44 protein-coding genes are annotated in these 57,671 nt (G+C 69.8%); 17 read left to right on the top strand and 27 right to left on the bottom strand.

Features of this window, described 5'->3' with window-relative positions; genetic code table 11:
• Positions 1–291: 291 nt before the first annotated feature.
• Positions 292–1,011: a hypothetical protein gene (locus ACPA54_RS30765; RefSeq protein WP_423534682.1), complete on the top strand. Its 720-nt coding sequence runs from the start codon at positions 292–294 to the stop codon at positions 1,009–1,011.
• Between the two features lie 526 nt (positions 1,012–1,537).
• Here ACPA54_RS30765 and ACPA54_RS30760 read toward each other — a convergent pair.
• From ACPA54_RS30760 to ACPA54_RS30745, 4 genes are all read right to left on the bottom strand, one after another.
• Positions 1,538–2,461, bottom strand: coding sequence for a hypothetical protein (locus ACPA54_RS30760; protein ID WP_423534681.1), 924 nt, complete (start codon positions 2,459–2,461; stop codon positions 1,538–1,540).
• A 322-nt stretch (positions 2,462–2,783) separates the two neighbouring features.
• Complete coding sequence (locus tag ACPA54_RS30755) at positions 2,784–3,476, bottom strand: alpha/beta fold hydrolase (RefSeq protein WP_423534680.1); 693 nt, start codon at positions 3,474–3,476, stop codon at positions 2,784–2,786.
• A 129-nt stretch (positions 3,477–3,605) separates the two neighbouring features.
• Positions 3,606–4,424: an SDR family NAD(P)-dependent oxidoreductase gene (locus ACPA54_RS30750; RefSeq protein ID WP_423534679.1), complete on the bottom strand. Its 819-nt coding sequence runs from the start codon at positions 4,422–4,424 to the stop codon at positions 3,606–3,608.
• Positions 4,421–5,368: a sugar phosphate isomerase/epimerase family protein gene (locus tag ACPA54_RS30745; RefSeq protein ID WP_423534678.1), complete on the bottom strand. Its 948-nt coding sequence runs from the start codon at positions 5,366–5,368 to the stop codon at positions 4,421–4,423. The genes ACPA54_RS30750 and ACPA54_RS30745 overlap by 4 nt, the downstream gene beginning before the upstream one ends.
• Before the next feature lie 177 nt (positions 5,369–5,545).
• Between ACPA54_RS30745 and ACPA54_RS30740 the strand changes: the two genes are divergently transcribed.
• The 4 genes from ACPA54_RS30740 to ACPA54_RS30725 all read left to right on the top strand — a co-directional run bounded on the left by ACPA54_RS30740 (position 5,546) and on the right by ACPA54_RS30725 (position 10,617).
• Complete coding sequence (locus tag ACPA54_RS30740) at positions 5,546–6,337, top strand: IclR family transcriptional regulator (protein ID WP_423534677.1); 792 nt, start codon at positions 5,546–5,548, stop codon at positions 6,335–6,337.
• Positions 6,338–6,452: 115 nt separating this feature from the next.
• Complete coding sequence (locus ACPA54_RS30735) at positions 6,453–7,103, top strand: nuclear transport factor 2 family protein (RefSeq protein WP_423534676.1); 651 nt, start codon at positions 6,453–6,455, stop codon at positions 7,101–7,103.
• A gap of 359 nt (positions 7,104–7,462) precedes the next feature.
• Positions 7,463–8,185 (top strand): alpha/beta fold hydrolase, encoded by a 723-nt coding sequence (locus ACPA54_RS30730; RefSeq protein ID WP_423534675.1) that lies wholly within the window; start codon positions 7,463–7,465, stop codon positions 8,183–8,185.
• Between the two features lie 1,094 nt (positions 8,186–9,279).
• On the top strand, positions 9,280–10,617 hold the full coding sequence (locus ACPA54_RS30725; RefSeq protein WP_423534674.1) for an outer membrane protein assembly factor BamB family protein: 1,338 nt from the start codon (positions 9,280–9,282) through the stop codon (positions 10,615–10,617).
• A 314-nt stretch (positions 10,618–10,931) separates the two neighbouring features.
• Here the strand turns inward: ACPA54_RS30725 and ACPA54_RS30720 are convergent, their stop codons facing one another.
• Entirely contained in the window at positions 10,932–11,795 is an 864-nt protein-coding gene (locus ACPA54_RS30720) for a helix-turn-helix transcriptional regulator (RefSeq protein ID WP_423534673.1), read from the bottom strand.
• A 97-nt stretch (positions 11,796–11,892) separates the two neighbouring features.
• Between ACPA54_RS30720 and ACPA54_RS30715 the strand changes: the two genes are divergently transcribed.
• On the top strand, positions 11,893–13,293 hold the full coding sequence (locus ACPA54_RS30715; protein WP_423534672.1) for an MFS transporter: 1,401 nt from the start codon (positions 11,893–11,895) through the stop codon (positions 13,291–13,293).
• Positions 13,294–13,776: 483 nt separating this feature from the next.
• Positions 13,777–14,397 (top strand): hypothetical protein, encoded by a 621-nt coding sequence (locus ACPA54_RS30710; RefSeq protein WP_423534671.1) that lies wholly within the window; start codon positions 13,777–13,779, stop codon positions 14,395–14,397.
• 222 nt (positions 14,398–14,619) lie between these two features.
• Here the strand turns inward: ACPA54_RS30710 and ACPA54_RS30705 are convergent, their stop codons facing one another.
• From ACPA54_RS30705 to ACPA54_RS30695, 3 genes are all read right to left on the bottom strand, one after another.
• Complete coding sequence (locus tag ACPA54_RS30705; protein ID WP_423534670.1) at positions 14,620–15,297, bottom strand: YceI family protein; 678 nt, start codon at positions 15,295–15,297, stop codon at positions 14,620–14,622.
• Between the two features lie 193 nt (positions 15,298–15,490).
• The gene (locus ACPA54_RS30700) at positions 15,491–15,952 is read right to left on the bottom strand and encodes a YybH family protein (protein WP_423534669.1); all 462 of its coding nucleotides are present in this window, start codon (positions 15,950–15,952) and stop codon (positions 15,491–15,493) included.
• Positions 15,953–16,498: 546 nt separating this feature from the next.
• A complete protein-coding gene (locus ACPA54_RS30695; RefSeq protein ID WP_423534668.1) occupies positions 16,499–18,109 on the bottom strand; it encodes a phosphotransferase in 1,611 nt (536 codons plus the stop codon).
• Between the two features lie 401 nt (positions 18,110–18,510).
• On the opposite strand from ACPA54_RS30695, the gene ACPA54_RS30690 reads away from it, so the two are divergent.
• From ACPA54_RS30690 to ACPA54_RS30675, 4 genes are all read left to right on the top strand, one after another.
• Complete coding sequence (locus ACPA54_RS30690) at positions 18,511–19,542, top strand: helix-turn-helix domain-containing protein (protein ID WP_423534667.1); 1,032 nt, start codon at positions 18,511–18,513, stop codon at positions 19,540–19,542.
• A gap of 415 nt (positions 19,543–19,957) precedes the next feature.
• Positions 19,958–22,810 (top strand): AAA family ATPase, encoded by a 2,853-nt coding sequence (locus ACPA54_RS30685; protein WP_423534666.1) that lies wholly within the window; start codon positions 19,958–19,960, stop codon positions 22,808–22,810.
• A gap of 147 nt (positions 22,811–22,957) precedes the next feature.
• Positions 22,958–23,392: a VOC family protein gene (locus tag ACPA54_RS30680; RefSeq protein WP_423534665.1), complete on the top strand. Its 435-nt coding sequence runs from the start codon at positions 22,958–22,960 to the stop codon at positions 23,390–23,392.
• Positions 23,393–23,411: 19 nt separating this feature from the next.
• Positions 23,412–24,431: an aldo/keto reductase gene (locus ACPA54_RS30675; protein WP_423534664.1), complete on the top strand. Its 1,020-nt coding sequence runs from the start codon at positions 23,412–23,414 to the stop codon at positions 24,429–24,431.
• A gap of 249 nt (positions 24,432–24,680) precedes the next feature.
• Here the strand turns inward: ACPA54_RS30675 and ACPA54_RS30670 are convergent, their stop codons facing one another.
• Positions 24,681–25,052 carry a winged helix-turn-helix transcriptional regulator gene (locus tag ACPA54_RS30670; protein WP_423534663.1) on the bottom strand — a complete coding sequence of 124 codons (372 nt, stop codon included), beginning with the start codon at positions 25,050–25,052 and terminating at the stop codon, positions 24,681–24,683.
• Positions 25,053–25,192: 140 nt separating this feature from the next.
• Here ACPA54_RS30670 and ACPA54_RS30665 point away from each other — a divergent pair, with 140 nt between their 5' ends.
• Together ACPA54_RS30665 and ACPA54_RS30660 are read left to right on the top strand one after the other, a co-directional pair.
• Positions 25,193–26,038 (top strand): NAD(P)H-binding protein, encoded by an 846-nt coding sequence (locus tag ACPA54_RS30665; RefSeq protein ID WP_423534662.1) that lies wholly within the window; start codon positions 25,193–25,195, stop codon positions 26,036–26,038.
• A gap of 247 nt (positions 26,039–26,285) precedes the next feature.
• Positions 26,286–28,856: a hypothetical protein gene (locus ACPA54_RS30660; RefSeq protein WP_423534661.1), complete on the top strand. Its 2,571-nt coding sequence runs from the start codon at positions 26,286–26,288 to the stop codon at positions 28,854–28,856.
• Between the two features lie 1,005 nt (positions 28,857–29,861).
• Here the strand turns inward: ACPA54_RS30660 and ACPA54_RS30655 are convergent.
• From ACPA54_RS30655 to treY, 3 genes are all read right to left on the bottom strand, one after another.
• Positions 29,862–31,169 (bottom strand): serine/threonine-protein kinase, encoded by a 1,308-nt coding sequence (locus ACPA54_RS30655; RefSeq protein WP_423534660.1) that lies wholly within the window; start codon positions 31,167–31,169, stop codon positions 29,862–29,864.
• 270 nt (positions 31,170–31,439) lie between these two features.
• Positions 31,440–33,197: a malto-oligosyltrehalose trehalohydrolase gene (gene treZ / locus ACPA54_RS30650; RefSeq protein ID WP_423534659.1), complete on the bottom strand. Its 1,758-nt coding sequence runs from the start codon at positions 33,195–33,197 to the stop codon at positions 31,440–31,442.
• A 107-nt stretch (positions 33,198–33,304) separates the two neighbouring features.
• The gene (gene treY / locus ACPA54_RS30645) at positions 33,305–35,743 is read right to left on the bottom strand and encodes a malto-oligosyltrehalose synthase (protein WP_423534658.1); all 2,439 of its coding nucleotides are present in this window, start codon (positions 35,741–35,743) and stop codon (positions 33,305–33,307) included.
• 334 nt (positions 35,744–36,077) lie between these two features.
• Here treY and ACPA54_RS30640 point away from each other — a divergent pair, with 334 nt between their 5' ends.
• On the top strand, positions 36,078–37,208 hold the full coding sequence (locus tag ACPA54_RS30640) for an Rv3169 family protein (RefSeq protein WP_423534657.1): 1,131 nt from the start codon (positions 36,078–36,080) through the stop codon (positions 37,206–37,208).
• Between the two features lie 65 nt (positions 37,209–37,273).
• Here the strand turns inward: ACPA54_RS30640 and ACPA54_RS30635 are convergent, their stop codons facing one another.
• The 3 genes from ACPA54_RS30635 to ACPA54_RS30625 form a co-directional block, all read right to left on the bottom strand.
• Positions 37,274–38,167, bottom strand: a complete 894-nt coding sequence (locus tag ACPA54_RS30635; protein WP_423534656.1) for a DUF4189 domain-containing protein — start codon at positions 38,165–38,167, stop codon at positions 37,274–37,276.
• A gap of 91 nt (positions 38,168–38,258) precedes the next feature.
• Entirely contained in the window at positions 38,259–40,385 is a 2,127-nt protein-coding gene (gene glgX / locus ACPA54_RS30630; RefSeq protein ID WP_423534655.1) for a glycogen debranching protein GlgX, read from the bottom strand.
• A 130-nt stretch (positions 40,386–40,515) separates the two neighbouring features.
• Positions 40,516–40,737, bottom strand: a complete 222-nt coding sequence (locus tag ACPA54_RS30625; RefSeq protein WP_423534654.1) for a hypothetical protein — start codon at positions 40,735–40,737, stop codon at positions 40,516–40,518.
• Between the two features lie 631 nt (positions 40,738–41,368).
• On the opposite strand from ACPA54_RS30625, the gene ACPA54_RS30620 reads away from it, so the two are divergent.
• A complete protein-coding gene (locus ACPA54_RS30620; RefSeq protein ID WP_423534653.1) occupies positions 41,369–42,853 on the top strand; it encodes an SAV2148 family HEPN domain-containing protein in 1,485 nt (494 codons plus the stop codon).
• 58 nt (positions 42,854–42,911) lie between these two features.
• Here ACPA54_RS30620 and ACPA54_RS30615 read toward each other — a convergent pair whose 3' ends face one another.
• The 12 genes from ACPA54_RS30615 to ACPA54_RS30560 form a co-directional block, all read right to left on the bottom strand.
• Positions 42,912–43,385: a winged helix-turn-helix domain-containing protein gene (locus ACPA54_RS30615; RefSeq protein WP_423534652.1), complete on the bottom strand. Its 474-nt coding sequence runs from the start codon at positions 43,383–43,385 to the stop codon at positions 42,912–42,914.
• 326 nt (positions 43,386–43,711) lie between these two features.
• Complete coding sequence (locus ACPA54_RS30610; RefSeq protein WP_423534651.1) at positions 43,712–44,608, bottom strand: phosphotransferase; 897 nt, start codon at positions 44,606–44,608, stop codon at positions 43,712–43,714.
• A 71-nt stretch (positions 44,609–44,679) separates the two neighbouring features.
• A complete protein-coding gene (locus ACPA54_RS30605; protein WP_423534650.1) occupies positions 44,680–45,477 on the bottom strand; it encodes a sirohydrochlorin chelatase in 798 nt (265 codons plus the stop codon).
• A gap of 12 nt (positions 45,478–45,489) precedes the next feature.
• Entirely contained in the window at positions 45,490–46,452 is a 963-nt protein-coding gene (locus ACPA54_RS30600) for an ABC transporter permease (protein ID WP_423534649.1), read from the bottom strand.
• Positions 46,439–47,248, bottom strand: a complete 810-nt coding sequence (locus ACPA54_RS30595; protein ID WP_423534648.1) for an ABC transporter ATP-binding protein — start codon at positions 47,246–47,248, stop codon at positions 46,439–46,441. Before ACPA54_RS30595 ends, ACPA54_RS30600 begins: the two co-directional genes overlap by 14 nt.
• Before the next feature lie 86 nt (positions 47,249–47,334).
• Positions 47,335–48,465: an ABC transporter substrate-binding protein gene (locus tag ACPA54_RS30590; RefSeq protein WP_423534647.1), complete on the bottom strand. Its 1,131-nt coding sequence runs from the start codon at positions 48,463–48,465 to the stop codon at positions 47,335–47,337.
• Between the two features lie 94 nt (positions 48,466–48,559).
• The gene (locus tag ACPA54_RS30585) at positions 48,560–49,915 is read right to left on the bottom strand and encodes a sulfate adenylyltransferase subunit 1 (RefSeq protein ID WP_423534646.1); all 1,356 of its coding nucleotides are present in this window, start codon (positions 49,913–49,915) and stop codon (positions 48,560–48,562) included.
• Positions 49,916–50,839: a sulfate adenylyltransferase subunit CysD gene (gene cysD, locus ACPA54_RS30580; RefSeq protein WP_423534645.1), complete on the bottom strand. Its 924-nt coding sequence runs from the start codon at positions 50,837–50,839 to the stop codon at positions 49,916–49,918. It abuts the gene before it with no gap.
• Positions 50,840–50,924: 85 nt separating this feature from the next.
• The gene (locus tag ACPA54_RS30575; protein ID WP_423534644.1) at positions 50,925–51,623 is read right to left on the bottom strand and encodes a phosphoadenylyl-sulfate reductase; all 699 of its coding nucleotides are present in this window, start codon (positions 51,621–51,623) and stop codon (positions 50,925–50,927) included.
• On the bottom strand, positions 51,620–51,829 hold the full coding sequence (locus ACPA54_RS30570) for a hypothetical protein (RefSeq protein WP_423534643.1): 210 nt from the start codon (positions 51,827–51,829) through the stop codon (positions 51,620–51,622). Before ACPA54_RS30570 ends, ACPA54_RS30575 begins: the two co-directional genes overlap by 4 nt.
• The gene (locus tag ACPA54_RS30565; RefSeq protein ID WP_423534642.1) at positions 51,826–53,511 is read right to left on the bottom strand and encodes a nitrite/sulfite reductase; all 1,686 of its coding nucleotides are present in this window, start codon (positions 53,509–53,511) and stop codon (positions 51,826–51,828) included. Before ACPA54_RS30565 ends, ACPA54_RS30570 begins: the two co-directional genes overlap by 4 nt.
• A 135-nt stretch (positions 53,512–53,646) precedes the next feature.
• Positions 53,647–53,730, bottom strand: a complete 84-nt coding sequence (locus ACPA54_RS30560) for a putative leader peptide (RefSeq protein ID WP_358358745.1) — start codon at positions 53,728–53,730, stop codon at positions 53,647–53,649.
• 226 nt (positions 53,731–53,956) lie between these two features.
• Between ACPA54_RS30560 and ACPA54_RS30555 the strand changes: the two genes are divergently transcribed.
• On the top strand, positions 53,957–54,502 hold the full coding sequence (locus ACPA54_RS30555; protein WP_423534641.1) for a MarR family winged helix-turn-helix transcriptional regulator: 546 nt from the start codon (positions 53,957–53,959) through the stop codon (positions 54,500–54,502).
• A 326-nt stretch (positions 54,503–54,828) separates the two neighbouring features.
• Positions 54,829–57,561, top strand: a complete 2,733-nt coding sequence (locus ACPA54_RS30550) for a DUF7507 domain-containing protein (protein WP_423534640.1) — start codon at positions 54,829–54,831, stop codon at positions 57,559–57,561.
• Positions 57,562–57,671 lie beyond the last annotated feature (110 nt).

The raw sequence follows: 57,671 nt of genomic DNA, 5'->3' as shown, positions 1-57,671 counted from the left end.
ACCGACGCACTTGCGACCCGCCCCCGCCGTCCCTTTTCGCGGAATCGATCGTCGGATGCAGATTGGCGCGCCGTTCGTCCGCAGGTACTGCTACCGCTTGCGCTGGCTCTCGCGTACCCGCTCGACCCTTTCGGCGTGAGTGCTCACCCTGCCGTTCCGCAGGGCGAGGAGTTCGGCGTCGGGCAGAACTCTAAACCGGTAACTCTGCTGATTCGTGCCCTTCAAGTGCTGCGGAACACTGGAAGAACAACCACGTTCGCTGTGGTCAAAATGGATAGTTAAGGAAATGGTGTGCCAACGCTTCGTTCGATCGTGTTTGCCGTCGCCGTCGTTCCGGCCCTGACATTCACTGCAGCGTGCAGTGACAGCAAGGGTGACGATGCCAAGAACTCTGGACCCATATCGAGTTCGTCGCGTGCCGACAACCCGAGTGGTGGCGGCGGGACCGGGAAGGCTGCCAGCAACGAGCAGTTGCAGAAGGCCATGCTGCTGCCCGCGGATCTCGGGGGGAGTTGGGCAGCCGACCCGGAGGGTGTCGGCGGCGATGCGAAGATGACGCTGCTCAAGGAGGAATGCATGCCGGTGGTCGGCCTGTTCAGCCCCCTCAGCGGCGCCGTCCAGCCCGACGGCAAGGCTGAGGCGGGCTTTACGAACGACGCCTCGGCGGTCGCCATGACGGTGCGACTGACATCCTTCAAGAATGCCGAGAAGGTCCTGGCCGACGCCCAGTCGGCCCTCGACGAGTGCCCGCTCATCACGGGAAAGGATGCGGATGGCGGCTCCATCAGCCTCACCGTGACCACTGCGGCAGCACCGAAGCTCGGCGACCAGTCGGTGGCGTTCGCGGCGAATATCTCTGACGGCAGCGACAGCGTGCATATGTCCGTCACCGCGGTCCGTGCGGGCAATACCGTGGAGACCATGGTCACCACGTCCGCCGACGGGGCTGCTGCCCCGGCTGACGAGACGCTGCTGAAGAAGCAGGTGGAGAAGATAGCCCAGATCGGCTAGCAATCGGACGCCCCCACATGAGCCGTGGCGCAGGAGAGGACAATCCTGCGCCACGGCTCTCCTGTTTCCGGAATCCCCGAGGGTGACCGGATCAGTGGACTGTGGCTTTTACGGCCGGGTCGATTATGCTCACGCCGGCACCGGGACAACTCCGCTGGATGAACCGCTCCGGAATTGGCGGAGACTTTATGCGTTGACTCCAGTATGACCGGACCGAATCCGCATCGACATCGCGAATGCGGTGCTGAGCCGCTCTCCTTCGCCGGCAACGACAGCGCTGGTCTGCGCCCCGTTCAGCCTCCTCTACGGCCAACAGGGCCGAACGGGAGCCGATCGCGTCCGGCGGATCAGCGCGTCGGGCTTGGGCCTTGGCCTTCACCCGAAGGAGTGCGACCGTCGGTGTTGCCAGTTGCGCGATCGCGGTGATGCCGGCAGCAGGCGACGCCGGTGACGACCTGTCCTGTGTCGTCTCCGGCGCCAACCGCTGGTACCTCACACGCGCTGCCGGTCTCGTCGGTATGGCAGGTCAGCGCGCAAGCAGGCCGCTGTACAGGTAGACGTTGCTGGTCGGCATCCCGGGCCTGGTGATGGTGCCATGCAGGAAGTCGTTGATGTGCCGGCCGTCGTCGGTGGCCATCGCCCAGTAGAGGAGGGTCAGATCGCCGGTTTCGGTGTGGCAGGTTTGTGTGGCGGGGTCGAGCTCGGCGGTGTTGCCGCGCACGCTGAACGACCAGTTGCAGCCGTCCGCAGTGTGCGCGTTGATCCGACCCTTGGCCGCGCGGTCGGCGGTGATGTGAAGTGCGTCCTGTGCCGGGTAAGCCATGCCCTGGTCGGTGACGGCCACGTTGACAAGAGAGTGCATGTCCGCGGGAGTACGGGTGTAGTCGCCGACGAAGCCGTGGATGAACTTCCCGCCGTCCCGGCCCGGCACCACCTTGGTACGGGAGCCGGTCTTCATAGTGCCGATGAGATCAACGCCGTCGGGCTGGTGGCTGATGGCGGTGATCTGCTCGGTCTCTCGATTGCCCTTGACCTGTACGTTCCACTTCGTGAGGTTGCCCCATGACCCAACAGCCGGGTTGAAGCACTGCTGGGTGGTGGAAGACAGTTCCAGGCCGGTCCGCGTGACCTTGAAGTTCCAGGTGCAGCCCTGATCGCTCGTCCCGTTGACCGTGCCATTGGGGCCTGGTGTGAAGAGCTCCCAACCAACTTGAGGTACCCGCAACGGCAGCGGCAACGCACGGTCGCACGCCCCGGTCCCGTCCGGGCAGGCCAAGACCGAGACGTTGTTGAGCGTCAGTTCGTTCGGCTGGTCGTAGTTCCAGTATCCGAGATACTTCGCCATGTCCGCGTTCGCGTTGGCCGCAGCCTCGGTCGGCGCGAGTGATGTGCTGACGAGGGCGGCGAAGAGTGCGCCGATAACAGCGCAGATGACGAACGTGGTACGCACGCGTACTCGCACGAAGTGGGGGAGAGATGGCACGTAGATCCCCTTGGCAGAAGGTCTGAAGTCGGCTGCGACTGGTGTCGGCCGTCTGGGAACGCCGGGGTCACTGATCGGTCTTCGCGGCAAGAAGCGAAGTATCAGTGTTGGTGGTGCCAACATAGTAAGTGTTGGTTCTACCCACAAGTGCTCGGGCCGAGAAGCGCCGAAACGGCGTGCTCGGCACCCACTCCCGGGGCATCCACTTCAGGTAGGCAAAACGGGCGCACACGGTCCGCGTCGAGCGCCGGGTGACCATGGCAACCCCCTGTGCGCGGTGCGGCGGTGCTCAGTGCCGGTCGAGCAGCGCGAGGACGGTGTCGGGATCGTCCTCGTGTATCCAATGGCCCGCGCGTTCGACGGTGACGACTTCGAAGCCGGCGCGCACCAGCCGGTCAGCGCGAGCCTCGGTCACCAAGGGGCTCGGGTCCGCGGCGAGGACCAGTGACGGCACTGCCGCCCGCTCTGGCCACGTGGTGCGTTCCAGGTCGTGCATCGCCGTGGTTTCCGGGTCCCATCGGCGCAGCGCCTCCTGGCGGTGGTTCCACGCCTGCGGATCCCACAACGGATGCGCCTTGGCGATGTCGTCGAGGGACCAGTCCTTCAACGCGACGAACATGGGCATGCCCTCGCCGTAGGTGCTGCCCGCTGCGGGCTTCCACGGCGGGTCGAGGTAGATCGCGCGACTCGGTCGGAGGCGTTCGACGGCCAGCGACAGCACCACGGCACCGAGCGAATGGCCCACTGCCAGCGCGGGCTCCGGCGGCACCGCGGCCACCAGGTCGTCGGCCCACGCGTCGCGGCTGTACGCGCCCCGAGGGCTCAGGCCGTGGCCGCGCAGGTCGACTGCCCGTACGTGGAACCCCCGGTCGGCGAGCGCCGGCCCGATCCGCCACCAAGACGACGAGTCGGCCGAAAGCCCGTGGACGAGCACCGCGTCGCGGTTCCCCGATCCCCATTCCTCGACGTGCAGTTCACTCACGATGCTCCCTTTCGCCTTGCAGCGACCGGACGGCCGCCCTCCCACGTGTTCGTGCATCAGCAGCCTTGTCGAAGCTCCTTGCCACCGCCCACGCCCGGCTTCCGCCGGGTGGAACCCCGGGCATCCGGTTCACGGCGCGACGGGCGCGAGCTGTCCGCCGCCGCACACGTGCAGCACTTCGCCGCTGATGAAGGTCGCCCGGTCGGACACCAGGAAGGCGATCGCGTCGGCGACTTCGCCCACGGTGCCGACCCGGCCCAGGGGGGACAGCGATGCCTGCCCCTCGATGAGCGCATCCACTTCGTCAGAACCGCGTCCGGCGACGGTGAACGGGGTCGCCAGGAATCCCGGGGCAACGGCGTTGGCGACCACTCCGATCGGGCCGAGTTCGCGCGCGAGTGACCGGGTGAGCCCCACCACGGCCGCCTTCGATGTCGTGTAGGCGGGTGGCCCGCCCGCGACCCACACGCGCGAGGACACATTGACGACACTGCCACCACCCTGCCGCTCCCACAGCGGACGGATCGCTTTGGCCAGGAGGAATGGGCCGCGTACGTTGACCGCCATGACGAGGTCCCAGTCCTCGACGTCCAGTTCGTCCAAGCCACCGCGCCGCTGCACGGCCGCATTGTTGATCAGCATGTCGATCCGCCCGGTGCGCGCGGCGATGTCGCGCACGAGCGCGGTGACCGAGTCCGGGTCTCCCACGTCGGCCTGCTGCGCCGACGCCGATCCCGGGCCGAGCCTCGCGTCGATGTCCTCGGCGGTGCGCACCGCCGCGGGAAGGTCCAGGTCGGCGACGACCACGTGGTGCCCGTCGTCGGCCAGTCGGTGGGAGACGGCCGTGCCGAGTGCGCCACCGCCTCCGGTGACGAGGGCGACGCGGCCGGTCGGCGGCTGCGGACCGCGGGCACCACGGTCGGTGCGGGACGGGACCGAGAAGTTCATGTGCTCCTGCCGGGGGTGTCGGAACGCTGGGCGTCGGGCGGCGTGACGGTGCTGTGTGTGAGCCAGGCCGTCAGCAGCGCCTCGTTGTGGCGGAGTGTCTGCGCGGGGGGCCGGTGCGTGCTCAGGTCCTCCAGGGAGACCCATCCGGCGTAGCCGATGTTGTCCAAGTGGTCGAGGAAGGCGGGGGCATCGACCTGTCCTTCGTCAAGGGGGACCCATCGCGAGCGCCATGCGCCCGCGGAGGTGCGTTCCCACGCCGCGTTCTTGAGATGGACGTGGGCGAGGTGCGGCCCGAGGGCCGCCGTCGCGACGCGAGGGTCTTCGTATCCCTCGATCACGGTGTTCCCGATGTCGTAGATCACGCCGACCTGTTCCGGGGGCAATCCGTCGACCAGTCGGCGCGCGGCGGACGCGCTCGCGCAGACGGTGCGCTGATGCATCTCCACCAGGACCCGGACGCCGTGCCGCGCGCAGATTTCGCCGGCTCTCGCGACGAACCGGCGCGAGTCGCGCAGGACTTGGTCCACGGGCTCGCCGGACATGTACTCCGCGGCCCGCAGCCGCAGCCCGCCCGCTCGCGCCCGCGCCGCGAGGGAGGCATGCCGTTCGACGCCGTCGAGGTCTCCCACCCGGAGATACGGATTCCAGGCGATCGTTGCCACCCCTGCCGCGCCCGCGAGCCGCGCGGCTTCGTCCGCGGCGTCCTCACATGCGGTCAGGGTTGCAGCGTTGCGGCCGAGGAAAGACACCGGTTCGTCCGGCGGCCCCGACCACCGTTCGTCGGTGACACGCCACTCGACGCCGGCCAGTACGGGCGAGTGCGCGACCTGTTCCACGACCTCGGCCGGGGACAGATGCGGGGTGCAGACGGTGTACACACCTACCCGCCACCGCCGCCCGGATTGTGGCTGCGCGTCGCTGCGTACTGCGTGGCGTGCCGACATCGGGTTCTTCCCTCCTCAGGCCGTCCGATGATCCGGCGACCGACGGATGCTGCAACGATCTTGCGGGATCACCTCCGCCGGAGCCATGGTGTGCTTCCACCCGGTGGACGACGAGGCCGCGGCCTGGGCGATACCCGGATCGGGGCCGTCGCGATGAGCCGCAATCGGAGGGACGCCGTGGGAGGCAACACACGTGACGCAGGACGGACCACGCTCAACCGCGTCTTCGCCGTACTCGAGGCCTTCACCGCCGAGGCACCGTCCCTGTCGCTGACCGAGGTTGCCGACGGCGCCGGCCTGCCGATGGCCACCGCGCACCGAATCATCGCGGAGCTCGTCGCCTGGGGCGCGCTGGAGCGCCTGCCGGACGGCCGGTACCACGTCGGGCTGCGCCTGTGGGAAGTCGGCTCGCTCGCACCCCGTCGACGGGACCTGCGCACGGGTGCGCTGCCGTTCATGCAGGACCTGTACGAGGCGACCCACGAGAACGTGCAACTCGCCGTGCGGGACGGCGCGCAAGCACTGATTCTGGAGAGCCTTTCGGGCCCTCGGTCGGTGGGAACCGTCACCGAGGTCGGCGGCCGGCTGCCGCTCCACGCGACAGGGGTGGGCAAGGTCATCCTGGCCTGGTCCGAACCCGAACTGACCCACAGTGTCGTTGAGGAGGGGCTGCGCAGGTACACCCCCCACACGATCACCGCGGCGGGCCGCCTGGTCGGCGGGCTGGCCCGCGTGCGTTCGGAGCATGTGGCGTATTCGTTGGAGGAGATGACGCTGGGGGCGGTCTCGGTGGCGGCGCCGGTGCTGGGCCCGGGCGGAAGCCTTCGGGCGGCGCTCGCGATCGTGGTCCGGTCTGCGACGGACCTGCGCCGATACACGCCTGCGGTGCGCGCGGCGGCGCTCGGCATCGCGCGCCGACTGCCCGTCGACGGCTCGGCTCCGACGGGTGCCGCTTCCGCCCGGCGGTAGCGGACGCGGGCGACCGGCCCGATTGTCTCCCAGCATGGGGAGCGCCGGAACTCGGCGACGGCCGGAACCCGCGGAGACGGCCTCAATCGGACGGAATCGAAGGCAAGGAGACGGTGTGGTCACCGAACCGACCGGTGGGCTGGTCGCGGCCTCGGCCCGCGAACGCGAGGATCACGCGCAGATCCGGGACCTGATCGAAAGCTGGGTGCTGTACCGGGATTCCGCGGACTGGGAGGCGTTTCGCGGAGTCTGGCACTCCGGCGCGTGGATGACCGCAACGTGGTTCCAGGGACCTGCGGAGGACTTCGTGGAGGCGAGCCGCGCCGGCTTCGACGCCGGTGTGGAAATCCTCCACGCGCTCGGCGGATTCACATGTCGGTCCAACGGCTCGCGCGCGATCGCGCACACCCGCATGTCGATCCAGCAGCGCGGCGAGATCGATGCCGTGCTGGTCGACGTCACCTGCGTCGGCCGCTTCTACGATTTCCTGGAACACCGAGACGGCAAGTGGGGCCTCGTACGCCGGCAGCCCGCCTACGACCGTGACCGCCTCGACACCGTGGATCCGCTGGCCGAACTGCGATTGGACCCCGCCATCCTGGACCGGTTCCCGGTCGGCTACCGGCATTTGGCCTACCTCCAGGAGCAGGCCGGATATCGGGTGCACCAAGGACTGCCCGGACTGCGCGGCGCCGAGATCGACCAGCTCTACCGCGAAGGGGACGCATGGCTCGCGGGTTCCGCGCGTCCTGGAAGGTATCTGTAAGCGCTTCTCCCCTTGGGGGACGCATTGTGGGATGGAGGTTGCTCCTCCGCGGGAGTTCGTCGCCGTGCTGCCGACCGAGCATGTCGACTGCCGACCCCCTGGCAGGCAGTCGACATCGGTGCGAAGAGACCTGGGTCGGCAGCACGTGCCGCGCGAACAGGCCGATGCGATTGTGTTCTGGCGAACATGCACGGCCGACCGTACTCACAGACACCACGCCCCGGGCACCGGAGGATGAACGCCATGTCCTGGCATGCCTTTCGCCCGGCGGAACCTCAAGGTTGATCACCGTCCCAGGGGTTACGACAGTGGGGGCGTCGAGGCCCGACCGGCGTGCGAAACGATCACTACGGAGAAATATGAAACTGCGGGTTAGGGAATGGGGCACCGGCACCCGGCACGCCCTGCTCGTGCACGGACTCTTCAGTGACTCCCATACGTGGCACCGACTGGGGCCGGCTCTCGCCGACCGCGGCTACCACGTCCTGGCCCCCGACCTCCGCGGACACGGGGAGAGTCCGCGCGGCAGGTACTCGCCCTTCGACTGGGCGATGGACCTCGTCGACACACTGCCCAAACACGCCGACCTGGCGATCGGGCACTCGCTTGGCGGGCTTGTGCTGGGCATGTCCGCGGAACTCCTCGCGCCCCGCACCGCGGTCTACCTCGACCCGGCGTGGCGGCTCGAGGCGGCCACCGCGGACGAGTTCAGCAAGATCTGGTACTCGTGGCTCGAATGGACCGACATGGGGGAACTCAAGGCCCGCCTTGGCACGAGCTGGCCGGAGATCGACATCCGGCTGCGGTGGGAGTCGATGTGGCGGGCAGACCCGGCGGTAATTCCCGGCTTGGTGCCCGGCGGCGCCTACGACTACTCGCCGGAACGGGCCGGTATGCCGTCTCTGGTCCTCGCCTCGGACCCCAGCGACTTCATCACCCCCGACCACGCGGAGGATCTGCGCGCTCGAGGCCTGACCGTCGACGTCTTCACCGGCCGTGGCCATTCGGCATTCCGCGAGGATTTCGACGAGTTCCTCCGGCGTTTGGACGTCTGGTTGGCGGCGCTTCCCAACCGTCCGTGACGCTCGCCGGAGCGGAGAAGCGGTAGTTCTTCGAGGACGCTGCGGCGGTGCGGTCGCGGGTGCGCACCAGCGTCCCGTCCACGATCACCACCCCGTCCGCCCGCGGCTCGGCGCGCCGCGGATCGAGAGCGAGGTACGGGCTGGGCCGGGCCATGATCCGGTGCGCGGCCGCATGCGAGACCCTGAGAAGCGGACCGAGCACACCAGTTCGCGGTCCGCAGACTCCCGGCCGCGCCGGAAGGAGTCGCGGATGTAGGGCATCTGCCGCTCGACTCCGGGTCGGTTTCAACGCGCGGGGCGGTCGACCAAGGTGCCGTAGTGCTCGGCCAGTTCGGCGTAGGCCCGGTTGATCTTCGTCGTAGAGTGGGCATGCAGCCTCGACACAGGTACAGACACCTGGGGCCCCGCGGCCAGCGCCCGGTCTCTGGAGTGGCGTCGTGGGGCAGTGAGGTTGCCCTTCGGGCGCCGTCGGCCTCGTGTGTGTGGGGATTGCTCTTCTGGTTAGGGCGGGTCGAAGTACGAGGCCAGGTAGGCCCCATCGGCGCGGGGATTGCTCTTTCGACGAGTGCGGCGGCAGCAAGGAGAACGGGTCGTCCTTGCGCGGCGTGGGATGCTCCACGGTGCCCCGTGCACACTGGGCGGTTCCCCTGTGGTTTCGGTCGGTGTGCAGCCGGTAGCCGGTCCACTCTCGCGGGTTCTGGTTCGCCATTAGCGGCCCGCGTAACGGGTCGTCGCCCGGCGGCAGCGGCCCTCGCCGGAACTTTCTCGCCGCCCAGCAACAAGGGATGACCGGTCATGCAGAAAAGCACAGGAGGCATGCGCATGAGGGCAACATGCTGCGGTGGTTCTGCCCGACAGTGATCGATGGTCCGCAGGGGGGATGGACATGCGCATCAGTCTTATTCCGCGTGTAGGAACGAGAGTGACAAATGACTGCATCCTGGCCCCCGCCTTCGCCTGATCCCTCCCGGGGCGGCCCGTCTTCGGAGCACGGGACTGGTGGGTCCCGTCCGTGGACTGGTGCACAATCGGCATACCCGCCTCGGCCGGCTGGTCCGCCGCCCTCCAGGACACGGCGTAAGGCGCCGGCGGTCATGGCCATTGTGGTCACCCTGGCCGTCGTCGCGGGCCTGGGGGCGTGGTTCGCCTTCTCCGGTTCGGACACCAAGCACCCGAAGGCATCACCAACCGGATCAGCCGCTCGCCCAACTTCGGGTGTAGCGCCGGGGGTTAGCAGCCCGGCAACCATCAGCCTCGCACAAGCATGGACCGTCGGCGGCGCCGGAACCGGTGCGGCATCAGACGCCGTACGAGGCGGCTGGGCCGGCAATTCCAAGGTGTTCGTCGTGCGTGCATCCGGGGTCACCATGTACGACCCGGCTACAGGCGCGGTCAACGGGGAGGTCGCACTGCCTTCCACTCTCAAGACCATCTGCAACTCGATGGCCAAACCGGCCGGCGGGATCGGCTTGGTCGGATGGGCGGGCGCGTCCGGGGACTGCGACAGCGTCTCGGCGGTGGACCTGGCCGAAGGCACCGTCTTGTGGACCCAACAGCTGGAGGGGGTCGGCGCGCCGTGGGAGATGGCTCTCTCCGCCAACGAGACAGAAGCGGTGATCGGCGCCGGGTCATTCGTGTTCGCATACGACTTGCGCACCGGTTCTCCGCTGTGGACTTGGCAGTCGCCGCCGACAGGGGCCCTCGACGACCACTGGGACGTCCACGACGTCCTGGCGTCCCCGCAGAGCGTCGCGCTCACGCTCCAACGTGCCGACGACGCGGCCAACTACGTTGGGGCGGTTGCGTCCCTCGATCCCACAACCGGAGCCCTTCGCCGCCAAGCCGCCCTCGCCGACGGCCCGGACAGCTGGCCCAATCTTCTGTCCGCGTCGCCCATCATCGTGTTCGACCAATTCAGGCCCGCCGGTTCGGGCGGAGACCGCAAAGGCCGCATCATCGTCTTCGACGACGCACTCGCACCCCGCACGCAACTCCCGGGCGGCGACGACGGCATCACCGTCGAGCAGAGCAACCTCCTCGACGGACTCAACCGCTACTGCGGTGCAGTCGTCGTCCACGGGAACGTCTTGTATGCCGCCATCGGGTCGGCGGACGACGTTCGCAGCGTCGGCGCGTACGACCTGACCACCGGAAGGCGGATGTGGACCAAGTCAACGGGCGTGGTCGGCTACCCCCTGCCGCTTTCGGCTGACGACGAAGGGGTCCTTGTCCTGGTGGGCGAAGACCACGGCACGGACGCGGAGGTGCTGCGCATGTCTGCAGCCGACGGCAACCTGTCGACTATCCACACGCTGCACGGAGAAGACGTGACTGTTGACCCCGCAGGCCTCGCATATGTGCTGGGAGACCGGGTTCTGCTGTTCAACGGCTCCAGGTCCACACCGACGATCCAGGCCTTCGCAGTCAGCTGACGAAGTTGTGTGGCGCAGCACGTGCATCGCCGAGTGCACTGGCGGCCGGGCGTGCCCTCACCTCGCAAGACGGCGCCGTCGGGTGCAAAGTTGGGCCGGCGCCTTGATTTGGGCGATCTGCAGCGGTGTGAGGGACAGCGCGGATCCGGTTCCCCGGGGCAAGCCCCCGGGGAGCCTCAGTCGAGCCGGTAGCGCAGGTGCTGTTTCACCGGAAGACGGTGATGGTGCGTTGACCCCCCGTCGGTGAAAGTGCGGGGGCGCGCCCGAGGACGTTCTCGACGTCACGGCTGATCCCCCAGGGAGTTGAAGCCGAGTCAAAGGTTGAGGACGGATGCGGAACGGGCCGGAACCGGGTCCGGCTTGTCGAGAGCGAGCAGCGCGTCGTAGGAGGCGGTGCCGTGGGGCGCGGTGTAGGCCACGAGCCGCTGGCCAGGGGCGGTGGGGGCGGCCAGGACGGCGTAGTCCAGCGTCATACGGCCGGCCTCGGCGTGGTCCAGCACCTTGCGGCCCTCTACCTTGTGGCGCAACTCGCGTGCCCCCCAAAGGCGGCGGAAGTCCGGGCTGACATCGCTCATTTGGGCGACCAATCGGGTCAGCTTGAGATCGTCGGGGCGGTGCCCGGTGGCGGCGCGAAGGTGCGCGACGCAGTCGGCGGCGATGTCGGACCACTCGACGAACAGCCGCGGCGCTTCGGGGTGGGTGAAGACGTAACGGACGTTGTTGGGGCGGCGGGCGCCGGGGACGAGGTGACTGAAGAGCGCCGCAGCGGAGCTGTTCCACGCAAGGACGTCGCTGTGGCTGTCGATGATGTACGCCGCGGTCGGCGGGGTGAGCAGACGCAGCATGCTTCGTGCACCTGAGGCCGACGTCTCGGGTTCGGGCTGCCGGCGGGTCTGGCCGGCCAAGGCGAACAAGTGGTCGCATTCTGCCGACGTCAGGCGCAGGACGGCGGCCAGCGCATTCAGGACGCCTGCCGAAGGATTCGGGACGCGGCCCTGCTCAAGGCGCTGGTAGTAACCCGTGCTGATGCTGGCCAGGCCGGCGAGTTCCGCCCGGCGCAGACCAGCGGTGCGCCGCAGACCGACGCTGGACAGTCCGACCGCGCGCGGATCGAGTCCCACGCGGCGGGAGCGCAGGAACGTCCCTAGTTCGAGCGCCCGTTGGTTCCGCGTCACCATCCTGGTCCTCCTCCGCTCGTTGGTGGCAGTTGGGTGGCCCTACCTGGTCCACTCTGGCGGATTGCTACGGCATCATCGCGCGCAGCACGCTGGCGCGGTGACTGCCAAAGACCTCGCCGTATTGCCTCCGTCCGATCCTCCGATCGCGGTCACCGCGTCGGCCCGATGGACGTTGTTCGCGGCCTCCTTCGGCTTCCTGATGGTCAGTCTGGACGCCACGATCGTGAACGTCGCGCTGCCGACGCTGGGTGACGAACTCGGTGCCGGGCTGTCGCAGTTGCAGTGGGTCGTCGACGGCTACACCCTCACCTTCGCTGCCCTGCAGCTCATCGGAGGGGCGCTTGGCGACCGGCTGGGGGCACGGCGTGCCTTCATCGGCGGCCTAGGGCTGTTCGTAGCGGCGTCGCTGGTGTGTGGTCTGGCCGTCTGCCCAGGGATGCTGATTGCGGCACGCTTCGCGCAGGGGTTGGGCGCGGCCGTGCAACTGCCGGCGTCTTTGGCGATGATTCGCCATGCATATCCTGATGGGGCGGGGCGCACCCGTGCGGTGGGGGTGTGGGCGGCGGCCGGCGGGGGAGCGGTCGCGGCCGGGCCCGTGCTGGGCGGGCTGCTGCTGGTCTGGCTGGGTTGGCGGTCGCTGTTCCTGGTGAACTTGGTAATAGGCGGGATCGGCCTGGCCGCGACGCTGCGGGCACAGGGCACCCGGCTCGGGCGGGGACGGCGGGTGGACCCGCCGGGCCAGATCCTGGTGATCGCCGCGTTGGGCGGACTGGTGTTCGGCCTGATCGAGGGCGGCACCATGGGATGGGGGTCCGCCGGTGTGGTCGCGTCGTTCGTGTTGTCCGCGGTGGCGGGCGCCGGCTTCGTGTGGTGGGAGCGGCGGGCGCCGGAGCCGATCCTGCCCCCGCGACTGTTCAGCCATCGGATGTACTCCTGCGCCAATGTGGCCGGGTTCGTCCAAAACTTCGCCTACTACGGCATCGTGTTCCTGCTGAGCCTGTTCATGCAAAACGAACACGGCTACTCCGCGCTGAAGACCGGCCTGATCTTCCTTCCGATGAGCATCGCGGCGACGGCCTCCAACATCACGGGTGGCCGGCTGACCGCCCGTTGGGGACCTCGCATCCCGATGATGGCCGGCCAGTCCCTCTTCGCCTTGGGCCTGCTGGGACTGCTGCTGACCGGGCCGAACGAGAACGACTGGGCGATCTGGGCGGCAACCGTTGCCGCCGGCATCGGCGGCGGGACAGCCGTGCCGGCGATGTCCAGCGCCGTGCTCGAAGCCATTGAACCCGAGTACGCGGGCGTAGCCTCCGCCGGGCTCAATACCGCGCGGCAGGTAGGCGGCGCCGTCGGCGTCGCCCTGTTCGGGACCCTGGTTGCGGGGGACTTCCTGCACGGGCTGCGGCTGTCCCTCCTCATCGCGGCCCTGGCGCTGTTCGTCAGTTCGTCGATCACCGCCCGATGGGGGCTGCGTGGTCAACTGGGCACTTCATGAGGTTTGATTGCCCAGTGGTTGGCCGACCCAATTCGCCTTGACTACACGTCACGCCTGAGTCGCGACACCGGAACTATCAAGGCCACGAGGTGTTCGTCGGGGTGTGCTCCGAGATGAACTAGCCCATCAAAGGTGACTCGTCATGAATGAGACGCCCTCCTACGTCGCGCGCTTCTCACCACGGCGCGGTCAAGTCCTGCACGGCCCAGATTGTCTTGCCTCGCGTCGTGTGCCGAGTGCCCATTGCCAGGTCAACTGCGCTACCGTCCGACACTCGTACACGGCATAGGTGCAGGTTGCGCGGAGCTAACCGGTCGGGGCGGTTGGGTCCGTGTCCTCCGCTTGTCGGCGGGAACATCACGGGACGCGACCCACGTGCAGACACCGCATATGTCCCGGCCGCGGCACTATTCGCGCCTGCACGATCGTTGGCCCAGTACGATCCGCCCTCAGTACTGCCCAATCTTTGGAGGACCACGACCCGTGCCACACGTGCAGCCGGAAAGCGCCGACCTCAAAGCCCAATACGCCGCGCAGGTTGCAGCCGACCTGGAACGCAACGCCACGGACCAGCAACGCGTCAATGACGAACTCGCGCTACTGCAGGAGCAGTTGCGCGGTCTTCAGCGCGATCATGCCGTGCTGGAAGGGGTGCGGCAGGCCCTTGACCACGCTGATCGGATACATGTCAGCACCGAAGCACCAGGCCGGGCGGAAGTCCCCACGCCGCGACAAACCGCGTCCCGCCGCCGCACGAAGAAGCCGACGCCCGACGGCGTCCCGGCGAAAGCCAAGCCTGCGACAGTGAAGTCCCCGGGCAGGACCACACAAGCCGCCGGGCCGACTCTCGGCAAGCTCATCCGCGCTTACCTTGCGGAACAGGCCGAGCCTCGCTCCGCAGCCGAGATCACCGCTGCGCTCGCTGCCGCTCACCCCGCGCGCAGCATCAAGGCAACGGTCGTGCGAACGACCGCGGAGAACCTCGTCGCCAAGAGCCTGGCCGAACGCGCCAAGCAGGGGGCCTCCGTCTTCTACACAGCCACCCCGGTGGGCACCACGAACCTCGACGGCCCGAAGCCGGCAGCCGGAGAAACCACCGACTGACCCACCGCCGTCGACTCCCCACCCCGCCCGGGAAGTTGGGGCGCGCACGACACGGCAGGGAAATCTGCGCTGCCCCCCCGGCGGCACGCCGGTCGACCGCGTCGGGCGCCGAAACGCTGGGCGAGCAGCCATAGAGGAGGGGACGCGCCGTATGACTGACCGCCCCTCGTTCAGGATTGGCTGCTTGCCTTGCGGCGGGTGAGAACCTCGATGGTGCTGGGCTCACCCGCGGTACCCGGCAGCCGATTCCCCTTCGTTCCGTTCAAGGAGGACGGCCTCCAGTTCAAGTTCGATTGTGACCTTGTCACTGGCCACGGCGCCGGTCCACCGGCCGATGCCGAACTCCGATCGCTTGATCTCCGCGGTCGCGGAAAACCGCGCACGAGAGGTGCCGGCAGAATCCACACTGAACCCGTTCACCACGACGGTGAGAGGCACCTGCCGGGCCACACCGTGCAGCGTCAGTACACCGTCGACAACCCAGCCGCCATCGGTGTGGCGGACTCCGGTCGAGTTGTACGTGACCGACGGGTGCTGGTCGACTTCGAAGAAGTCCGCGGACCGGAGATGTTCGTCTCGCTTCGCGTTGCCGGTGTCCACGGACGCCAGGTCGAGCGTTACGGCAACCGACGAATCGTCGGGGTTCTCACGCGTGACGATCGTGGCGTTGAACCTGGTGAAGCGGCCCCGCAACTTGGTCACGAGTTGGCGAAGCGAGAATGCGACTTCGGAGTTTGACAACTCGGCTTGCCAAGCGCCGACCACGTAGCCGGGGATGGGGACCGTCGACGGTACAAAGTTCACGACATGGCTCCAACAAGGGGAGGCCGCAGCCTGCGCGGCACGGGCGGTGGTGGAAACGCCCAGGCAAGTTGCTTGAACGTGGAAGCGGTTGAACATCTCTCACGCATGCTCGCCGGCGCGCAGCAGCGCGAACCCGGGGTCGAGGCAGGCGGTACGACACCTCAACGGCGGCTTTGTAGCTCAGGTGGCAGCACCGATGTGCTCGCCTGGCAGCCTCTCGGTCTCGCCCATGCCGCAATGCGTGGCAATGAGCAGTCGCCTGGCGGGTGGGAAGCTCTTCGCCATCCCGCTAGTCGGTATGGCCGGATGCCCGTACGACGTGCGGCGAACCGGGCAGCGGGCTCGTGTCGAAGTACTTGACTTCGAAGACCCGCTCGGAGAACTTCCATCCCTCCGCGGTGCGCCGGTAACGATCATGGAACAGCGCATAGTTGAAGACCGAACTGCCGTCTCGCAGGCGCCCCAGCTCGCAAACGTAGGCGCGGCCCGACGCGGTGTCTCCGTCGAGGCGGGTCACGCCCTGCTGCGTGGTCTGCACCAGGAACTCCCACGCTTCTGCAAGGCTCTCGGCCCCGGCACGGATCGCCTGGCGACCAGAATGCTCGATGTCGGCGTCAGGGATGCGGAACACCGCGTCCTCGGTGAACAGCCAACCGAAGCGGTCGTAGTCGCTCATCATCGCCGCATCCGTGAACTCGCTTCGCAGCGCCTCGATCTCCATGCGGTCGGCGATAGCTTGCAGATCTTCCATCGGTACCCTCTCCTCACCTTGCCCGGCCTCCGCTCTGCGGATGGCCGACCCGTCTCACAACTCCGACGACGCAGCTGACGAAAACGCGAGGGCGTGGTCCGCATGTTGCCTTCACGGGTTCGCATCTTCTCCGCGGCCGCCGGTGGTCCGTGGTCGGTACACGAGGCCGTCTCCCTTCGGACTCGGGCTGAACGCAGCACATCGAAGCCAATACGGCTGCCAACCCGCGTACGCCCCGCACCGGGGGACTCAATGGTTTGGTGTTCGTCTGGGATGGCGACAAGTCCATCGGCTCCCTTCGTTTCATGTGCCGTCCCTTGGGACGAAACAGCACGCCGAACCGTGACATGGCGCGCCTGGCAGTGGAGCAACGTCGGCGTGTATGGGCGCGTGTCGACCGGCATGTGAACGACACCGGCCTCGTGTCAGGTCACGCCGCGCCGAGGACACTCTGTGTCAAGGTCGACGTCCGGCACGGCCACGACGATGGGCCCGGCGCTGTGCGGTTCGCTCGCGTCTCGGGCGTTCGACGATGGTCCGCGTCTGTCAGAGTTCCTTGGCGAAAGAGGCTTGCCTGTCGGGATCCACGCGCGCAGAGTGCCCCGTTCCGCTGGAACCGGTCACGTAGCGGCAGGTATCTCCCGTCGGCCGGAAGCCGGGGCCGAGTTCCGGTGCGGCAGGCTGCATCGTTGTAGCTGCGGTCGGGGTACGCCACAGATCTGGCAGCCCCGGCACCGTGGCCCATGATTCACACCCGGCGGAAGCAATATCGCCTACGCGGCCGAGGGCGTCCGCGGCCAGACGGTTCTGATGGGCCCGCCTCATGTGTGCGTCGTCCGGCCAAAGCACGTTCGTGGGGGCATCCTCGACACGGTCGATGCGTGCTACCGCCGACTGGACGCGGGCAAGCCGCTCACGAGCCGAGACGGTCCCCCTGGCCGCTACATCCCACATCGCCCGCGTCTGCGCGTGTCGGGAGGCGGCTGTGGCGAGTTCGACCGCCGCGAGGGCTGCGGCGAAACCGGCATCCCGGTCGTGTCGGCTGAAAGGTCCTGCGGGCGGACCCGGGTGACGGACGTTCCACGCGGCCATCGGGCTGTCCCGACGAGCCGCCACCTCGGCGCCCACCAGCTCGGCTTCGGGGATCGGCAGACCCACAACGTCCAGCAGCCGGGTCAACGAGTGCACGGCCGGCCCAGGCGGATAGCGGCCCTCACTGGCGCGCAAGATGTCGCAGACTGCCGAGCCGGCAAGATTGAGCAGGCTCTCCTGTGCCAAGTGTCCGCTTGGATTGCCGCCCGACCAGCCTGGAGTGGCGATGAACGCTTTTACGGCCGGGGCCGCTTCGGGATTGGCGGACACCCAGCGCTCGGCTGTGGCGCGCCAGATATCCGGGCTCGTCAGCAAGGGGTTACGCCCGGTGAGGTGGAGCATCCGCGCCAGGTCCACGACAGCGGCAGACTCCGGCGCCATACGTGTCACGGCGGCAAGGTCCCAGTCGATGACCGCGACGTGCCGCGCGGCGATGACCAGATTCTCGTATTTGCCGTCGAGGTGGACGATTCGTGGTGGACCATCTGTCGCCGTGGACGGCAACAATGGGCGAAGTAGCCGCCACAGCTGGTCGAACGCGGGTGCACCGTAGCGTTCGAGGGGGAGCCGACGATCCGCTTCTCCAAAAAGCCTCCGGAGGAGAGCTGTCCGGGCCTCCTCCCAGGTCGACGGGCCCTCGAAGACCAGCGGCCGCTGCTGACGTGCCGGGTCGCGCAGCTGGTCTATCGCCGACGTCTGGAGCGCTTCGAGTTCCGCGGTGTTCAGGTTCTGCAGATCCGCGCAGCACTCGGCAAAGCCGACATCGGCCATCGCGCGGTCGCCGGCGGGCCCGTCCGAGGCTGCCGAACCCATCCACGTCAGCTCTTGGTGGAGGCGTCCACCCTCGACCCACTCGTAGATGAGCGATGGCAGCCAGGCCATCTGACTCCGGCCCCGTACGGCGTCATACATTGCTCGAGGGGGCAGTACCGCCAGGTCGTACGGATCTGTGCCCACGCGCGCGACGCGGTTCACTGACCACCTTGTTCGTCCCATCGTGCCGTGATCGACGAGGTAGACATCGTTGTACCAGCCGTGCGCGTATGGCTCACCTTCCGCGGGCATGTGCGCTCCTCGACACCTTGAGATGGCAGATGCGCTTCTCGCTCGACACCGGGGCGACACGACCTGCCGCGGCTGGACTCCGTGGGTCGCGGGTGCCTCCGGTGCCTCCGCTGGCCACGATGCCGTCCCGCTCGACCAAGTACCATCGCGTCGGCCCAATACGTCAAACCTGTGCGGTCGGCAGGCCTGTGATGCTCCCCCCCGACCACGCCGGCTGCGTCTTCTTGTGGACCGTCGAACACCGCCGGCCACAACCGCAGCGGGCTCCAACCCTTCCGCGCAGGAGCACGTGCCCTTTCGATCCGGGTGCGACGCGTGGGCCTACGATTGCGCTCCCCCTGTTCGGATCGCCTAGGAAGTAGGTGTCCGCTGTGAGTCATTCCCCCTTGCCCCGACGCCACATGACCGGCGTTGACAACGCCCGCCGCGTCGAGCGCACCAGTCGTCACAAGCCGCTGTTGACACCCGGGCGTACGCCGCAGGTCGGTGGGCCGGCCCCCGACATAGACACGTGGCGTTCGATGTTGCGCGACTGCATCGTCGAACTGGATGCCGCCCCCTTCGATCGTGCCGTGGCTGCCCGCCCGGGCTACACCGGCTGGGCGTACCTGCTTGACCTGGGATCGATCAGCATCACCGACGTGGGCTCCGACCCTGCCCGCGTCGCTCGGACATCACGAGCCATCCGCCGCAGCAACGACGACTTCTACCACCTGTCGATCGCGCAGCACCCCTCCCGGTCGTGGCAGGCGGAGCATCACGCGAGGATGGCCACCGGCGACGCGGTGCTGCTCGACTGCACACAGCCGTTCTGGCTGGCAGCCGACAACTTTGCCCATCACGTGGTCGTGAGTGTGTCCCAATCGGATCTGACCCGCACGTTCCGCATGGAACGCGATCTGCTGGGCCGACGGATCAGTGCGCGGAACACCATGCTGCGGGTGCTCACGGCCGCGATCGGCGAGCTGGGCAAAGAGCCCGGGTCGCTTCCGTCCGGCTGGGAAACCGAGATCGGCCACACGGTGACCGAACTGATCGTGTCGACACTCCGCTTGGAAGAAACCGGACGCCCGGCTGACGCCGGTGCCGGGCTGGGGCACCGTGCGCAGCTCCTGCGGATGCAGGACTTTGTGCGCCGCCATATCGCCGAGCCGGACCTGTCGACACGGATGCTGGCCGGGGCCTTCGAGGTCTCACGGCGTTACGTCGAGGTGGTCTTCCACGACGCGGGCCTGAGTCCGTCCCGGTTCATCCGCGAGACCCGGTTGGAGCTGGCGGCGCGCGTTCTCGGCGACCCGAGGCAGAGCCACCGCTCGGTCGCGGCGATCGCCCGCTCGGTCGGCATCGAAAGCCCGACTGCGTTCGCCCGCACCTTCCGAGCTCGCTACGACCTAAGCCCGACCGACTTTCGCCACTCGGCCACCCAACTCTGACCCGCGCAGTGCCGTTTCCGCTCTGACGTTGCGGGACGCCTGAGGCTGCGATGCGCGAATCGGTAGGGGCGTATGCGCAGATGGATGCATCGCCGCCGACCGAAAAGGCCATCGTGCCGTGTGTATTGCCGGTGCCGTCCCGAGGTGCACCCTCGGTTTCGTGTCCTCGGCCTCGGCTCATTCGTCAGTCAGCGAACCGTGGGAACAGTCCCTTGCTGCCCGATTCCAGGGCCGGCCGAACGTCCGGTGGTGCTGCGCCGGCGCAGCCGCCCGGACCGAGGGCTACTCCCGGCTCAAGCCGACCACCGTCCCCGACGCCGGCGGGAATGTGCGGCCGGGGATCCTGCCGCTCCCCATCGCGTTCCGGCGGCGGAAGTCAGTAGATGCACGGAACAAATCTTTCGGGTGGTAGCGCATGGACCAAGACCTCAGCCAGACATCGACGGTACGTCCGGAAGCTCCCCTGGGCCGTGAAACGGAGGCCGCCTTCATCGGCGAGATTGTCGACGATGCCCGTCGAGGAGCGAGTCGCGCGGTGATCCTGCGAGGCCCTGAAGGGATCGGCAAATCCACCTTGCTGGACTGGGCTGTGGCCGCCGCCCGCGATCACCGCGCCGGCGCCCCGGCCCGGGTCGTCCGCGTCACGGGGGTGGAGAGCGAAGTCGAACTTCCCTACGCAGCACTGCACATATTGTTCGCCGGCATGGCTGACGAAGTCGACGCGTTGCCGCCGGAACAGGCCCGCGCACTCCGTGTCGCCCTCGGCCTCCCGAAGGAGGGACACGCTTCGACCGAGACGGCCGAAGACCGCCTTCTGGTTGGCTATGCCGTCCTCACTCTGATTTCGCGTATGGCCGACACGAGCCCCCTGCTCTGCGTCGTCGTCGACGACGCCGACTGGCTGGACGAGGAATCCGCCGCAGCCCTGCACTTCGCCGCGCGACACCTCGGTGCCGAAGGCGTTGTGATGCTGTTTGCGGTAGCGGACCGGGGGCGCCCATTCCTGGGTTCCGATCTGCCGGAGCTGACCATTCGCGGCCTGGCACGTGCCGCCGCCGCCGCTTTGACCGCACGCAGGATCCCCCGTTCGGACCCGACGACGCGCGATCGCGTAGTCGCAGCAGCCAGAGGCAACCCGCTCGCCCTGGTGGAGCTCTGCACGCTTGTGACGGACTCCGGCGAGCACGATCTCGCGGACGTCGACCTCATCCTGGCACCGGGTTCCGTCTCCGAGCGCATCGAGCTGGCGTTCGGCGGCCGCATCCGCAAGCTGCCCGACACCACCCGATCCCTCCTGCTGACCGCCGCGGCCGATGAAGTCGGAGACTTGGCCGTACTCGCGGATGCCGCCGCCGAGCTGGGACAGTCGCTGGCCGACCTCGAGCCCGCCGAACGTGCCGGGCTTGTCGACGTGAACGACGGAGTCGTCACCTTCAGGCACTCCTTGATCCGCCGCGCCGTCTACCGGAACGCGTCACTCGCCGACAGGCTCGCCGTCCACCAGGCGCTTGCGCACGCCCTGAACCGTGCCGGAGACGTGGACCGCGAGGCCTGGCACCTGGCAGCCGGTGCCCCCGGCCCCGACGAAGCCGTCGCCGAAGCCCTCGAAGCCGCCGCGGACCGGGCGCAGCAGCTCGGTGCCTACGCCACAAGTGCGACGGCGTACAAGCGCGCGGCCGACTTCACCCTCGACAACGGCGTGCGCGTCCGGCTTTTGACCTCCGCCGCAAGCGCCATGCTCGTCACCGGCCGTATCGACGAGGCCGAGGACCTTGCGGCGCGCGTCACGGCACTTTCTTCCGACGTCCCGGTGTCCGCGGGAGTGGCCGTCGTGCGCTCGCACATCGAGTCGGTACGCACGTCGGACGCAATCGCTTGCCACACCCTGCTGAACGCCGCGGCACCGCTGGTACACACCCATCCGGCCGTGGCGGCGGATTTGATGGCCCGAGTCCACCGGGCGATGGTCTTCGCACCCGACCCGGTGATCGTCACGGCGGCCGAGCCGTTGTCGCAGGCGCTCACCGCGGCCCTCGGGCCGAGGGCAGCCAGGCGACTCACGATCGGCGGGCAGGCCGCGCGCTTGGCCTTGGGCGACATGGACGCCCTCAGGCCGCTCGTCCGTGCCTTGACGGACAAAACTCGGTCCTTGGCCGGATCGGATTCCCTCATGGACGAACTCGGCGACGTCATGCTGCTCCTCATCGTGTCCGAGACCCGTCCGGCCCTGACCCGGGCCGTGCAGTTGCTGGAGCAGTGCCGCCGGGGCGGCATGTCCGGTCTGCTGCCCGAGGCCCTGCACCGGGTGGCACTGGGCCGATTCGGTCTCGGAGCCCTGCGCCGGTCCAAAGCGGATGCCGTCGAGGGTCTCGCCGTCGCCGAAGCCATCGGAAGCGACCTGGGCGCCATCAGGAACCGAGGAGTCCTGGCCCTGCACGCGGCCCTCGCCGGCGACGAGCAGGAATGCCGCAGCCTCGCCGAACTGTGCGCGGCATCCGCCAGTGAACGCGACGAGCCCGCGTTCAGCGTCCTGGCCATGTGCCTGCTCGACATCGGCCTGGGCCGCTACGACTCCGTGCTGTCCCACGTCGGCGTCCGGACACGTCAGTTCCACAGTCTTCTCTATCTCCAGCTCGCCCCCGACGGCATCGAAGCCGCCATGCGTACCCGTCGCCCGGAAATTGCCGCCGAGCATCTCGCGCGCTACCTGCCCTGGGCCGAAGGCCTCGCGCACAACCCCGCCGTCGCGGCTGTCGCCCACCGCTGCCGGGCGCTCACTGCGAACGACGACGAAGCCGGGGCCCTGTGGACCGCCGCGCTCGCCTTCCACACCAAGGACGAACGCCCGTTCGACCATGCTCGGACCCTGCTGCTCTACGGCGAGTGGCTGCGCCGAATGCGGCGAAGGGTCGAGGCCCGCGCCGTCCTGAACGCGGCGCTGCACCGCTTCGAACAGCTTGGTGCTTACCCGTGGGTCGACCGGACCCGCGACGGACTCAACGCGTGCGGTGTCACCTCGTCGAATGCCGGCCCCCGCAACGACGCCATGGGCAGGCTGACACGACAGGAAGCGAAGGTCGCGCGCCTGGCTGCCGACGGGCTCGCCGACCGCGACATCGCGGCGCGACTGTTCCTCAGCCCACGGACGGTGTCGTACCACGTCTCGAACGTGTACCGAAAGCTCCGCGTCTCGTCACGTGTGGCGCTGGCAGAGGTACTTCGCAAAGAACACTCTGGGCAGCCGGGAAGCGGAGCAATCGCCCCATAGAGCCCTCCGTCACGAATCCTCCGTCGAGGACGGATGATCCCGGACAGGTCGATAACCGATGGCTATCGCACCAGTTCTTGGACGGCGGGAGCCGCCGCGGCAAGGATCAGAGTTGGAAAATCCGCAATCGAATCCATGGAGTCCTCTGTGCCTACGCTTGCTCCGCATATCGTCGTGCGCGACCTGGTCCGCGCCGTGCAGTGGTACGTCGACGTGCTCGGCGCTCACGAGGTCAGCCGGGTCCCACTGCCCGGCGACAAGGTGCTCACCGTCGAACTGGCCTTCGGCGACACGTCCGTGCACCTCTCCGACGAATTCCCCGACATGGGCATCGTCTCGCCGCTGACGCTCGGCGGCACCTACGGTGCACTGCAACTGACCACCGACGACGTCGATGCCCTCTTCGAACGCGCCGTCGACGCGGGCGCCGAGGTCTTCCACCCGGTCGCCGACATGTTCTGGGGCGACCGGCAAGGCCAGATCATCGATCCGTTCGGCCACCGCTGGAACCTCTCGCAGCACCTGCGCGACGTGCCGTCCGAGGAAATCGCGGCGGAAGCCGCCAAGGTATTCGGTGCCTGAGACCAAGGAGTCGTGAACGATGCGTTATCGGCTGTTCGGCAATACCGGCCTGCGGGTCTCGGAGCTGTTCCTCGGCGCCATGACGTTCGGCGACCACGACGGCGTCGGGGCGTCCGCGGAGGAATGCGGGCGGATGCTCGACGCCTACGAGGAGGTCGGCGGCAACGTCGTCGACACGGCAGTGAACTACCGTGGCGGCGCCAGCGAAACCATCCTCGGGCAGCTCCTGAAGGGCCGCCGCGACCGATTCGTGCTGGCCACCAAGTACACCCTGACCCGCGACGGCGCGGACCCGAACGCGGCCGGCAACCACCGCAAGAACCTGCGGCTTTCTCTGGAGACGAGCCTCCGGCGGCTCGGCACCGACTACATCGACATCTACTGGGTGCACATCTGGGACCGCCACACACCCCTGCACGAAACCATGCGCGCGTTGGACGACGCGGTCCGCGCCGGCAAGGTGCTGTACGTCGGCATCTCCGACACGCCCGCGTGGGTCGTCGCGCGCGCCAACGCGCTCGCCGAGTGGCGCGGGTGGGCGCCGTTCGCCGGCCTGCAAGTGCCCTACAACCTGCTCAACCGCGACATCGAGCGGGAACTGCTCCCGATGGCCGAGCACTGCGGCATGAGCATCGCCGCCTGGGGGCCGCTCGCCAGTGGCGTGCTGTCCGGCAAGTTCACCGGCCGCGGCAGTCTGCCGGCCGCCACCCGCGTCGACCCGGCAGCGGTCAGCGAGCGCGACCACACCGCCGCCCGCGCCGTGCAGGCCGCCGCCGACGAACTGGGCGCGACACCCTCGCAGGTGGCCATCGCCTGGACCCGCGCCCGCTCGCGCGCCGTGCATCCAATCGTCGGCGCTCGCACCGTAGAACAGCTCAAGGACAACCTGGGCGCCGCCGAACTCGTCCTCCCCGACGACACCGTGGCCCGGCTTTCCGCCGCCGTTGACTTCTCCCTCGGGTTCCCCCACGACTTCATCACCTCCACCAAGCCGTGGGTCTACGGCGAAGCCGACAGCAGAGTCGACGGACGCGCCTGATCGGCACGACCGGATCCCCCGCGTCGTGGTGACGTACACCGTGGCGGGCGATCTTCCGGCGGCGTGGGTAGCCTGAAGTTCTCCACGAACACGCGTTCGTTGCCCGCGCGGTCCCGGAACATGAGCCGGGTGAGCGCTTGTCCGGACCGGCGGTGGGCGTAGACCTCGCCGCCGGCGGTCGGGAAGCTCGGCTGACGACGCTCGAACTCCCCGAGCCACACGATGATTTGGGTGCCTCGCTCGAGGCGATTACCTCGCGTCGTGGGCTGGCGCGGCGTTGTCGTAGTGGCGCCTGGCCTGTTCCACGTGCCCAAGGTTGGTGTTGGCCCATACGGCGAGGTGGGCGAAGAGAGGGCCGAGGCTGCGGCCGAGTTCGCTGATCTCGTACTCGACTCGCGGCGGGACCTCTGGGTGGTACGTGCGTACGACCAGACCGTCGCGCTCGAGTTGGCGCAGGCGCTGGGTGAGCACCTTCGGGGTGATGGTCTCGATGCGCCGCTCCAGTTCCACAAACCGCTGTCGGCCGAAGGTGTGGAGCGACCAAAGGATCGGTGTTGTCCACTTGCTGAACACCATGTCCACCAGCGGGGAAATCGGGCAGGCCAGCTCGGGATTTGTCATCACGTCGGCGGATGGCGGCCAGATGCTCTCGCTGCCCACAGGTACCTCCAGGGTACTCACTTTCCTCTAGGTACCTACTATACCGACGCTGTTAGCTTCGGCGTTGTCGCGAACACAGCTGAAGAACACGGGAGTTAGCCATGATCGTGGTGACCGGAGCGACTGGGAACGTCGGCCGCCCCCTGGTGCAGGCTCTGGCCGATTCGGGAGCGCAAGTGACGGCGGTGTCGCGAGGACTGGCGCCAGTCGATCTGCCCAGCGGAACCAGGCACGTACAGGCAGATCTGACATCTCCGGAGACCTTGCGGTCCCCCTTCGAGGAAGCCGACGCCCTGTTTCTGCACGACGGCGGCGCGGGCGGCCACGGCCTCGATCCTCGGGCAATCCTGGAGATCGCCAAGGACGTGGGAATCAAGCGGGTGGTCATGCTCTCCTCCCAGGGCGTGACAACCAGGCCGGATTCGCTCTCACACGGAGGCGTCATGAGGGCAATCGAAGACGCGGTCCGCCAATCCGGCCTGACCTGGACGATACTTCGGTCCGGTGGTTTGGCCTCCAATACATTTGCGTGGGCCGAGTCCATCCGTACCGACCGAACCGTCGCGGCACCGTTCGGCGACGTCGGGATCCCTGTCATCGATCCGGCGGACATCGCGGAGGTCGCGGCCGTAGCCCTGCGCAAGGATGAACACGCCGGTTACGTCTACGAATTGAACGGCCCTGTGGTCATCACGCCCCGGCAGCAGGCGGAGTCGCTCGGCACGGCTCTCGGCGAGCCGGTGCGGTTTGTGGAGCTGACTCGGTCCGAAGCACATGCCCGGATGGCGACGTTCATGCCGGAGGCCGTGGTGCAGACAACGCTCGACGTGCTGGGCGAACCCAACGCCGCCGAGCTGCGGTTGAGCCCTGATGTCGAGCGGGTCCTCGGCCGAGCACCCCGCCCGTTCGCAGAGTGGGCACGCCGGAACATCGCAGCCTTCCGGTAGTCGACGGCACGATCGCTTGCGGCTTGCCGTCTCCGCCCTCCGGGCATGCCAAACCGTCCTCCGTCCAACTCGTCACAGACGACGTGAACGGCGACCACCGCCGCCCCCATGCGGCCGACCGGACGAACTCGGATCGGAAGAACGCCTCTGGTGCGGGTACACGATGGACGTACGAAGCCGCGGGAGCGCGCAATAGGTACAGCACGGTGCGGGACACAGTCGGACGGCGCCATGATCGTGCGAGGAGTTGTCCGATCCCGCCCATCGAAGGTGCGTAATGGTGTTCCCCGGTTGGTCCGCTCTGCTCGCCTCGGTCAAAGATCCGAGCGGTTCGGTTGCCGCGCCGCTCGATCCGGAACTCCGCTATCCGAACCCGTGGTTGGCGCTGAAAGCGCCCAACAACCCGTACACCGAGCAGAAGAAGGAGCAGGCCGCACGGTTTCTGTCTTGGATGGAGCCGCACATCGGCCGGGACACCCGGACGATCGCACGGATGCGTGAGTTCGAGCGTCGGCAGCCGAGCTTCCAGACCAGCGGCGGCGAGGTCTACACCCACCGCCTGGCCGGTTCCCCGCACACCCGACTCATGTTCCGGGACAGGGACGGCAACGAACGTGTGCTCGTGGAGACCTTCACGCCGAGCATGGAGTACCCCTTCGTTTATCCGAACGGGTTCTGGGTCTCACCTGATGCACGGCACGTCATCTACTCCGATGCCGATCCGGTGCACGAAGGCGCCGCGGCCCTGCACATGATCCGCACTGACACCGGCGAGCATGTCGGCCCACCGCTTTCGGACGCAATGTACCCATCGGGCAGCTGGGCCGACGACCGGCGCTTCGTGTACGCGTTGTGTTCGCCGGGCAAGGAGCTTCCTTGGCAGACTCACTGGAGCCTGCACATCCGAACCCTGGCCGCGGATGGCAGCTTCAAAGACGAACCACTGCAGGGTTTCGACCGTGCGCCCGACGGTTCGCGTTACGACTTCGTTCAAGGACCGGTCCCTGGGACGGTCACCGTCTTGTCGTACAGCCATATCATCAATACCGCACAGAGTGTCGACGTGGTCGACCTGGACAAACGCGGGCGCGGCTTCCGAATCCAGGCCGAGGCCGAGCGGGTCCTCGCCCGGGTGCGGCCGGGCCCGCAGCAACCGGACGGCAGCCGACGGATGTTCGTCCTACGGCTGGACCGCCGTTCGTTTGGCGCAGGGCGCATCGTGGTGGTGGATCCGCCGTCCAAGCCTGGCGGGCGTCCCCGCCGGCGGCAGATCGTCGCGGGACGACGGGGGGACGTGATCCGGGAATTCGAGGTGGTCGACCGGGGTCCCGGTCGGCCGCCCGCCTTGGCCCTGTCGATTCGCCGCCACGGTGGCGAGGTCCGGGTGGACATAGTCGAACTGGAGAAGGCCGGACGGCTGCGGGGCGGCCTCAAGGCCGGACGCCGGTGGACGCCTACACTCCCCGGCGCTGAGCCGATCACGAGCCGTCGGCGTCGGGACAAGGTCAAGGGGTGGTACGGCAACATCGCCTCCATGACGGCCACGCGCGGGAACGGCCACGGCGGCGTGGACATCGAGTACACCGCTCGCGAGTCGAAGCCGCACCGGCTGCTCCGGCTGGACACCATCGACCACCGGGCTACCCCGAGGACCGTGGCCGGCCCTTCCGCCGCCGAGGCACGCGCCGCCGGGGTACCCGACATCGACGTCACCTTCCATCGGCCGCGCGTGGGCCTGTTCCGCCGTACCGCTCTGCATGTGGCGTGGCCTCGGGTAGTACCCGACAACGGTCCGGTGCCCGAGTTCTACACGGCCTACCCGTACTACTTCCTGGGCGGACCCAACCGGGAGTTCACGCCGTTCGCCGCGACGATCGAGGCCAAGGGCGTCGCCTGGGTGACTCACACCGTGTACGGCAGCGGCGGGAGCGGCTTCCACGAGACGACCGGCGAACGGTCTCGCGCCCGACGGCGGGAGCTCCGCGAAATGCGGACCGCGCTGCGCTACCTCGACAAGGTGCCCGGCCTGGCCGGCTCGCACCGGCGCACCGGCTTCTTCCAATCCGCGGGCGGGATGATCGGGCTCGACGCCTACCGATATTCCGCCGACCGGTTCCGCAACCTGTTCTTCAACCGCCCGCTCACCTCCACGGTGACCACCGCCCGCTCCTCCCAGCCCGTGCACATGAGAACCGACGTGGCACGCGACCGCCGCGCCAGTTACGCACAGTCGGGCGGCATCCGGGAAGCCGTCCGCAGGCCCCCGGAGAATGTGGTCTTCACTCTTGGAAGCTCCGACCCACGGACTCCGGACCATCTGGTTCGCATGACCGCCGCCGCGTTCGACGAAGCCCGTTCCCGGTACTTCGGCGACAAGGCGAAGCAGCCCGGTGGCCTCTTCGTCATCGAGCAGCAAAACAGCGGACACTTCCCCGGAGGCAACGAACAGGCCGTGATCGCGTCGGTCTCAGGCTTTCTCGCCGGGCGCCACCGACGGCCCCGGCCGGAGACCAATGCCGTGCGCATCCCGGTCATTCCCGGGGTCGTCCAGGTCGCCAACGTTTCCCTGCCGCTCTCTCCTTCGGCCACCGCGGCGTTCCCTGCACCGGGGTTCGGAAGCCCTCTGGCGGCCGCCGTCGCGACAACGCACCGGGGGTTTCTGCCCATCGAACAGTCGGCCCGCGGCCGACATCTCCTCCCACGCATCGCCGACCCCCACGGCGACCGTCAAGCCGACCGCGACGTCACCGCACGCGTCGCGGAGGTGGAACGCCTCGTCCCACAACTTTCCCGCACCTGGGCCAAGCAGCGCGGATGACGTGCCGGACGTCGGCCGGCAAGGCTTGTCGGGATCGCACCGTCGCCCGCACCTGGTCGGCACAGGTAACGCAGCAATCGACGCAGCCGACCGCTGGTCCCTGCTCTGACGTCTGTACGCCCCTGGGCGGTCCTGGTACGCGCGGGCGCGCATGTCATGTGGCCGCCAGCCCCTCAATGCGTGGCGCAGCTTTCCCCGCGACGGTGGGGTCTCCCGGCTCTGTGTCCTCCGGCTTTGCGGGCCGGGACAAAGTCGAAGTGACTCGTCGACGGCGTGGTTGTCGCCGAGCGTGCGGACCGGCCAGGCTGCCTGTGCTTTACGCCTTCGTGCCGGATGGCCCCGGGCCGGTCGGCGCTACGGCCGTTGTGGCGCGTGTACGTGCCGGTCTCCCCGTCGAAAGTCAGCTCCGCCTGCCAGGGAACGTGGCTGCGGTTGCTGCAGATCAGCAGTTCCATGGAGAAGCCGTTCGTGCAGAGCACCTTGACGCCTGACATGGTCGCCGCGCCGTCAGGCGCGATGTCCACGAAGTCGCGCTCCACCGGGACAAGGACGAACCTGCGTGTGCTTTGGCGGCGTTGGCCAGTCGAGTCGGTTGGTCGGGTACGGCGGCCGCCTTCCCGGTCCGGGAGCACCGCCGCCACCGTGGCGGCCAAGCGGCTGCAGCCCCGGGATTCTCGTTCAGCAACAGGCTGAACCTCACCCCCGACGGCCCGGTTGAAGCAAGGCCCGCTAGGCACGCAATGGCTCGGCTCAAAGACGACACGGCTTTTGTCAGCCTGCTGCGCCACGCGGTGGAGGCCGCTTCGGGCGACGAGGGCTGGGCCCGCCGCGCAAAGATCGGCACATCATCACCAAGCAGCGCTCCGATTTCGACGCGCGGACCTACGGCCACACCAAACTGAGCGGAGCCACCGATCAGGCCGGCGAGACGGTCGGTACCGAAGTCGAACCATGGTTCGCCCACTGTTCGCTTTCGTGCCCTGCCAGCCGCGCTTTGATTCCTCGTCAGGGGGCGAGCCCATCGCCAGGTCCGTGCGGGCGATGTCGCGAGGGGGCGCGGTACGCCGACTGCTCCCGGACCGGCGAAGCCCCCGAACCGGCCGCGCTGCCGGCGCGCACAGCGGAGCCCGCCCTTGAGCCGGTCCTGTCCAGGCCCGTTGCCGCGGCGGACATGAACCGCGTCGATGCCGACCGCGTCTGTGCATCGCGATCGTGAGGTGCTGCTTCGACAGCCGGAGGGGCCGAATGCGGACTTGCCGACCGCTCGTGTTCCGTCGCGCGGCTCATTTGACCTGCGACGCCGACGAGCCGGTGCGGGGCTTTCTCGGCAATGGCCAACATCCGGTCGCGTACTTCGACGGCGGTGCCGGGACGGTCCCGGGGGTTCTTGGCGGTCATGCCTGCGACAAGCTCGTCCAGCTCTGCCGGAACACCGGGCGCAACACTCGACAGCCGAGGGACGCTCCCCTTCGCCGACGCCCGCAGCGCCTTCCGCTCGGATCCCATGCCGTGGACGCGCTGACCGGCCACCATTTCGTGCACGATCATGCCCAGGCCGTACACGTCGTCCCGCTCGGAGTATTCGGGACGTCGCAGAAGCGCGGTCAGGGCACCGCGCCGGATCTGCGCCTTGTCGGGGGGAATGTACCGGTCGTCGCCTGCGACGATGCCGGTCACGCCGAGCCCGTGTTCCTTTGACTCGGCTATGCCGAAGTCCGCCAGCTTGGCCCGCCCGTCCCTGGCCAGGAGGACGTTGTCGGGCTTGAGATCGCGGTGCAGGACGCCGGCCGCGTGCACCTGCGCGAGCGTGTCCGCGAGGTTCGCGGCCAGGGCAGCGGCGTCGTCCACGTGCAGTGCGCCGCCGTAGTCGATGCGGTGGCCGAGGGTGAAGCCGTCGATGAACTCCATTGATATGTACGGTGTTCCCTCAGTGTCTCGGCCGGGGCCGGCGTCGAGGACGCGGACGACCCCCGGTCCGGCCGCCAACACGGTGAGCCTCGCTTCGTCATGAAACGCCTGGAGCTCGACCGGGGTCAGATCGTCGCCGGGCACCTTGACCGCGACTTCACGCCCGAGAAACTCGTCGAAGCAGTGCCAAACGACCGCCATACCGCCCCGCCCGATCGGATCCCCCAGCAGGTAGCGGTCGGGTGGTAGGTCCGGGAATTGCTGCTCCACCGTGGTCCTTTGACGCACTCGGATCGTCTGTGCCGTCATCCTAGGCCCGAGCTCGGAGCCCCTCCCGAGGACGGAAGCGCAAGAAGCCCTCTGCATGCGGCCACGGGACAAGGCGGCGGCATCGGCGACACGCACCCAGGGCTTGTGGAGGTGTCGGCGAGCAGCCCGGTTGACCATCCGCTTGGTGGGAATCGTTGTCGTGCACCGTGCTATTGCCTTGATCCGCAACCCGATCGGCCACGTGAGCGTGCCGGACCCTGGAGCAGTTGGCTGCGTTCAGTCGGCTGGCGCGGTGGATCGACGACGCCATGTTGACCGCGGCGCAGGCCGCGTACCCGCGTATCGAGTGGTCGGCGTCGAGTCCCGTCGGCCGGCCTTGCGCTGGCGGGCCGCGGCTTGGCGCCGTCAGGTGAGCAGCCGTGCCACCGCCGTCGACCGTGGGGCCAGGGTCAGGGTGGTGCCCGCCAGGCCGCGGTCGATGGTGGTGGGCTCCCAGGAGGCGAGGACTTCGGCGTTGGCGGTGCCCATGGGGAGGGTGGCGGGTTCGTCGGCGAGATTGAGGGCGGTGCGGAAGGGGCCGCGGTGGAGCATGAGCCAGCCGGCTGCTTCGTCGTAGGTGACGTGGACGGCGGCCAGGTGGGGGTCGGTGAGTTCGGGGTGGGTGCGGCGCAGGCGGATGAGGGTGCGGTACCAGGTGAGGAGGGCGGCGTGGGGGGCGCGGAGGGGTTCCGACCAGTCGAGGCGGGAGGCGCGGACGGTGTCGGGGGACTGGGGGTCGGGGATGTCGCGCTCGGCCCAGCCGTGGGCGGCGAACTCGGCACGGCGGCCCCGGCGTACCGCGTCGGCGAGGGCCGGGTCGGTGTGGTCGGTGAAGTACTGCCACGGGGTTGAGGCGCCCCATTCCTCGCCCATGAACAGCATGGGGGTGAAGGGGGACGTGAGGACGAGGGCGGCTGCGCCGGCGAGGAGGCCGGGGGGCAGGAGCGCGGAGATGCGGTCGCCGGTGGCGCGGTTGCCCACCTGGTCGTGGTCCTGGAGGTAGGCCAGGAAGCGGTGGCCGGGCATGCGGGACGTGTCGACCGGACGGCCGTGGTGGCGGCCGCGGAACGAGGACCAGCGGCCGTCGTGCAGCCATACCCGGGTGAGGGTTTTGGCGAGGGTGGACATGGAGCCGAAGTCGACGTAGTAGCCCTGGCGTTCGCCGGTGAGAAGGGCGTGCAGGGCGTGGTGGAAGTCGTCGCTCCATTGGGCGTGGATGCCCAGGCCGCCGCTTTCGCGCGGGGTGACGACGTGCGGGTCGTTGAGGTCGGACTCGGCGATCGTGAAGAGGGGTTTGCCGAGGGCGGTGCCGAGGCGGTCGACGGCGTCGGAGAGTTCTTCGAGGAACGGGACGGCTCGGCGGTCTTCGAGTTCGTGGACGGCGTCGAGCCGCAGGCCGTCGAGGTGGAAGTCGCGGAGCCAGGCGAGGGCGCTGTCGACGAGGAACGCGCGCACTTCGTCGGAGCCGGGGCCGTCGAGGTTGACGGCGCTGCCCCAGGGAGTGTGGTAGCGGTCGGTGAAGTACGGGCCGTACCGCGGCAGGTAGTTGCCGGACGGGCCGAGGTGGTTGTGGACGACGTCGAGGATCACCGCGAGGCCGCGGGCGTGGCAGGCGTCGACCAGGCGCTTGAGGCCGTCGGGGCCGCCATACGGTTCGTGCGCCGCCCACAGGCACACGCCGTCGTAGCCCCAGCCGTGGCGGCCGGGGAAGGCAGCCACCGGGAGGAGTTCGACGTGGGTCGCGCCGAGGTCGACGAGGTGGTCGAGGCGGCGGATGGCGGCGTCGAACGTGCCGTCGTCGGTGAAGGTGCCGATGTGGAGTTCGTAGATGACGCCGCCGGGCAGCGGGCGGCCGCGCCAGGCGGTGTCGGTCCACGTGAAGGTGTCGTGGTCGTAGACGCGGGACGGGCCGTCGGGGCCGGTGGGCTGCCACGCGGACCGCGGGTCGGGGAGCGGGGGGCCGCCGTCGAGGGAGAAGGCGTAGTCGTCGCCGTGGTGCAGGGATTCGAGGTCGAGGTGCCACCAGCCGGGGCGGCCGCCGGGGTGGAGGGCGCGGGTGGGGGCGCCGGGGGAGACGACGTCGACGGTGGCGGCGGCGGGGGCCCAGACGGACAGGTGGGTCATGGGGTCCTCTCCGGTGGTTCGGCGGAAGGTGGGGGTGGGTGGTGTGATGACCGGTGCGGCTCCGGGGGGCCCACCCCCCACCCCCTACCCACACCGCCCGGCTGTTGTCAGCGTGGGTGCCCGTCCTCCAGCAACGCCACCGGCAGCCGTTCGAAGACCTCACCCACCAAGGCGTCCGCTCGCACCTGCCGCCCCGTCAGCAGGTCCGTCCACACCCCGCCCCCGGGCAGGTCGAGCTGTGTGTCGCCCCAGCCGCCGCGGGCGGCCAGCCGCACCGGCAGGCGTGTCGCCAACGCGACCGTGTGGCCGCGCCGCATGCCGAGCAGGTGCTCCGCGGCTGAGCCGTGCGCGTACACGCCCGCGTAGGGGGCGCCGGCGCCGTCGGCGAGCCCGGCTCCGCCGCCCGGCCCGGCTCCGGTCCGAAGCCCGGTCTCACCTCCGACACCATCCCTGACCCCCACCCCGAACTCCCCGGGCTTCCCCCGCCTCCACCGCAGCACCGCCGACGTCACCAGCGTCTTCTCCCCGTCCAACCCCGTCGGCCGACCGCCCGCGTCCACGTCCGCCAACCGTGCCGCCGCCGCCGCGAAGTCGACCGGCCCCCGGTTGTCCGGGTCCACGAGCGTCCGCAGCACTCCTTCGCCGCCCTGGTACACATCGGGCACTCCGGGCATCGCCAGGTGCACCATTGTGCAGCCCAACGAGACGGTCCGCGCCGGGATTTCCAGCTGTTCGACGAAGGATCCGACCGCTTCGAACAGCTCCCGGTCGGCCAGCACGGCGCGCACAAAATCCTCGGTTGCCTGCTCATACGCGGTGTCCGGACGCGTCCACGACGTCGACCGGTCCGCCTCGCGCATCGCCTTCCGCAGGTAAGAGACCACTCGATCAGGGGAGATCGGCCAGGCCCCCACGAGGGTCTGCCACAGCAGGTACGTGTCGTACCGGTCGGGCCCGCTGCCCTCGCGATGCCGCTGCGCCGCCTTGTCCCAAGCCCGCAGCGCCGCCGCCCACACGTCCGGCATCTCCGCCAGCACCGCCAGCACCGCCCGTACGTCCTGGCTGCGCTTGGTGTCGTGCGTCGACAGCGTCGTCATCGTGTGCGGCCATGCCTCGGCCAGGTCGCGGCAGTACGCATGGAAGTCGGCGGGCGCGAGCCCCACCTCGTCCGGCTCGCCGCCCACCTCGTTCAGCGAACTCAGCACGTACCACCGGTAGAACGCCCGGTCCTCCACACCCTTCGCCGCCACCGCCGCCGCCACCTGCGCGAACCGCACCGCGAACTCGGCGTCGTGCCCCAGCGCCGCGTCCGCGATGCGCCGCGCGGTGGCCGCGAGCCGGCCCGGCACCCCCGTCAGCGCCGCCCCCAGCAACCGCACCGCGTCGGCCGGTGCTGGCTCGCCCGCGACCACGTACGGCCGGTACTCCGGTACCGACGCCAGCAGTTCCCGCAGCGCGTCGCCCCGGTCCGGCGCGGTGACGCCCGCCCGGTCCAGCACCCTTTCCAGCCGTGCCACCTCGGCCGCGAGCCCGCCCGCCAGCACCTCGGTCTTGCCCGCCCGCGCCACCGGCTCGAAACCCGGCTCGGCGGCGCCCGTGAACTCGTGGTGGAGCGCCCTGAGCGGCTCCGCGGAAGACGGGTCGACGAACACACCGTCGATGCGCCGCAGCGTGTCGTACCCGGTGGTGCCCGCGCAGTCCCAATCGCCGGGGAGGCGTTCGTCGCCGGTGAGGATCTTCTCCACGACGATCCACGTGTCGTGCGGCGTCGCGGCGCGCAGGCGGCGCAGGTACTCGCGGGGGTCGGCGAGGCCGTCGGGGTGGTCGATGCGGAGGCCCTGGACGAGGCCTTCGCGGACGAGCCGCAGGATCACGGCGTGGGTCGCTGCGAAAACCGCCTCGTCTTCCTGGCGCAGCGCGATCAGCGAGGACACGGTGAAGAACCGGCGGTAGTTGCCGCGCAGGTCGCCTTCGTGCCAGTCGGCCAGGCGGTAGTGCTGGGCCTCGACGGCGTCCCGGAGCGGCAGGTCGGCGGTGCCGTGCCGGAGGGGGAAGGTGTGGTCGAAGTAGCGGAGCATGCCGTCGCGGACGGTCAGGTCGGGGAGGGCGTCGTCGAGGGGCGCGCCGAGGACGGGCAGCAGGAGCCGTCCGCCGCCCGCGTCCCAGTCGATGTCGAACCAGCCCGCGTACGGCGAGGCGGGTCCTTCCGCGAGGACCGACCACAGCTGCCGGTTGAGCGACTCCGGCACCGGCATCGCCATGTGGTTGGGGACGATGTCGACGACGATCCCGAGCCCGGCGCCGGCGGCCTCCGCGGCGAGCGTCCGGAAGCCGGTTTCGCCGCCGAGTTCGGGGGAGACGAGGCTGTGGTCGATGACGTCGTAGCCGTGGCCGGACCCGGGGACGGCGCGCAGGATCGGCGACAGGTACAGGTGGCTCACACCGAGCGATGCCAGGTACGGCACGGCGTCCGCCGCCTCGGCGAATCCGAATCCGGGTTGCAGCTGCAGACGGTACGTGCCGGTGGGGACCACGGGTGGCGTCATGCCGAACGAGTGCCCACCCGCGCCGGAAGGCACGCCCCGTTACGCCATACGGCTGACGATGGCCGGGGCCAACGGCGGTGTTGACGCCGTCTTCCGGGAGAAGCGGCAATACTCCGCGCGCCCGCCGCGGGGTTCCGAGCCGGCCCCGCGAGCGCCGAAGCCCCGCCTGCCCCTGGCAATCTTTATTGCTCCGGTCAACAATCTCCACCCGCAGGGCCGAGCCCGCCCTGCACACATCAGAGGCATCCAGAGCCACACAAGAGCCACAGCAGAGCCACACCAGAGCCCCGCCGCAGACACACCACAGCTCAGGGCCGAAAACCGGAGGCGCACCGTGCTCACCAGTTTCGACGACTACCCCGTCCACCAGATTCCGCTGCCGGTCGCCGTTCCGGCGGCGAGCGACCGCAACGCGTACGGGCGGTACTGGTTCGGTGCGGCGCACCAGGACGGCCGGTTCATCGTCGAGGCCGCGTTCGGCCGCTACCCGAACCTCGGTGTGGCGGACGCGCACCTGTCGGTGTCGCGCGGCAACGTGCAGGACGCGTTCCACGTGTCGGGCAGCGTTCCCGCGGATCCGGCGGTGACCGCGGTCGGGCCGTTCACGCTGCGCGTGGCCGATCCGATGCGGCGGCTGCACCTCACCCTCGCGGACAACGCCACGGGCATCACCGCCGATCTCGAATGGCGGGCCCGGGTCGGCGCGTTCGAAGAGGACCACACGGTCATGCACGACGGGGTCGGCCGGGTGATCGTCGACATGGCCCGCTTCCTGCAGTTCGGCACGTGGGCGGGCACCGTCACGGTGGACGGGGAGACGCTGGAGCTGCGCCACGACGAGGTGGTCGGGGTACGCGACCGCTCCTGGGGTGTCCGCCCGGTCGGTGCGCAGCCCGCCGGCAAGCCGGCCGCGCAGATCCCGAACGCGTGGTTGTGGGCGCCGATCCATTTCGCGGGCGAATGCCGGACGCTCGGCTACTTCCAGAAACCCGGCGGCCAGATCTGGCGCGGCGACGGTTTCGTGCTGCCGGTCGTGGAGCCGGTGCCGCGGATCACCGGGCACGACGACCCGGGTGTGCTGCGGGTGGAGCCGTTGGGCGACCGCCTGGAGTTCGCGCCCGGCACGCGGCGGGTCACGCGCGCCGAGTTCGACGTGCGGCTGCCGGACGGCACGGTGTCCACGCTGGAGCTGGAGCCGCTGCGGCACATCATGATGAAGGGCTTGGGCTACACGTCCCCGGAATGGGCGCACGGGCACTGGAAGGGCGAGGGCGTGGTCGGCCGCGAGACGTGGAAGCTCGACGAGACCGACCCGCGCGACCCCACCGCGCAGCACGTTCACCACGTGGTGAAGGCGCGCGTGGGGGACCGCGAGGGGGTCGGCTTCCTGGAGCAGATCGTCTTCGGCCCGCACACCCAGTACGGCTTCCGCGACATCCTCGACGGTGCCCCCGAACCCGGCTAGGCCGCGTCCCGCGGGTCGCCGGTCCGGTGGACGGTTCGCGAGAGCGCGTCAGTCCAGGGCGTGGCTCAGGACGTGTACCGCGTCGTGCACACGACGGCGATCCAGCGTCCGCCACCCGCATTGGATATGGCGTCGTTCTGGGCCTCGGCCTCGCTGTCGCCTTTTCCGCCCCAGTACCGGTTGGCGTTGGAGTTGTAGGCGACGGCGCCGCAGCTGTTCACGAACGTCACGAGGACCTTGCAGTTCCCGGGACAGTTGTTCAGCGCGGCGGTCTGGGCGGCACTCGCGGTCGGGTAGTCCCACGCCCTCCCGTTGGCGCCGTTGCTCGCCACGGCGATGGCGCCGTAGTGGTCCGGGGGCCGAGTCGGTGCGGGCGGCGAGGCCCGCCGCGTTGCCGGGACGGGATCGTCGGTTTCCGGGTCGTAACCGGAACTGCCGGAACTGCCGGAACTGGAGGAACTGCCGGAACCCGAGCTGCCCGAACTGGAACTCCCCGAAGTCGAGCTTCCGGAACTGGAGCTCCCGGAACTGGAACTACCCGAACTGGAGCTTCCGGATCCGGAACTACCGGAACTGGAGCTCCCGGAACTGGAAGTACCCGACAACCCCCCGGAGGTTTGTGCCGTCGATGCGTCCGTCGGCTTCAGACAGAGGACGTACTCGCTGTCCCCGATCTGGTACAGCACATACAGGTCGGTATACCTGTCCTTGTAGATATCGCACTTGTCCGTGTCGGACGTGTTCGTGAACTTCTGGATGACGAGGTAGTTCGCCGACGCGTCCGTGCAGGCGACCTTCTTCGCGCTGTTCGCGTTGAAGCCGCTCACGTGGACGCAGTCGCCGGCAGTCGCCCTCGCCGGGTTGTCGGCGCTGCACGCGGTTGCCGCGACGAGCACCGGAGCGGCTGCCAGGCTCGCCAAGCGCAGCCGCCCTTTGTTGGTCCTGCTTGCCTTATCCATCGCCTCACCCCGAATTCGGCACGGATTGAGTGCGTAGGGTAAAGGCCCGGATACACGGGTGGGAAGGGCGGCCGCCGGGCCCCGGCGAGGGCTACTCCTGTGGACGCCGCAGGATCACCATGGCCCGCGCCGGGACCGGCCACGGGTCGCCCGCGCTCACCACGGGCCTGTCCTTGTCGTCGCGGGTGGCGCCGGCCGCGTCGGCCGTCTCCGCGAGGACGGTCCACGATGCGCCGTGGTTGAGCGGGATGCGGAACTCCAGGTCCCGGTGCGAGGCGTTGAACAGCAGCAGGAACGAGTCGTCGGAGATGGCCTGGCCGCGTGGGTCGGGTTCGCTGATGGCCTGGCCGTTGAGGAACACGGCGAGGGACTTCGCGGTCGCTTCGCGCCAGTCCGCGTCCGTCATCTCATCACCCGCAGGGGTGAACCATGCGATGTCGGTGAGGTCGTCGTGCGTGCCCTGGACGGGGCGGCCGTGGAAGAAGCGGCGGCGGCGGAACACCGGGTGGTCGTGCCGCAGGCGCGTGAGCATCTTGGTGAACGCCAGCAGGTCGCCGTCCGGCTCTCCCTTGTCCGGCCAGCGCACCCACGCGAGTTCGTTGTCCTGGCAGTAGGCGTTGTTGTTGCCGTCCTGCGAGCGGCCGAACTCGTCGCCGTGGGCGATCATCGGCACGCCTTGCGACAGCAGCAGGGTCGCCATCATGTTGCGCTGCTGGCGGGCGCGCAGCGCGAGGATCCCCGGGTCTTCGGTGTCGCCTTCGGCGCCGCAGTTCCACGAGCGGTTGTAGCTTTCGCCGTCGCGGTTGTCTTCGCCGTTGGCCTCGTTGTGCTTGTCGTTGTACGAGACCAGGTCGCGCATCGTGAAGCCGTCGTGGCAGGTCACGAAGTTGATGGAGGCGATGGGGCGGCGCCCGTCGTCCTGGTAGAGGTCGGACGAGCCGGTCAGCCGGGAGGCGAGTTCGGCGAGGGTGCGTTCCTCGCCGCGCCAGAAGTCGCGCACCGTGTCGCGGTACTTGCCGTTCCATTCGGTCCACAGCGGCGGGAAGTTCCCGATCTGGTAGCCGCCTTCGCCGAGGTCCCAAGGCTCGGCGATGAGCTTGACCTGCGATACGACCGGGTCCTGCTGCACGACGTCGAAGAACGACGACAGGCGGTCCACCTCGTGGAACTGCCGGGCGAGCGTGGCGGCCAGGTCGAAGCGGAACCCGTCGACGTGCATGTCGGTCACCCAGTACCGCAGCGAGTCCATGATCAGCTGGAGCACGTGCGGGCTGCGCATCAGCAGCGAGTTCCCGGTGCCGGTGGTGTCGAGGTAGTACCGCTTGTCGTCGGCGAGCCGGTAGTACGACTGGTTGTCCAGGCCGCGGAACGACAGTGTCGGGCCGAGGTGGTTGCCCTCGGCGGTGTGGTTGTAGACCACGTCGAGGATGACCTCGATGCCCGCCGCGTGCAGGTTCTTCACCATCGACCGGAACTCCTGCACCTGCTGCCCGCGCTCCCCGGTCGAGGAGTACGCGTTGTGCGGGGCGAAGAAGCCGATCGTGTTGTAGCCCCAGTAGTTGCGCATGCCGAGACGGGTGAGCCGGTGGTCGTGCACGAACTGGTGCACGGGCATCAGTTCGATCGCGGTCACGCCCAGGTCGAGAAGGTGTTCGATGACCAGGGGGTGGCCGATCGCGGCATAGGTGCCGCGGATCTCCTCGGGCAGGCCGGGGTGCAGCTGGGTGAGGCCCTTGACGTGCGCCTCGTAGATGACGGTGTCGTGGTACTCGATGCGCGGCGGCCGGTCGTTGCCCCAGTCGAAGTAGGGGTTCACCACGACGGACGTCATCATGTACGGCCCGGAGTCGGCCTCGTTGGGCAGGTCCGGGTGGTCGAACGAGTAGCTGTACACCGCCTCGTGCCAGCGGACCTCGCCGGAGACCGCCTTCGCGTACGGGTCGAGCAGGAACTTGTTCGGATTGCAGCGGTTCCCCGCCGCCGGGTCGAACGGACCCTGCACGCGGTAGCCGTACCGCTGCCCGGGCTGGATCCCGGGCAGGTAGGCGTGCCGTACGAAAGCGTCGGTCTCGCGCAGCTCGACCGTGGTCTCGCCGCCGTCCTCGTCGACCAGGCACAGCCACACACGCTGCGCGGCCTCGGAGAACACCGCGAAGTTCGTGCCGGCGCCGTCGTACGTGGCACCGAGCGGGTAGGGACGTCCGGGCCAGACCTGCATGCGGAACCTGTCGTCTCGGTACGGGTTGCTCGCGGGTGCGAGCTGCGGGCACCTGCCATCCTCGCAAACCCGGCGCCGGGGAAGCGCGCGACGGCGCGCCCCTTCCCCCGGATGGGTGGCGGATCCGGCCTCAGATCCAGTCGAGCAGCTCTGCCGCGAGCGCTTCCTGCGGGCACGGGCCCGCCGCGCCGCAGCTGCACGAGGACGCGCCTGCGGCGCGGCGGTGGCCGTCGAAGATCGCCGCGACGACGTGCCGGTAGCGGTCGAAGTCGGCGTCCGGGCCGGCGGCGGCCGGAAGGGTGTCGGCGCCCGCGGCGGGCGCGGGGGCGGTGGTGGTGTGCGTGGCCATCATGGCGACCTCCTGGTGCCACGGATTTCGCGGGGACTTCGCGGGATTTTCCGCTCCGTCTTCTCGCTGGTACCGACGACGTGGGGACCGTCCGCGGTTTCCCGCGGACGCCACTCCGGCGCAGGTCGAGGGAGCACCCTCACGAGATCGGCACGACACCGTGGACGACTGGCAATGGTTGACCAGAGAGTGCATCACCCCTCGTGGCGAAGTGCCGTCAAAACGCCGTAACGCGCAGCGAATTCCCCCGACGGCGCGTATCCGGCCCCGCAGGCGTGCATCGGCGACGCCGGTAGGCGGGTCCGGGGCGGGCCGCGGCACGGCGGTCCGGCTTTGCCGGACCCGCGCCGCCGGACCGGGGCCGCCCGACCCGGACTGCCGTAACTGCGCGTACCGTTGACGCGCGTATACGGCGGGTCGGCATACCCGGCTGAAGTACGCTCGACCGGTCCCGGGTGATCGCCGCAGCGTGGCCGCGAAGCCGGCGCCGCCGGGTGATGCCGCGGTGCCGCCTGCCGCTCACGGGCGCCGCGCGGCGGAACCGCGGGCATGCGTACGAACGCGCTGCGGAACGCCGTTGCGCACGGGAACCCGCGCGAACTTGCGTGAACCAGAGGATGGGATTGGGGACTCGATGACCGACCTGGGCCCGAACGCGCCCACGCCGGAGCCCGACGACCTGCCGGACCCCGACGCCGACGCGGCGCGGTCGGACGCGGAAGCCGCCTCCGACGCGGACCGCCCGGCGGACGGCGGCCCCGCGGCCGACCTGGACGACCCGACCGCACCGGACGAGCCCGCACCGGCCCGCCGCGCCGCCCCGCTGCCCGACACCGGGCCGCCCGACGACGATCCCGACGACCGGCCCCCGTACGGCGGCACCTCCCGCCTCCCGCTGCCCGCCCCGCGCGCCGCCGCCGACGACGGGTACGTGCCGCTCCTCGACGGCAGCGGCCCACCGCCCCCGCTCGGCCCCGGCCCGCTCGTGCCGGAGCCCGCCGAACCGGGCGACCTGTCGTGGGCCGAGGACGACTGGGCCGACGCGCTGCTGCGTGCCCGCCGCGCCGGACGCGCGTACGTCTACCTCAACCTCGTCGAGCAGCGCCTGCGCTCGGTCGTCCGCGAAGTCCTGCTGCCCGTCTACGGCACCGTCGAACAAGCCGCCCAGGACGACGGCGCCTGGGTCGTCGCCGCGGCCGGCCCGACGCAGAGCGAATGGGTCGAACGCGCGGAAGCCGTCAGGGAGATGAGTCGCCGCCGCGGCTACATCGTGGACCCCGCCGACGACGACCTCGTCGCGTTCCTGACCCTGCCGCAGCTGCGAGAACTCCTGGTCCGCAACTGGTGGTGCTTCGCGCCCTACCTCCCGGACCGGCGCACCCTCGAACGCGCCCTGGAGGAAGTCGAGATCGGCCGCCACATCGTGGCCCGCAACCGCGTCCTGTCACCCGACGTACTGCGCCAAGTCGAACGCGCCTGCACCAACGTCCTCGCCGAACTCGACGGCCGCCTCGGCCGGCACGCCGGCGAACGCCTCGCCTTGGACGCCGTCGAGGAACTGTTCGCGGGACGCTACGCCGACCTGGTCGGCGTCTTCCCCGACCGCAGCGCCCTGCAACGGCAGCTCCCGGTCGCCGAACTCGTCGGCGAGGCCGTCGACATCGACGCGATGGGCGTGTCGCTCAACCTGCTGTGCCAGAACTACTCCGGCCGCGACCTGTACCGGCTCGCCGCCGCCGGCTGCCGGATGCGGCTGCTCTTCCTCAACCCGGCCGGCGACGCGATGAAGCAGCGGGAGAAGGACGAGGGCGTCAAGCGCGGCATACTGTCGCGCCTGACCACCCTCAACATCCTGCACGCCCGCAAGATCCGGCAGAAGCTCGCCGAACCCGGGCGCATCGAGATCCGCGTCTACGACGAGACCCCCCGGTTCAACGCCTACCTGGTCGACGGCGACGTGGCCGTCGTCCAGCCCTATCTGCGGCGGGCCCGCGGCGTCGAGTCGCCATCGTTCGTGCTGCGCGCCGAAGGCGGCGCGTCCGATCCGCGGCGGGGCCTGTTCACGTTGTTCCAGGAGGAGTTCGAGCAACTGTGGGCGGACGGCAAGCGCACCGCTTGACGTGGCCCGGCGGCCGGGCCCGACGCCCGGCCGCCGCGGCGTTCCCGCCCCGGCCGGATCAGGACGCCGGCAGGTACTTGTAGCCCACGCGGTGCACCGTCGACAGGCGGCGCTTGTGGCGCGCCCCCACCTTGCGGCGCAGCCGCGCCACGTGCACGTCGACGGTGCGGCCTTCGCCCGAGTCCGGATAGCCCCACACCGCGTCCATCAGCTGGCGGCGCGTGTAGACCCGCCGCGGGTTGCTCAACAGGTGGGCCAGCAGCCCGAATTCCAGGTACGTCAGGTCCAGCGTGCGGTCGTCCACGGTCGCGGTGCGGCCGGCCAGGTCGAGGACGAGGCCGTCGTCTTCCAGCACCACGTCGGCGGGCTCGGCGGGGTGCGGGTCGGGGACGGCGTAGAGGCCGCGGGAAAGGGCCGGCGGGTGCGCGGTGTGCGGGGCGGACACGGGGCGCGGGATGTGCGGGGCCTGCTGAGTGTGCGGGGCGTGCGGGGCGAGGCGCGGGGCGGCGGCGTGGACCGAGGCGTACGTCATGACGGAATCCCTTCGGAGCGCGGCCCGGACCGGTCGCGGCGCGCGGCAGGCGCGCCACGACGGGGCGTCGGACGGCGGAAGTCTCGGGTGGGCGAGCGGAGGAGGAAAGACGGCGCGAGGGTGACGGAACGTCAGCAGGCCGGACACACGCAGCTGCACACGCGGCAGAAGTCCACCGCGCGGCGCCGGGTCAGCGTCCTCCGAGTCATACCGCTCATCGTAGTCCAAGCATCCCGATATCTGAACAACCGTTTCAACAGGCGGACATGGGGGTGGCCATCAGGGGACGGACCAGCTGCGTACGGGAGTCACGGCGGGTGCGCGGGTCAGAAGGAATGCCACCGCGACGTGCTGTCTCCGGTGCGTAAACACCGTACGCGGTGGGCGAATTCGTCTTCCGCGGCGGGATTCCCCGGCACGTGTTGGGCGACCCATGCGGTGGCGGCCAGCTCCCGGACTGCCCGCAATACGGGATAGCCGTCCCAGGATGTGACATCGAAGCCGTACTTGCGGACGAACTTCTCCACCGCGCCGTCCGGCAGCCCGTAGCGCACGGCGGCCATCGGCGTGAGGATCAGGTCGAGTTCGCGCAGGTCGTCGGACACGTTCTCGAGGTCGAGCAGCAGCGGGCGGCCGCCGTGCACGCCGACGTTGCGCAGCAGCGCGTCGCCGTGGACGACCCCCGGCTCCAGCACGGGCCGCACCGCGGCGTAGGCGTCCAGGAGTTCGGCTTTGCGGTCGAGGAGGAAGCGCCGGTCGTCGAGGTGGACGGCGGCGTCCGCGGAGTCGAGCCAGGCCTCCACCAGTGCGAGCGGTTCGCGGGCGGGCAGCGCGAACGGCGGCTTGGGCAGGGCGTGCAGGCGCTTGAGCAGCCGCGCGAGGTCCTTGACGTCCGGGTCGCGGTCGGCCGGTTCCAGCAACTCCCAGAAGGTGACCGGTCGTTCGGAGACAGAGACGGGCTGTGCGGCGACCTGCTCGGCGGGGCGCACGGTGGGGAAGTCCTGGTCGCGCAGCCAGCGGGCGACCTCGATTTCCCGGCGGGCCCGGTCGAGCAGGTGGGGACCGCGGGCGATCCGGGCGACGATGCCGGCTTGGGGGAGCGCGAAGACCGCGTTCTCTCCGTACGCCAGGAGTCCGGCGTTGTCGGCCACTCCCGGGTCGATGCCGACTCGGTTGCAGGCGCGGGCCAGGATCCCGCGTTCGGTCGCCGCTGTGTCGATCACCCGCGCGATCCTACTGGCGCGCGGGGCGTCGTCCGGGGCTTCTCGCAGGGTGGCCAAAGCGGAGTGCCGGGTCAGGCGGTCCGGCGGGCTGCCGCGGCGGCGCCTGCGGTGGCGGCGTCGTGGCGGCGCAGGACGAGCGCGGCGAGTTCGGGCGTATCGGCGAGGGTCGCGCTCGTCGCGTCGGCTTCGGCGGCGGCGGCCTGCGCGGCGATGCGGTCCGGCAGGAAGCCGGGGGCGAGGAGGTAGGAGGCGACGGCCACGCGTTCGGCGCCGCCGCGGCGCAGCGCGGCGACCGCGTCGGCGACGGACGGTGACCCGGACGCCGCGTAGGCGGTGGCGACGGCGGCCCAGCCGGTGCGGCGCCATGTGCGGGCGACCTGTGTCAGGGCCGCGTTCGCGGTGGCGTCGGTGGATCCGGCGGAGGCGAGGACGATGCCGTAGCGCGGGTCGCCCGCCGCCACGCCGGCGTCGGCGAGGCGGCGTTCCATGGCGGTGACCAGCAGCGGGTGCGGGCCGAGCGCGGGCGTCTGCCGCACCTCCAGGCGGAGCTGGCGGCCGGCCGCCAGCATGGCCGGGACGTCGTGCTTGGCGTGGTAGGCGGACGACAGCAGCAGCGGCACCGCGGCGGCTTCCCGGAACCCGTCGGCGGCGAGCGCGGCCAGCGCGTCCGGCACCCGCGGCCCGCAGTGGTCGAGGTACGCGACCTCGACGCGCAGCCCGGGCCGCAGCACGCGGACCCGGGCGGCGAGCGCGCCGACGGCCTCGGCGTGCCGCGGGTCGCGGCTGCCGTGCGCGACGGCGAGCAGCGCGGGCGAGCCGGGGACGCCGTGCGTGCCCTGCGTGCGGGGTTGGCCGATCGTCGGGTTCATGGGAGACGGAGCCTACTTCGCGCTCGCCAGGAGGCCGCGCTGGCGCAGCACGAGCTTCTCCAGCGGGGAGAACACCAGCAGTTCGATGCCGATGCCGACGATGAGGATGAGGAACACGGCGGTGATCATCATCGGCATGTCGCCCAGGTCGCGGCCCTGCTGGAGGAACTGGCCCAGTCCGTAGCCGAGGTCGGGTGAGGCCGCGATGAGTTCGGCGGCCATCAGGGAGCGCCAGGAGAACGCCCAGCCCTGCTTGACGCCGGCGAGGTAGCCGGGCAGCGCGGCGGGCAGCAGGATGTGCCAGACGCCGCGCAGGCCGGTGGCGCCGAGGACGCGCCCGGCGCGGATGAACAGCGGCGGGACCTGGTCGACGCCGGAGATGATGCCTTGCGCGATCGACGGGACGGCGCCGAGCAGGACGACCGCGTAGATGGCGCTGTTGTTGAGGCCGAACCAGATGACGGCGGGCGGCACCCACGCGACCGACGGCAGCGACTGGAGGCCGGACAGCAGCGGGCCGATCGCGGCGCGGATCCAGCGCACACGGGCGACGACCAGGCCGAGCGGGGTGCCGATGGCGAGGGCCATGAGGAAGCCGAGCGCGGCGCGCTTGAGGCTGACCCAGAGGATCTCGAAGACGTCGCCCTTGCGCCACTGCACCATGAACGCGTCCCAGACCTGGGCGGGGCTGGGCAGCGCGTACTCGGGCTTGAGGTGCGCCGAGTAGGCGATCTGCCAGATGCCGATCAGGACGGCGACGGCGATCGCGGGCGGGCCGACCTTGGCAAGGAGGGTGCGCCAGATCGGGGTGCGTTCCTCCTGGTGGGACTCCAGGGCGTCGAGGCCGGCTTCCAGGCCCGCGACATCCTCGGGGGTCTCGGACGGCACAGCGGACGCAGCGGACGCAGCGGACGCCGAGGACGCAGCGGAGGGGCCGTCGGCGTCGACCGGCTTCGTCAGGTCAGTGCTTGCCATGGCGGCGGATCTCCCCTCGCAGGTGCTCGGTGATTTCGATGGACAGGGCGGAGACGTCGGGGGCTTCGATGCGGCGCGGCTGCGGGATGTCGATCGTCCATTCGCGGGCGATGCGGCCGGGCCGCGACGACATCAGCACGACGCGCTGACCGAGGCGTACGGCCTCGCGCACGTTGTGCGTCACGAACACGACCGCGCGGCCGGTGTCGGCCCAGATGCGGGTCAGTTCGTCGTGCAGGACGTCGCGGGTGATGGCGTCGAGCGCGGCGAACGGCTCGTCCATCAGCAGCACGTCGCCGGCCTGCGCGAGCGCGCGGGCGAGCGCGACGCGCTGCCGCATGCCGCCGGACAGTTCGTGGACGCGCTTGTCGTACGCGGTGTCCAGGCGCACCAGCGCGAGCAGCCGCTGCGCTTCGGCTTTGCGCTCCTCGCGCGGCACGCCGCGGAGCTTGAGCGCGAGTTCGATGTTCTTGCCGGCCTTGAGCCACGGGAACAGGGCGTGTTCCTGGAACATCAGTGCGGGGCGGCCGCGGGGCACGTCGATGGTGCCCGCGGACGGCTTGTCGAGGCCCGCGACCAGGTTGAGGAGGGTCGACTTGCCGCAGCCGGACGCGCCGAGGAGGCACACGAACTCGCCCGGCGCGACCGTCAGGTCGATGCCGTCGAGGACGGGGGCGCCGCCGCGGCCGAAGCTCTTGGAGACGCCGGTGAGGCGCACGGCGTGGCCGTCGGCCTGCACCGCGTCGCGCGCGGGCGCGGCCGAGGCGGCCGGCTTCTCGTGCACGGTCTGGGACATCGCGTCGACCCTTCCGGTGGAGGTCTGGTGGGGTGCGGGGCGGGACCGGTCGGGTCCCGCCCCGCGCGCCCGGCTGGTTCGGGGCGCTACTTCTTGGCGCCGAGTCCGGCGTCGGCGACCGCGGGTTGGCCGGCCGCCTGCAGGACCTTGTTCAGCAGGGTCAGGTCGTAGATGCCGTGGATGTCGGCGTCCTTGGTGATGCCGGCCTTGACGCCGTCGTCCTTGAGCTTGAGCAGCGACGTGGCCAGCGGGTCGTTGGTGACCTCGATGTTCTTCCAGGCGTTGTCGATGACGGCCGGCGCCAGGCCCTTCTGGGTGAAGGCGGTCAGCTGGTCGTTGACGTCGGTCTTGGCCTTGTCCGGGTTGGCCTGGATCCACGAGGTGGTGGCGATCTGGCCCTTGATGAGCGCCTCGACGGTGTCGGGGTGCTCGTCGAGGAACTTCTTGCGGACGATCAGGTTCGTGGTGACGAACTTGCCTTCCGGCCACAGCGTGCGCTCGTCGACGAGGACCTTGGCGCCGGCTTCCTGCACCAGGCGGGTCGCCCACGGCTCGGGCAGCCAGCCGCCGTCCAGCTCGCCGCTCTTGAACAGCGCGAGGGTCTGGGCGTTGTCGGTCGGGACGATGCTGACGTCGCCGCCGCCCTTGGTGTCGGTCTTCAGGCCCTGCGAGGCGAGCCAGGAGCGGACCGCGACGTCCTGCGTGCCGCCGAGCTGCGGCGAGGCGATCTTCTTGCCCTTGAGGTCGGCGGCCGAGTTGATGCCCGGCTTGACCACGAGCGACGCGCCGCCGGACGTGGTGCCCGCGACGATGCGCAGCAGTTCGCCGTTGGTCGAGGTGAACCCGGAGATCGACGGGTTCGGGCCGATGTAGGTGGCGTCGATCGAGCCGCCCTTGAGAGCTTCGATCGCGGCCGGGCCGGCGTTGAACACCTGCGTCTTGACCGACGTCGAGCCGAGTTCCTTCTGGTAGAGGCCTTCCTTCAGGCCGACCAGCGGGGTGGCGTGGGTGACGTTGGCGAAGAAGCCGAGCCGGATTTCGGAGGCCGACGTTCCGGCGCTGCTCTGTCCGCCGGAAGCCTGCGCGGCGGGCTTGGTCTTGTCGTCCTTGTTGTCGGAACCGTAGCCGCATGCGGACAGCACGGCGAAGACGGGCAGGACGGCGAGGGTTATGGCGGTACGTACGGATCTGCGACGCGACGTGCGGGCAGCAGGCATGAGGGACCTTCCCTGAAACGGCCGTGCAGGGGCACGGAAGACGGTGTTGTCCGGTGACGGAAGTCGGCGGCCAGTCCCCACGAGGGGGAGCCGGCTAGCGACATCGGTCCGTCGCGGAGCCCACCTCGCCGCCGCGGTCCACGAACGCGGGGCCGGCCATGCCGGCGGTCAGCGTCGAGCCGTCGGCTTCGTCGATGAGCAGGAAGGACCCGGTGCGGCGGCCGGCCGCGTAGGGGTCGAGCGCGAGCGGCTGCGCGGTGCGCAGCACGACGTGCGCGATGTCGTTCGGGTGCAGCTCGCCCGGCGACGGCTGCTTCTCCAGCGTCTGGATGTCGACGCGGTACGGGATTTCCTTGACGATCGCCTTGACCGTGCGCGTGGTGTGCTTGAGCAGCACCCGGTCGCCCGGCCGCAGCGGCTTGTCCGCGACGTGGCACACCGTCGCCTCGACGTCCTGGGTCGGCTGCGGCGCGGCCTCGGCCGGCGCGATCAGGTCGCCGCGGGACACGTCCACGTCGGTTGCCAGACGGATCGTCACCGACTCGCCGGCCTGCGCGCGGTCGACGGTCGCGCCGAGCCGGTCGATGCCCGCGATCGTGGACCGCGAACCGGACGGCAGCACCACGACCGGGTCGCCGGCCCGGAACACGCCGGACGCGACCTGGCCCGCGTAGCCGCGGTAGTCGCGGTACTCGTCGTCGGACTGCGGGCGCAGCACGTACTGCACGGGGAACCGCGCCGACGCATGCTCGTCCTGGCCGCCGGTCTCGACGGTCTCCAGGAACTCCAGGAGCGTCGGGCCGCCGTACCAGTCCATGTGCGCGGACGGGTCCACGACGTTGTCGCCGCGCAGCGCCGACACCGGGATCGCGGTGACGTCGGGGACGCCGAGTTCCTTGGCGTAGCCGGTGAACTCGTTGGCGACCGCGGCGAACGCGGCCTCGTCGTAGTCGACCAGGTCCATCTTGTTGACGGCCAGCACGACGTGCGGGACGCGCAGCAGCGCGGCCACCGCGAGGTGCCGGCGGGTCTGCTCGACGACGCCGTTGCGGGCGTCGACCAGGACGACGGCGAGTTCCGCGGTCGACGCGCCGGTCACCATGTTCCGGGTGTACTGCACGTGCCCGGGGGTGTCGGCGAGGATGAACCGCCGCTTCGCGGTGGCGAAGTAGCGGTACGCCACGTCGATCGTGATGCCCTGCTCGCGTTCGGCGCGCAGGCCGTCGGTGAGCAGCGCCAGGTCGGCCTCGTCCATGCCGCGGTCGCGCGAGGCGCGTTCGACGGCTTCGAGCTGGTCGGTCAGCACCGACTTGGAGTCGTGCAGCAGGCGGCCGACGAGCGTCGACTTGCCGTCGTCGACCGAGCCCGCGGTGGCCAGGCGCAGCAGCCCGACCGCGGCGTCGGCCGGGGTGGATCCGGCGGCTGCCGTACCGGAGTTCTGGCTGGACATTTAGAAGTATCCCTCGCGCTTGCGGTCTTCCATCGCGGCCTCGGACATCTTGTCGTCCGCGCGCGTGGCGCCCCGTTCGGTCAGTCGGCTCACGGCGATTTCGGCGATGACCTCGGCCACCGTGGCGGCCGGGGAGTCCACCGCTCCGGTACAGCTCATGTCGCCGACGGTGCGGTAGCGGACGACCCGGCGCTCCACCTGCTCGTCGCCCTTGGGACCGCCCCATTCGCCGGGGGCGAGCCACATGCCGTTGCGCAGGAACACGTCGCGCTCGTGCGAGAAGTAGATCTCCGGGAGGGGGATCTCCTCGCGCTCGATGTACTGCCAGACGTCCAGTTCGGTCCAGTTGGACAGCGGGAACACGCGGACGTGTTCGCCGACCCGGTGCCGACCGTTGTAGAGGTTCCACAGTTCGGGGCGCTGGCGCCGCGGGTCCCACTGGCCGAACTCGTCGCGCAGGGAGAAGACGCGTTCCTTGGCGCGGGCCTTCTCCTCGTCGCGGCGGCCGCCGCCGAACACCGCGTCGAAGCGGTTCTTCTCGATCGCGTCGAGGAGCGGCACGGTCTGCAGCGGGTTGCGGGTGCCGTCCGGGCGCTCCTGGAGGCGGCCGTTGTCGATGAACTCCTGCACGTGGCCGACGTACAGGCGCAGGCCGTGCTCGGCGACGGTGCGGTCGCGGTACTCGATGACCTCGGGGAAGTTGTGCCCGGTGTCGACGTGCAGCAGCGCGAACGGGATCTGCGCCGGCCAGAACGCCTTGCGGGCCAGGTGCAGCATGACGATCGAGTCCTTGCCGCCGGAGAAGAGGATCACCGGCCGTTCGAACTCGCCCGCGACCTCGCGGAAGATGTGCACGGCCTCGGCTTCGAGCGCGTCGAGGTGGCTGAGCGCGCCGGGCGCGGAAAGCTCCACCGCTGTTGTCACGATCGCCTCCTGGGGCTGTCGACGTCGGGAAATTCCGGAGTGTCCGGGGTGGGGACGGCAGTCGGGTCGGGGTGCGGGCGGGCCATCAGTGGATCCCGCACTCGGTCTTGGCGCGTCCGGCCCAGCGGCCCGCGCGCGCGTCCTCGCCGGGGGCGACGCGGCGGGTGCAGGGGGCGCAGCCGATCGACGCGTAGCCGTCCATCAGCAGGGGGTTGGTGAGGACGCCGTGTTCGAGGATGTAGGCGTCGACCTGGTCCTGCGTCCAGCGGGCGATGGGCGAGATCTTGACCTTGCCCTTCTTGGGATCCCACGCGACGACGGGGGTGTCCGCGCGCTCGGGGGAGTCCTCGCGGCGCAGGCCGGTCGCCCACCCGTCGTAGCCGGCGAGGCCTTCGCCGAGCGGGGCGACCTTGCGGAGCGCGCAGCACAGGTCGGGGTCGCGGTCGTGCAGCGCGGGCCCGTATTCGGCGTCCTGTTCGGCGACGCTCTGGCGCGGGGTCAGCGTGATGACGTTGACCGGGTAGACCGCGGCGACCGCGTCGCGGGTGCCGATGGTCTCGGGGAAGTGGTAGCCGGTGTCGAGGAAGACGACGTCGATGCCCGGCTGGACGCGCGACGCGAGGTGCGCGACGACGGCGTCCTCCATCGACGAGGTGACGCACCACCGGTTGCCGAACGTCTTCGACGCCCACGTGAGGACCTCCTCCGCGGTGGCGTCTTCGAGGTCGCGTCCGGCGTCAAGGGCGAGCTGCTCCAGCGCCTCGGGGGTGTAGGTCGTGGTCATGTCGCCTCCTTCGCGGGAGTGGATGTGGGGTCGGCTTGAGCGGCGGGGCCGGTGGGGCCGGCGTCGCGGAAGACGAGGCCGAGGTACTTGAGGGAGAACGCGCGGCGACACGCTCCGCAGAGCCACGCGCCGTGGCCTTCCTCGTGCGGGCGCAGGTCTTCGTCGCCGCAGTAGGGGCAGTAGAACGGTGCCGCGCGCTCGCTCACGAAAGATCCGCCTCCGAGGCCCGCGCCGCCCACTGGGCGAACCGCTCGCCGTCGGTGCGCTGCTCGTCGAAGCGGCGGACGACACGCTCGACGTAGTCGGGCAGTCCGGCGGCGGTGACCTTCAGGCCGCGGACCTTGCGGCCGAAGCCGGCGTCGAAGCCGAGGCTGCCGCCCAGGTGGACCTGGTAGCCCTCGACCTGGTTGCCCTCGTCGTCGAGGACGAGCTGGCCCTTGAGGCCGATGTCGCCGACCTGGATGCGCGCGCACGCGTTCGGGCAGCCGTTGATGTTGATGGTGAGCGGCTGGTCGAAGTCCGGCAGGCGCTGCTCGAGTTCCTCGATGAGGGTCTGGCCGCGGCCCTTGGTGTCGACGATCGCGAGCTTGCAGAACTCGATGCCGGTGCAGGCCATCGTGCCGCGCCGGAACGGGCTCGGGTTGACCCGCAGGCCGAGCGCCTCGAGGCCCTCGACGAGCGACGTGACCTGGTCCTCGGCAACGTCCAGGATGAGCATCTTCTGCTCGACCGTGGTGCGGACCCGGTCCGAGCCGTGCGCCTCGGCGAGGTCGGCGATCTTGCCGAGCGTGGCGCCGTCGACGCGGCCGACGCGCGGGGCGAAGCCGACGTAGAAGTTGCCGTCGTTCTGGCGGTGCACGCCGACGTGGTCGCGCCAGGCACTGGCGGGCTCGGCGGGGGCCGGGCCGTCGGTGAGCTTGCGGTTGAGGTACTCGTCTTCGAGGATCTGGCGGAACTTCTCGGCGCCCCAGTCGGCGACGAGGAACTTCAGACGGGCGCGGTTGCGCAGGCGGCGGTAGCCGTAGTCGCGGAAGATGCCGATGACGCCGGCCCAGACCTCCGGCACCTCGTCCAGCGGCACCCAGGTGCCGAGGCGCTGGGCGAGCTTCGGGTTGGTGGACAGGCCGCCGCCGACCCACACGTCGAAGCCCGGGCCGTGCTCGGGGTGCACGACGCCGACGAACGACACGTCGTTGATCTCGTGGACGACGTCCAGCAGTGGCGAGCCGGAGATCGCGGTCTTGAACTTGCGCGGCAGATTGGAGAACTCGGGGCTGCCGATGTAGCGGCGGTTGATCTCCTCGACCGCCCAGGTGCCGTCGATGATCTCGTCCTCGGCGATGCCGGCGACCGGCGAGCCGATGACGACGCGCGGGGTGTCGCCGCACGCCTCGGTCGTCGAGAGGCCGACGCCTTCGAGGATGTTCCAGATCGCCGGGACGTCCTCGATGCGGATCCAGTGGTACTGCACGTTCTGCCGGTCGGTGATGTCCGCGGTCCCGCGCGCGTACCGCTCGGAGACCTCGGCGACCGCGCGGAGCTGGGCGAGGTTCAACTGCCCGCCGTCGATGCGGACGCGCATCATGAAGTACTCGTCGTCCAGCTCGTGCGGCTCCAGGACACCGGTCTTGCCGCCGTCGATCCCGGGCTTGCGCTGCGTGTACAGGCCCCACCAGCGCATCCGGCCGCGCAGGTCGTTGCTGTCGATCGAGTCGAAGCCGCGGTGTGCGTAGACGTTCTCGATGCGGGCACGGACGTTGAGGCCGTCGTCGTCCTTCTTGAACTGCTCGTTGGCGTTGAGCGGCTCACGGTGGCCCAGCGCCCACTGGCCCTCGCCGCGGTGGCGCGAGGACTTGCGGGGGCCGGCGGCCGAGGCGGGGGTGGCCATGGGGCGTCCTTTGACGGGGTGTCGTGGACGCGCGCCGCACAGGCGGTCCCGCTCCGCGCCGTTCCGGGCGCATGGACGCAGGCTGCCGGCACGACCGCGCGCCCGGGCAGCGGAAGATGGAGCGGGCGTTGGTCGTCAGACCGGCATACAGAACGCGCTGGACATGCGGCCGAGGTCGACGTGAAGTCGACCGACGAGGGCAATTCCGGCGCGAGACATGCTGATGAGGTTGGCATGGAGTCGCCATGTCGTCCATCGTCGTCCGCGATACGAGCGGGTATCTCAAATAATGGACAGCTCATCTTGTTATATGAGATTCAGGCCCTGGGGTGGATCCCGCGTGTCGCGGATGCGGTGCGGTTGGTTACCGTACGGAAGGCCGATGGCCGGAGGGGGCCGGTTTTCCGACGGGGGTGGGTACGGGAGTGGTAAGGAGCTGATTCACGTGTCCGGAGATGTCCTCGACCGGCCCGAGTCCCGCCGCGGCGGCCGCGACAGCGTCCGCGAGGGTGCCGAGAGTACCGCTGAAGCCGGTGTGGAAGACCGCGGCGAGCGCCGTGAAGAGTCCGTCGAGACGCTCCGCTACGCCTTCAACGGCTTCCTCGCCGCCGTGCGCAGCGAGCGCGCCGGCCGTTCCGCGGGTGCCGACTCGCCGCACATCCGCCGCCACCGCATCCTCGTCACCCTCGCCGACGAACTCGACCTGGACCCGGCGACCCTCGCCACCGTCGTCGGCCTCCCGCTGCCTCAGGTGAGCGCGATGCTCGAGGCGCTCGGGCGGGAAGGCCTCGTGGAGGGGGTCAGACCCGGGCGGGGCCGGGGCGGCACCGTCGCCCGCCTCACCCCCGAGGGGCTGCGCGCACTCGACGAACTCGACACCGGCTTCCGCCGCCACTGGGAAGCGGCCCTCGCCGACCTGCCCGACGAGGATCTGCGCACCGCGGCCCGCGTCATCAGCAGGCTCACCGGGGTCATAGTCCCCGCGCGGTAGCCGACAGCGTCGCCGTGCGCCCCTGGCGAAGGCGCATCCTGCCGCTTCGCCACCCATCCGGCCGCCTGTCGTACGAGGGTCGAACAGGGGCGATCGGCGCGTAAAGCTGGACCGTCGGTGTGAAATGGCTTGGGAAATGGGGGAATCGCGGTAATTTCTGCGCAGCTTGTGCGTTATGCGGCATTTCTAATCGAGTCATGGTCCCCTCTCGATCACCGCGGCCGCCGACGCCACCGCGTCGACGCGGCTCCCGCACCCTCCGGTCCCGCATGCTTCCGCTCGCCGTAGCCGGAGCCTCCGTCCTTCTGCCGCTGACAGCGGCCGTCATGCCCGCCGTGGCGACGGCGGCTCCCGCGCCTCGCCAGGCCGGCCCGGCGCTCGTCTCCGAGACGTTCACCGGAGCCACCGCCGACCCCGGCTTCCTCGCCGTCGGCACCGCCTGCCTCACCGGGGCGCCGCAGGGCGCCGCCCCCGGTCCCGGGAGCCACCCGCTTACCGGGTGTCCGCCGGGCTCTGCGGGAGCCGTGCCGCCGGACAACGCCGCGCCGCACGGCTACCTGCGCCTGACCGGCGCGTCCAACGACGAGTCGGGCGCGGTGCTCTACAACCAGGCCATCCCCTCCCAGGCCGGCGTGGACATCACCTTCGAGCAGTGGCAGTACGGATCGACGACGCCGGACACTCCGGCCGACGGCATCTCGTTCTTCCTCGTCGACGGCGCGGCATCGCTGGAACACCCGGGCGCGTTCGGCGGCAGCCTCGGGTACGCGCAGAAGCTGCCCGACGACGACCCGGGCCAGACCTTCCTGCCGGGCGTCGACCGCGGCTATCTCGGCGTGGGACTCGACGTCCTCGGCAACTACTTCGGGGACTGGGAGCATCGCGGCAACGGCTGCCCGGCAGGTCAGCGATCACCTGCGGGCACCGCGTTCCGCGTTCCGGCCCCGGGCGCGAACATGGTGACGTTGCGCGGCCCCGGCGACGGCACCACCGGTTACTGCTTCCTGACCGCGACGACGAGCAACTTCACCACCACCGGCCCGTGGCCGTCGACCCTGCCCGGAACCCTCCAAGGACCGACGACGTCCCTGCCCCCGGGAGTGACCCCCGAGCAGGCCGAGGCGCTGCTCGACCCGTCCCGCCGCACCGTGCACATCGTGCTGACGCCGTCGCCGAACCCGCAGTTGACGGTGGACATCGACTTCCACGACGGAAACGGCTTCCGGCAGGTGGTCGCCACCGACGCCCCCCAGCCGGTGCCGGACAGCTACAAGTTCGGATTCGCCGCTTCCACGGGCCTGTTCACGGACGTCCACCTGATCCGGAACCTCTCCGTCAACCCGGAGCAACCGCTTCCGGCGCTGTCGCTGGTCAAGCAGGTCCGGCAGAGCCCGCCGCTGCCGTCGCCGCTCGTCCCCGGCACGAAGGTGCCCTACGAGTACGTGGTCACCAACAGCGGCAACACGCGCCTGACCGGGGTGAACGTGACCGACGACAAGGTCGCTCCGATCACGTGTCCGGCGACCCAGCTCGATCCCGGGAAATCGACCACCTGCATCGGCACCTACACGGTGACGGCCGCTGACGCGGCGGCCGGCCACGTCACCAACGTCGCGACGGCGCACGGCGACTCCGGTGGCACGCCGGTGGATTCGAACCAAGACACGCAGACTCTGCCGGTCGCGGTCCGGGCGATCGGGCTGGTCAAGAGCGTGGACGCCGCGCGCACCTATGCGCCGGGCGACGTGGTCACCTACACGTACACGGTGACCAACCACGGGGGGACGATCCTCGACGGCGTCCACGTCGTCGACGACCGCGTCAGTGGCATCACCTGCCAGCAGATCAGCCTCGCGCCGGGCGCGTCGACGACGTGTTCGGGCACGTACACGGTGACCGAGGCGGACGCGGCGGCCGGGCACGTCACCAACGTCGCCACCGCGTTCGCGGACGAAGACAGTGTGAGCAGCGAGCCCGACACCGCCACGATCCCCGTGGGCAGGCCGCACCTGCACCTCGTCAAGAGCGTGGACAGCTCGCACCCATATGCGGCGGGTGACGTGGTCACCTACACGTACACCCTGACCAACACCGGCGCTACGACGCTCACCGGGCTGCGCATCGACGACGACCGGGTCACGGGCATCACCTGCGGCTCCACCACGCTGGACCCGGGCGCGTCGACCACGTGCACCGGCACCTACATGGTGACCGAAGCCGACGCGGCCGCGGGCCACGTGACCAACGTCGCGACGGCCGCTGCCGACGACGGCACGGTCAGCGAGCAGGAGACCGCCACCATCACCACGGGCACTCCGGCGCTCTTCCTGGTCAAGAGCGTCGACAGTTCCCATGCGTATCTCGTGGGTGACACGGTCACCTACACGTACACGGTGACCAACACCGGAAGTGCGCCCGTCGACGAGCTGCACATCGTGGACGACCGGGTCGCGAACATCACGTGCCAGGCCGGCACGCTTGCGCCGGGCGCGTCGACCACGTGCACCGGGACGTACACGGTCACCGCGGCCGACGCGGCAGCCGGGCAGATCACGAACAACGCGACCGCGAAGGCGAACGACGACACCGTCGTCAGCCCGCCGGCCACCGCCACGGTCGACGTGGAGACCTCCGCCCTGCACCTGATCAAGCACGTGGACGGCTCACGAACGTATGCGGTGGGCGACGTCGTCACCTACACGTACACGGTGACCAACACGGGCACGACCCCGGTGACCGGCCTTCGGATCAACGACGACCGGGTCACGGGCGTCACCTGCGAGGCGACCGGCCTCGCGCCGGGCGCGTCGACCACCTGCACGGGCACCTACACCGTGACAGAGGCGGACGCACGAGCCGGCAAGGTCACCAACACGGCGACCGCGCTGGGCAACGGCGACAGCCTGGTCAGCGAGCCGGCCGACGCCACGATCACCGTGTGCCCGCCGCCGAAGCCGCCGTGTCCGCCGCCCCCGTGCCCGCCGAAGGACTGCCCGTCGAAGCCAGACCATCCGTCGAAGCCGGACTGTCCTCCGGACGACGGCCACCAGGGCTGGTGACGCAAAGTCCGGTCACCCGCTGACCTGTGACCTGTGAGGCAGGAACCCCGGCCGGGGGGGGGCCCCCCCGGGGGGGGGGGGGCGGGCGCCGGGGGGGGGCGGCGCGGCGG

This window comes from Uniformispora flossi, assembly GCF_049534875.1.
GTDB lineage: Bacteria > Actinomycetota > Actinomycetes > Streptomycetales > Streptomycetaceae > Yinghuangia > Yinghuangia aomiensis.
This window is presented reverse-complemented; position numbering and strand designations above follow the sequence as displayed.

Coding starts and splice junctions, on each gene's coding strand:
- ACPA54_RS30615 (WP_423534652.1), bottom strand. CDS start 43,385: ATGACGTACGCCTCGGTCCACGCCGCCGCCCCGCGCCTCGCCCCGCAC.
- ACPA54_RS30575 (WP_423534644.1), bottom strand. CDS start 51,623: ATGACCACGACCTACACCCCCGAGGCGCTGGAGCAGCTCGCCCTTGAC.
- ACPA54_RS30565 (WP_423534642.1), bottom strand. CDS start 53,511: ATGGCCACCCCCGCCTCGGCCGCCGGCCCCCGCAAGTCCTCGCGCCAC.
- glgX (WP_423534655.1), bottom strand. CDS start 40,385: ATGCAGGTCTGGCCCGGACGTCCCTACCCGCTCGGTGCCACGTACGAC.
- ACPA54_RS30720 (WP_423534673.1), bottom strand. CDS start 11,795: ATGGTGACGCGGAACCAACGGGCGCTCGAACTAGGGACGTTCCTGCGC.
- ACPA54_RS30665 (WP_423534662.1), top strand. CDS start 25,193: ATGATCGTGGTGACCGGAGCGACTGGGAACGTCGGCCGCCCCCTGGTG.
- ACPA54_RS30685 (WP_423534666.1), top strand. CDS start 19,958: ATGGACCAAGACCTCAGCCAGACATCGACGGTACGTCCGGAAGCTCCC.
- ACPA54_RS30670 (WP_423534663.1), bottom strand. CDS start 25,052: ATGACAAATCCCGAGCTGGCCTGCCCGATTTCCCCGCTGGTGGACATG.
- ACPA54_RS30700 (WP_423534669.1), bottom strand. CDS start 15,952: ATGGAAGATCTGCAAGCTATCGCCGACCGCATGGAGATCGAGGCGCTG.
- ACPA54_RS30695 (WP_423534668.1), bottom strand. CDS start 18,109: ATGCCCGCGGAAGGTGAGCCATACGCGCACGGCTGGTACAACGATGTC.
- ACPA54_RS30595 (WP_423534648.1), bottom strand. CDS start 47,248: ATGTCCCAGACCGTGCACGAGAAGCCGGCCGCCTCGGCCGCGCCCGCG.
- ACPA54_RS30730 (WP_423534675.1), top strand. CDS start 7,463: ATGAAACTGCGGGTTAGGGAATGGGGCACCGGCACCCGGCACGCCCTG.
- ACPA54_RS30560 (WP_358358745.1), bottom strand. CDS start 53,730: ATGTCTCGCGCCGGAATTGCCCTCGTCGGTCGACTTCACGTCGACCTC.
- ACPA54_RS30620 (WP_423534653.1), top strand. CDS start 41,369: ATGACCGACCTGGGCCCGAACGCGCCCACGCCGGAGCCCGACGACCTG.
- ACPA54_RS30745 (WP_423534678.1), bottom strand. CDS start 5,368: ATGTCGGCACGCCACGCAGTACGCAGCGACGCGCAGCCACAATCCGGG.
- ACPA54_RS30635 (WP_423534656.1), bottom strand. CDS start 38,167: ATGGATAAGGCAAGCAGGACCAACAAAGGGCGGCTGCGCTTGGCGAGC.
- ACPA54_RS30725 (WP_423534674.1), top strand. CDS start 9,280: ATGGCCATTGTGGTCACCCTGGCCGTCGTCGCGGGCCTGGGGGCGTGG.
- treZ (WP_423534659.1), bottom strand. CDS start 33,197: ATGACCCACCTGTCCGTCTGGGCCCCCGCCGCCGCCACCGTCGACGTC.
- ACPA54_RS30705 (WP_423534670.1), bottom strand. CDS start 15,297: ATGTTCAACCGCTTCCACGTTCAAGCAACTTGCCTGGGCGTTTCCACC.
- ACPA54_RS30625 (WP_423534654.1), bottom strand. CDS start 40,737: ATGATGGCCACGCACACCACCACCGCCCCCGCGCCCGCCGCGGGCGCC.
- ACPA54_RS30585 (WP_423534646.1), bottom strand. CDS start 49,915: ATGTCCAGCCAGAACTCCGGTACGGCAGCCGCCGGATCCACCCCGGCC.
- ACPA54_RS30750 (WP_423534679.1), bottom strand. CDS start 4,424: ATGAACTTCTCGGTCCCGTCCCGCACCGACCGTGGTGCCCGCGGTCCG.
- treY (WP_423534658.1), bottom strand. CDS start 35,743: ATGACGCCACCCGTGGTCCCCACCGGCACGTACCGTCTGCAGCTGCAA.
- ACPA54_RS30550 (WP_423534640.1), top strand. CDS start 54,829: ATGCCCGCCGTGGCGACGGCGGCTCCCGCGCCTCGCCAGGCCGGCCCG.
- ACPA54_RS30600 (WP_423534649.1), bottom strand. CDS start 46,452: ATGGCAAGCACTGACCTGACGAAGCCGGTCGACGCCGACGGCCCCTCC.
- ACPA54_RS30590 (WP_423534647.1), bottom strand. CDS start 48,465: ATGCCTGCTGCCCGCACGTCGCGTCGCAGATCCGTACGTACCGCCATA.
- ACPA54_RS30675 (WP_423534664.1), top strand. CDS start 23,412: ATGCGTTATCGGCTGTTCGGCAATACCGGCCTGCGGGTCTCGGAGCTG.
- ACPA54_RS30605 (WP_423534650.1), bottom strand. CDS start 45,477: ATGAACCCGACGATCGGCCAACCCCGCACGCAGGGCACGCACGGCGTC.
- ACPA54_RS30690 (WP_423534667.1), top strand. CDS start 18,511: ATGACCGGCGTTGACAACGCCCGCCGCGTCGAGCGCACCAGTCGTCAC.